This window comes from Chryseobacterium aquifrigidense, from assembly GCF_006716485.1.
Taxonomy (GTDB): Bacteria; Bacteroidota; Bacteroidia; order Flavobacteriales; family Weeksellaceae; genus Chryseobacterium; species Chryseobacterium vietnamense.
In genome coordinates, this window is record NZ_VFPD01000006.1 from 57,672 (window position 1) to 115,285 (window position 57,614).

Sequence of the window (57,614 nt, forward strand, 5' to 3'; positions counted from 1 at the left end):
CTTTCCCATAGTAAATGGTTTCTCTGGAACTGTTTTCTTACTGCCTGAAGAGCATCCAGTGCACCACGTTTGTCAGATTTATTCAATGCTACTAGATCCGCATAGTCTAACATGTCGATTTTTTCCAACTGTGTAGAAGCTCCATATTCAGGAGTCATTACATACATGGAAACATCTGCGAAATCGGAAACTTCCGAACCAGACTGCCCGATCCCTGAAGTTTCAAGAATAATAACATCCGGATGAGCCAGTTTCAGTACATTAAGCGCAGAGTGAATGAAAGGAGAAACAGAAACGTTATTTTCTCTGGTTGCCATAGAACGCATATAAACTCTTGGATCATTGATCGCATTCATACGGATTCTGTCTCCCAATAAAGCACCTCCTGTTTTCTTTTTCGAAGGGTCGATGGAAATAATAGCGATTTTTTTATCGGTATTTGAACGTAAGAAACGTCTTACCAGTTCATCTGTTAAAGAAGATTTACCCGCACCTCCGGTACCTGTAATACCAATAATCGGAATGGTTAAGTCTTTGGATTTTTCGTCGATTGCCTTTACAAGCTCAGGTTTTTCTTCTGAAAAGTTTTCAACGGCTGAGATGATTTGTGCAATACTTGACGGGTTTTCAAAGCTGATATCATCAAGATCTTTTGCGGTAACATCTTTTCCGGTAGCGAAATCTGATCGGTGTACCAGATCATCAATCATTCCCTGAAGCCCAAGCTCACGGCCGTCATCCGGAGAATAAATTCTGTCAATTCCGTAAGACATAAGGTCTTTGATTTCTTCCGGAAGGATTACACCGCCACCGCCACCAAAAATTTTGATCTGCGGAGAATTCTTTTCTCTCAAAAGGTCATAGATATATTTGAAATATTCGTTGTGACCTCCCTGATATGAAGTTAATGCAATAGCATTGGCATCTTCCTGGATAGCTGTATTTACAACTTCCTCTGCTGATTTATCGTGTCCTAAGTGGATCACTTCGCATCCTGTTCCCTGAATAACACGACGCATAATATTGATCGCAGCATCATGCCCATCAAATAATGAGGCAGCAGTTACGATTCTTACCTTGTTGGTTGGAGTATATTTTTGGGTTTCCATAAAAATTCTAGAAAGTTTCTAAGTTCTCAAATATAGTAATAAAATGAAAACCCTGTTGTGTGTATTAATGTTGTGATTTTCAGTAATTTGCGATAATTATTTTTTTCCTCCGAAAGACTTTGTTAGAGGTAAGGTCTGTATTTTACAGATTATTACACTTTTCTGTAAAAATATAAATGTCAGCAGATAAAGTTCCGCTGACATTTTTCTATTGTATTGCCCTGTAGTTTGTTTTTTATTTCAGGGGAAACTATCTGTATTACTGTTTTTCTGAGAAAAGAGTTTTTCTTTTGCTGTCCAGTCCCCAGTTTAATCCTAAAAATGTAATAAGATTATTCTTGTCACCATAATTTTTTCCGAAAGCAGCATTGATGTACACACTGTCAGATACTTTATAGTTGATGATTCCGTTGGAACGATAGGTGTTATCCAGATCGCTGCTTCTGTAAATGAATTCATAGCCAATAGAGAATCTGTTGTATACGAGTTCTATTTTGCCACCAAAATCATAATTATCAGTTCTGCTGAATCCATTGGCAATATCATAAACTGTTTTATCCTGCATGTATCTTGCAACAGCGTAGAAATTCAATCTTTTCTCAATTTTTGAAGCGTCTGTGGTGGAAGCTTCTTTGATGATTACTTTTGATTTTTCATTGTTTTCATCTTCTTTTTTCTTCGGAGTTTTTGTTCTTTCCAGATTGATCCCGGAACTCATGGTCATCCAGAATCCCAATTTTCCAAACTGATTATTCTTGAACTGATTATCTAAAAAGAAAGTACTGTAGGCAGAAGCAACATCTAATTGAAAAGCAGGTTTTTCATCAAGGTATTTCTTATAGTTTTCAGTTTCCGTTTTGTAATAATCGGTGACAAATTTTTCTAATGCCCTTGCTCTCCTCTCATTTTTTTCATCTGGGCTGGCATTGGATGTTTCTATATCATTATACTCCTGTGATCTTTCAAACTCTTTTTGAATATCAGTTAATTGTTTTGATATATTGGCGTTTGACTTCGTAATAGCCTCTATGTTTTTTTTATTCCTTATTTTAAATACGGTGGTTCTTAAAGAAAAAGATACCGAAGGGTTTTCCGTGTCAAGATCTTCAATTTTATAATTTCTCACAAAGGCAAACGAGACAGAAACATTTTTTGCTTCACTGAAAATGTTGTTTTTATACACATAACTATTATCTGGTTTTTTAATGCTTTTAATGCCGGCATACTTTAAAGCATCCATTTCCGTCAGAGGAAATAAATGGGTAGGGGTGAGTTCTACAGCATAGGCATTGGGAAGACCGTCATTTTCGCTGAATGAATTGACAATACTGGTCATGAAAGCTTTTTTTGATTTTGGGGTTTCCAAATCTGAACTTGCCAAACCGAGAAGCATTACACTGGGAGCATTGGAAAGTTCCAGTTTGTTTAACTCTGCACTGATTTCTTTACTTTGAGCAAACAATAATGTCATATTGGATATCAGTGCTGCTACTATTAAGATCTTTTTCATAGCTCAACTTTTATGTATTTATAAACACCATAGATAAACTTACCGGATAAATCATCAGTTGTTTTACCTTCAAAAGGATTGAAATGAAAATTCCTGGAAGGAATCTGAGGGAATTCAAACTTTATCCTGCACGTATTGATCAATATCTGCAGATGGTTCACCTGCATATTAATATTGAAAGAAGTCGCGAAAAGTAAATGGTCTGATGCTAAATCTGCTTTTGGAATAGTAAAAGAAAATTTATCGTCATTTAAATTGTTATCATCTATTCTCTTTCCATTAATGATAAAATGCGGGTCGCCAAATTGTGTATTGGCACTGATAATTACATTCACTTCAACATTATTTTCTTTAAAGTGTGTGATTTTTACTGTTTTTTGAGGGATTTTTTTCATGTCTATTGACTTTTGGGTTTGTGAATTCAGCTATTAATTCTATTTCAAATGTATAATTTGTGATATTTGTATTCAATTACCTTTTTGGGTGATATTGTATTGTTTTTAATGATACTGTCAAATTATCCTGATCTACAATAGCAGCGTATGGTTCAATAATTAATTAGTTCCAAAGATTCTGCACCACAATTAAATTCTTTATTTTTGCAGCATATTTTTACAGACATGCAAAAAGCGTTGATATATTTCACATTGGGAACTGTAGTAAGCTTCCTGATTAATTATTTCTTTTTAAGTTCAGAGAATATTGGTTTAGAGTTCTATTATGCTATTGCTTTTGGTGCAGCCTGGGGCATTGCTTATTATCTGGATACTCCGAATTTTACGTTAGCTAAAAAACTGGGACTATCTTTCGTAGTGATGGCTATTCTGGTTGTGGCAGGTACTTTAATTTTTAAACTTGAACTTGCTATTCCATCCATTCTGAAGTTTTCTATGGTGTTTGTCGCCTATTATGTAATAGCAAGTTTTAGGGCAACTAAATCATTAAGAAAATAAATAAAAAGAGGCTTTCCAATGTGACAGCCTCTTTTTTATTAATGAATCATCATGAAACTTATTAAGGCAAGCCCTAGAAGTAAAAACATGAATGCCATAAAATTAATAGTGAATAGTATCATTCCGACAATAATGCTTACCAAGCCATGGGCACGATAAACCCGCCTGTGAGCAATAAAGAAATAGGCCATAGTATATAATAGCAGGAAGGATATTATTAAATATAAAATAGTATTCAGCGGCCAGAAATCTGTGAGGCCTGCCAATTTGAAAAGTAGGAATATGAATAAAATGGTAAGCAATAAAAATGAGAAGTAATGCAGAGTGAAAATTCCATGATCAAAGTACCACCATTTTTTCTTACTGTGGAAGATCCACAAAAAGAACGCGAAAAGAGGAAGGTAAATAAAAAGTGCTTTGGGAAGATTATGGAAAGACTTTTCTATCATCCCGGCAATAATCTCCTTTTTCTTTACACCCTTTTCTTTTAGTTCAAAGAATTTGTGAACAATGGGAGCTTCAATAAAACCGAGAGATGATGGGTTTTTGGCTTTAGCAGAATCATAAGCCTTCCTGGTTTTATATTCTCCAAAGCTAACGTCCGGATCTATTTTTTTGTCCATGTCAATGATGTCTTCTATTTCAGAAGAGTCAGGAACTGCTTTTATTCCTTCAATGGCAAGAGAGTCTTTTTCAGTAAGGTGTTTTTTGGCTTGTATACTGTCTATCAGCTTTTGTTTTTCGACAGGTTTCATGACTTTTAAAAGGCTGGTCTTACTTTTTTCTGCAATATTTCCCTCTTTCGCAGAACCTATATCAACCATAGGAAACAGGGCAAAAACAAAAAATGTAATAAAACTGACAAAAATATAAAGCTTCACAGGAGGCACGAATTTTTGTCTTTTCCCTTCAAGATAAGTGTTCGTTAGTCTGCCGGGTTTAAATAACAAATTTTTTACGGTCCCCCAGAACTGACCGTCATAGTGCGTAAAATCTTCAACGAAATGGGTAAAAAGAAAATAAAAGGGCTGTCGTCTTTCAGTATTTTCCTGTCCGCAGTGAGGGCAGAACCTTTCTTCAACCTGATGCCCGCAGTTCAGGCAGGTTTTGTCTTCTCTTAGTTTTCCGTGGCTCATGAAATTATGGAATATGATTAACGCAAATATAATTATTTCAATGAAATTATAGTTATATCCAGGTATTTTACGGAAATCTTTAAAGTAAATTTAATAAAAGAAAGAGTTGAGGGAATAAACTCTTTGCTGTTTCATTGGTGTTTTTAGAATCTTCGAAGTGTTTTTTCATCGGCTCATCAGTTCGCAAGATCTGTGCCAAAAGTATAAATAGTGTTAAAATCTATTGATAGCGGGGTGTAGCACGAAGATTATATAGATTAAATGAAATATGTTTTTTGGTTACGAAAATAATTTGTACCTTTGCACACCCTTTTAGGGGTAAATTATGTTTAATCTTTAACTAAAACGTGTGAATACATTAAGTTACAAAACTGTTTCAGCGAACAAAGCTACTGCTAATAAAGAATGGGTTGTGGTAGACGCTGAAGGACAGCCGTTAGGTAGATTAGCTTCTACGGTTGCAAAGATTTTGAGAGGTAAGCACAAAACGAACTACACACCTCACGTAGATTGTGGTGATAACGTAATCGTTTTGAATGCTGGGAAAATTACACTTTCCGGAAACAAGTGGGCTGATAAGACTTATATCTGGCATACAGGATATCCTGGTGGACAGAAGTCTATGACTGCGGCTGAACTTCAAAAGAAAGATTCTTTAAAGGTATTAGAGAAATCTGTAAAAGGTATGTTACCTAAAAACAGATTAGGAGCTGCTATCCTTAAGAACCTTTACTTATATGAAGGAACTGAGCACAAACATGAAGCTCAACAGCCAAAAACAATTAATGTTAACGAATTTAAATAATTAATTATGTCTATAGTTCACAAAATCGGAAGAAGAAAAACTTCTGTAGCGAGAGTTTATGTAAAACCAGGTTCTGGTGTTATTACAGTAAACGGTAAAGATGCTAAAGAATATTTCTCTACAGACGTGATGGTTTACAAATTAAACCAACCGTTTATCCTTTCTGAGACTGTTGGTCAGTATGACGTTACCGTAAACGTATTCGGTGGTGGAAATACAGGTCAGGCAGAGGCTATCAGATTAGGTATTTCTAGAGCTTTATGCGAAATCAACGCTGAGTTCAGATTAGCATTGAAGCCAGCTGGTTTACTTACAAGAGACGCAAGAATGGTGGAAAGAAAGAAGCCAGGTCAGAAAAAAGCAAGAAAGAGATTCCAATTCTCAAAACGTTAAGATTTCTCGTTGGCAGATGGCTTATGGCTACTGTCTACAGGAATGTATTAAATTTTTTTTAAACTTAATCTCGGCGAAAAGCCCATTGCCAAAAGCAAAAAAGCAGACCGCCAATTGCCCGTTACGTTTAGCATCCAAACGCTTCTCCCATCTAAAGAAGTTGTTGATTGTTTAAAAGACGGAAAGTAAACTAACAAAAACAGAAAACATGGCAAAAGCAAATGTAAAAGACCTTTTAGAGGCTGGCGTACACTTCGGTCACATGACTAGAAAGTGGAATCCAAATATGGCTCCATACATTTTTATGGAGAAAAACGGTATTCACATTGTAGACTTACATAAAACAGCAGTTAAATTGGATGAAGCGTGCAGCGCTTTAGAAAAATTAACTTCTGCAGGTAAAAAAGTTCTTTTCGTAGCTACTAAAAAGCAAGCGAAAGAAGTTGTTGCAAAACACGCTTCTGAACTTAATATGCCTTATATTACAGAAAGATGGCCAGGTGGTATGTTAACGAACTTCGTTACTATCAGAAAGGCTGTAAAGAAGATGAACTCTATCGACAAAATGAAAAAAGACGGTACGTTCGAAACTTTATCTAAAAAAGAAAGATTACAAGTTGACAGACAAAGAGCTAACCTTGAGAAGAACTTAGGTTCTATCGCTGACATGGTGAGACTTCCATCTGCTGTATTTGTAGTTGATATCTTAAGAGAACACATCGCGGTAACTGAAGCTAAGAAACTAGGTATTCCAGTTTTCGGGATCGTTGATACAAACTCTGACCCTAGAAAAGTTGACTTCGTTATCCCAGGAAACGATGATGCTTCTAAGTCTATTGATATGATCCTTAGCGTAGTTTCTGAATCTATCAAAGAAGGTCAGTCTCAAAGAAAAGCTGATAAAGAAAAATCTAAAGAAGAAGGAGAAAAAGTATCTGCTGATACAGATGCTGATTTCGATGCAGAATAATTGAAGATTTTCTTTAATATAGGAAAAACGCTGGATTTCGATCCAGCGTTTTTTTATTGTTTATATCAGAAATTATTTCTAAGGATACTATTTTGATTATATCTTCTTTGCCTGAATATATTGGTTTCGGGACAGCGCTAATTAAGAGCTTTTAAACAGTGAAAAATACTTTTATACTTGGTCTACTGGAGTTTATTCTGAAAGGTTAAAAACAATGCTACAGCCACCAGCCATTACAATGGAGATCAGATATTCATTAAAAATAAAAACCTGCAGGACCTTGCAGGTTATATGTTAGTTTGAAAGTTTTATAGAGTAAGAGGTTGTGACAAACTTTGTAGACTGGTAGACCGAGTTACAAAGCATACCCGATAATCTGTAATTTTGATTTTTCGGAACCATAGTATATCCTATTTTCCCTGCGCCAATGGGAATTTTCTTAAAAAAATTACCTCCGCTTACCGTAAGCACCATATTACATGGAGACTTATTTTCTACAGAAATAGAGGTTCTGGGATTTTTAGGATCATCACTGTTGAGGAGATCATTAAGGACATCGGCTGTTTCCGGCTTATAAGTTTTTATAAGATCATTATATTCTCTTTCTGTATTGGCTCTGTTCCCCGAATTATTAGCAGGATAAGGGTAGGATGTCCTTCCCGGATAGCCTCCGTAATTCACATTACAGCTGGCAAGAATCAGAGAAATTCCGGTAAGAACTAATAGTTTTTTCATCCTATTTTATTTTTTGACTTTTGTTTTTTCTGTGATTGTTCCGTTATCGGCTCCTTTTGAATAGATTTCAGTTCAACGTTGGAGGGTTTCGGGTTGTCTACTGTTACAAATATACTTTTTTTAATGTCTTTCCGGGATGAATATTTCAGATCACAAGTATTGCTGCTTAATGTATATGAATCTTTTTTGAGCACAATGAAGTTTTCTGCATGGGCAGGAACAGCCAGATTATAAAATTCTTTTCCTTCTATCCGTAATACAATATTGCAGTCAGAATTATTTTTGAATAAGAGAATCGCTTCATTGCGGCTGATATCCTCATTAAACATAGCGTTCAGAAGCTTCACTGTTTTTTCCTTATGTTCGGCAGAGGTTTCAGCGATAAGCTTTTTAAACTCTTCCGCATCGTCAGAATTAGGATTCCTCATCGCACTCTTCGGAATATCGGCAATTACTGGCCTTGCTTCCATAGGTTTGGCGGTACGGGCTCCCTTTGTCCATTCCGAGTTTTTTAAAGCAATAAGCTTGGGTTTCAGCACCGTCCTTTTAGGGTCATCAGGGTGTGCGTTCTTCAGGTATTCTTCAATTTCTTTAATGTTTGTGCTTCTTAAAATATCTTTACTGCTTTTCTGAGCCTGTATAAAGCCCGGGATAAGAAATGTGAGGAATAAAATTGTTAGAAAATTTTTTTTCATCAGGTTTTTATTTCATCAGCTTATCCGGAATTTGATATAAGTAATGGTTTTTCCTTTTGCTGAGAACAGCTCTTCATAATACGTTTTGATATCTCTCAGATGCTCTGTATTAGGGTCATATTCCGGGGCGCCATAGATATCATGGTGGGCAGAGATGATCTCGTAACCTGCACCCTGTAAATATCCAAGCGTATACCCATGCAGGAATTCTGAATCGGTTTTCAGGTGAATGATTCCTCCTGGTTTCAGAAACTTTTTATATCGGTTTAAAAAATCCGGATGTGTTAATCTGTGTTTTGTTCTTTTGTATTTAATCTGTGGATCCGGGAACGTAATCCAAATTTCGTCTACCTCATTTTCTGCAAAGAAATAATCAACAAGTTCGATCTGAGTTCTCAAAAACGCTACATTATTCATGTTGTTTTCTACAGCTTCCTTCGCTCCGAACCAAAATCTTGCACCTTTAATATCTACTCCGATAAAGTTTTTTTCAGGAAATGTTTTTGCGAGTCCTACCGAATATTCTCCTTTTCCACAACCTAATTCCAGTACAACCGGATTGTCATTTTTAAAGAAATTATCTCTCCATTTTCCTTTTAGATCGAAGCCATTTAAAGCATCTTCTCTTGTTGGCTGGATTACATTCGGTAATATTTTGTTTTCTGCAAATCTTGCTAATTTATTTTTGCCCATTGAGTTATAAAATGAGTGCAAAAATAGTGAAAATTTATGGAGTCTCTATGTCTTTTGGTAGTAAAAGACATAGAGATCATATGCTTTTAGTTTGTATTATTGACGTCCCAAAGCCACCATAATGGGTCTTTCGATCGTTTTTTGTGAAGCATATTGAGCCCCGCAAACCAGACTGGTAAATAGATACTGTCCTTTTTCTATAACAATGGATCCTTCACCCTGAGCAGGAACTGCCAGTCTGTATTTGGTAGTTCCTACGCCTTCTATTCTTACAATGATATTACAGTCTGATTTATTTTGAATCAAAACAATGCATTCTTTAGCATTAGGATCATTATCAAATAAGGAATTTAAGATTTTTACAGTCCTGTTTTTATGTTCTACAGGAGAAACAGCCATCAGCATATTGAATTCTTCTGCTTCCGCATTAGGAATTGTAGTATTGGCAGTGGTATTGACAACATATGTATTTTGAGCGGTACTCGGTGTATACACTGTGGTAGATTGTTTGGCAGCCAGCTCGGCCTTATATTTTGCAATCTGCTTTTGTTTGATGATCGCATTCATTTCATCAAAAGTAATTTTGGTAGAAGGTCTTCTTCTCAGCATCGCAAGCATTTCCTGCATATCTTTTACTTTTTGATCAGCTGGATGAGCATTTTTGATATACTCTTTCATCATTTCCATGACCCTGGGTTTCAGAACGGATCTTCGGGGATCATCAGGGTGGGCATCTCTCAAAAAGGCATTGATCTCGTAGATATTCTTACTTTTCAAAATATTACTGTAGTCTTTCCCTTTTTTTTGAGAAGACATAGCAACGAAAAACATACAACAAAGAAGTAAAAGTACTTTTTTCATTAATTAATATTAAATTAAAAATTTGGTGCTTCTCTTTTAATTTGTTTTCAGCGGTTGTAGTTTTATTTGAATAACGAAATACCAGTGTTTTTATTTTAAACACTTGTTTGTGAGATAAAATTACACATATTTTTGAAAATTGAAGAGTAATATATTGTAAAATTTGAATAATTCATAGTGTAGGTACTGTGGTAAATGGTAAGTTGGTTTTATTCTATCTAAGGAAAAGAAATTTTGAAAAGGAACACAGATGGACTAAAATCATTTTTACATTTCTATATTGCCTACATCATATATACGTCAAGCCCGCATAAAGCCTACATCATTTAATATACTTATCTAAATTATGGAAAATGCACTGCTAAATATATTTAGATTTGGTTTATCAATAGAAGGTTAATGAACAGGATAGACTTCTTGTTGCCTTTTTGAAAAAACTAAAATACTGACTTGTATGAAAAAATTATTACTTACTTTTTCGCTTTTATTAGCATCGTTTGGATATGCACAAACTTATTTTTCCGATAATTTTGATGATTTAGATATTACAGACTGGACTGTCTATGATCAGGATGGCGACGGGAAAAATTGGTATGACTTTAATGATACTCAGCAAAGCTATAACACAAATCCTGCGCTTGTATCTGTAGGAATTAACTCCCATCCGGATAATTATATTGTTTCACCGGTAATTAATCTGTCTACGGCGTCCTCCGCACAACTTAAGTATAAGGTGAAGGTATTACAAAATACAACTGAAACCTATTCTGTTTATGCTGCAACAACAAACAGTGTAGCCGCATTTTTAGCAAATGGACCTTTATTAACTGAAACTGTAAATAGTAACGGACCCATTAAGAAATATTATCTTAAAACCATTGATCTATCCGCATATGCGGGACAGCAGGTTTATATTGCTTTTAGACATAATAATTCTAATTTTTTAATGTTCCTGGATGATGTGAGCGTGACTGCTGTTCCTGCTACAGCACCTAATTGTTCTGCATTGATATCTCCTGCAAATATGGCAACAGGTGTGCATTATACTCCCTCAGCAAAATTAACATGGAATAGTCCTTCTACAGGGAGTATCGTTGATTCATATGATATATATATGGATCAAAACTCAAATCCAGGCACACTTATTTCCAATGTTATAACCGGTACAAGTTATGATGTTTCAGGTCTGATGCCATCTACAACTTATTATTGGAAAGCTGTACCCAAAAATACAGCGGGTAGTGCGACCGGATGCCCTGTCTATTCATTTACAACCCCTCCAACTGATTTTTGTAACGCAGGTACTAACCATCCTGTTTTTGCGAGAATAAACAATGTTACATTTGCTGATATCAATAACAATTCATCAAACGACTATGTAATAGGTTACGAAGATTATACATCCATAATTGGAAACGTTGTATTAGGTCAGACTTATGATTTTTCGGCACTAAGTCTGAATCAAGGAATTTGGGATCAGGTTTTAGTTTGGATAGACTTTAATAATGATTTTGATTTTGACGATGCAGGAGAGAAGGTTTTAGAAACTGTTGGTAACAACCACACTCCTTTGGTTGGGCAGATTGCAATACCGCCTACTGCTACATTAGGAACAGTTCGTATGAGAGTAAGATTAAACAATGCGAATCTAAACGATCCAAATAATTATTCTAATCAAACTCCTTGTGGGAATGCAGCTTTTGGTCAGGTTGAAGATTATACCTTAAATATTGGTAATGTGTTGTCTGTCAAAGAATCAAGTAAAGTTTCAATTAAGGCATTCCCAAATCCGGTAACTGATATTTTACATATTGAATCACCCTCAAAAGTGAAATCGGTTTCTGTAGTAGATGCATCTGGTAAATTTGTCTCTAGTTATAAGCTTAATACTGCCAAATCTCAAATTAATTTGTCAGGATTGGTTCCGGGAATCTATTTCGTAAATATTGAAATGGAAGATGTAACCCAATCTATAAAAGTGATCAAGAAATAAAGTATTACTTGATAAAAAAAAAGGCTGAATAGTTTATTATGCAAAGCAATAAATATTCAGCCTTTTGTAGTTATATTCTTGTCTTCTAAAATACTGATGGAGCGCGTTCTTGCTTACTTCATGATTTTTCTAGTTACCGCCTACAACGTCCTGAAGGTGCGAACTTCTAAGCCTTTTTTGATATATAGGAAGATATTTTTCAATAGGAATTTTCACTGCTTCAAAGTTGCCTGCCAACACGTAAGCCTGGATATTTTCTGAAGAATAAACAAACTGAAGGAAGTTGTCAATTAAGTTTTCCGGTATTTTAAATTTGACAAAATAATCTTTACCCAGATAATTTTTGATTTGTGCTACAGAACTGTTCATCCTCTCGTAGGCCTGATAACGCTGCTTTTTCTTTCTTTCTCCTGAAAGAATATCATAGATGCTTTCAAGGCTGAAAGTAAGTCCTCCATCCCGAAGTCCGGCAACAGGAAGTTCAGGAGGTGTTCCATCTCCTTTGGGCTCTGGAAGACCAATTACTTTTTTAAGCGCATAAGCTTTATCTTCTTTTCTTAAAGAGTTTACATCATACCTAAGGTTTCCGGTAGGTTTGAACCTGCTGAGAACAATTTCCTGAATTTCATAATAGGCGATTTTAAGCTCAACCAGATTTTTTTGTTCCATGGCTTGAGGGGTCAGTTTGATATCTTTTCTTTCGGTAACGATAGAGGTAAACCGAATGACATCCCCGGTGTTGGCCGGAATATTAAAATTACCATTGTAGTCCGTAAGAACGGTTTTTTGTGTATTCAAGTTGGTGACATACACCTGATTGAGATATAAAATAGAGTTGTCTCTCAGAAATACCTCCCCGGAATATATTTGTGCATTAATTTTTGCCAGAAAAACCAATAGCAGTAGAGTAAACAGTTTCTTCATATAATGCGCAAAATTACATAGAAATAAAGCAATTCTGTGTAGTTAGATGAAGAATAGTGGTTAAAGTTATATTAAACTTTGGGATTTAATTGTTAAGGAGTGTTAGAAACTTGTCATTCATTTAAAAAACAAAACATTTATAAAAAATCCGGAAGAAAGAAGTGCTGAATGTTCAACTGTTCTTTCTTCCGGATTTCTGTTTTTATCTATGTTTTACAAGCAGCCAGCTTGTGTATTTTACCGTAAGGTTTGAGCCATATTCCGTCCAGGTGATAAAGTACCAGTAATTTGCTGTAGGAACATACCTGCCGCCAATTCTTCCATCCCAGGTGTATCTGTTTTCAGGAGTACCTCTGAAGACCTCTGCACCATACCTGTCAAAGATCCGGAAGACAAGATTATCATTCTTCATTAAAGCAGAATAATCTATTACTTCATTATAACCATCGCCATTCGGAGTAATAGTATTGATCAGATTAATAATGGCAAATGGTTTTTTAACGTCCGCACACATTTTAGAATCTCTTACAAATACATTGTGTGCTCCTCTGGGTACATTGTAGAAAACATTAGAACTCTGCCATACCACACTATCTAAAGAATATTCATAAGGAGGTGTACCACCGCTTGCCCCAACTTTTACCGTTGTTCCATCAATTTCAATAGAGGTTATTATAGGAAGCGGCCATTCAGTAACATTTACATATTGCTTGTAAACACAGCCGTTGAAGGTAAGTTCTACCCAATAATTTCCTGGAGCAACGTTTGTAATGGAAGGAGTGGTTGCACCGGTGCTCCATAAGTATTTTTCAAACCCAGGCCCTGCATTAAGTGTGGTGGTGGTTTTCGGGCAAATTGCCTTGTCTTTTAAAATATCTGATTTCTTAGGTACTTTAATGTTGATTTTCAGAGTACCTACTTCAGGGCAGACTCCATTTTTTTCGAAACGGATATAATAGGTTTGTGAAGTTGTAATATTTACAGGGGATGAAACTGCATTCACATTATTCTGTGCATCTGCTAAAGTTGAATGAAAAGTGTAGGTTACATTCGGATCTAATGTAAACTGAGGGATAAACTGGGTTAAGTTTACACTTTTTATTCCATCCAGATCATCATCACAGGTACTTTCTGTAACGGTTTTGGTAATCAATGTTATTTTGGCTCCAATACTGAATTGTAAAGGTTTGATCACAGAAGCACATCCGTCAGGAGAATCTACTCTGATGTAAATGGTTGTGGTGGCTGTATAGCTCCAGTTGTTAGGAAGGGTATTGTTGTTTCCTGCATTGGCATCTGCAAGATTGCCATAGTATCTTACACTGGTAAAGTAATTCGGATTATTAAGTACAATTGGGGTTATATTGGAAAGTATAACTGTAACTGTTCCATCCAGATTATCATCACAGAAAACACCATTGTAGTTATCCAGTACAATTGCTTTATTAAAAAGAGATAGTGTTATCTGTGCAATATTTTTACAGCCAATATGATCATTAACAACTGCGTATACAATTGTTCCGTTAGTTGCGGTATAGGCGGTTGTGTTAGTTATCAATGCTGCAGCATTTTCATTCTGAGCATCCAGAAGGGTAGGGTAATAAGTAATGGTAACAGGTGAATTGCTGGTAACATTTGCTGTTGTCAGGTTAAAAGTTCCCTGCCCGTTAACGTCACAGGCAAATAATGTTGCATTCGTTACCGTTAGAGCCTGAACATTCAGGGTAACGGTTACTGTTTCACAATCCGGGAAGTCAGGATCGTCTCCGCAGAATGTATAAGTGAATGTATCTGTTCCTGTTGTACCCATGGTGTTTACAGTATAAGTAATAATACCGGTAGCAGGGTTTACAACCGCTGTGCCCAATGAAGGTGCTGTCGTAACAGCTACAGTACTTGGATTAGGAGTCTGTGATGAAGTACTGAATGCAGGAACTATGGTTTTAGCATTACAAACGTTATATGATGTATTGGTAAGTTTTGTACAGTTCAGAACTTTAAATTGCTCAGTAACCAAAGGAGCGCAACTTCCCATTGTTACAGAGCACGTATAATATCCTGGTAATGTAGGGGTGATTGATGAAGTGGTAGCTCCCTGAACAATAACACCGTTTCTATACCATTGATAGGTATCATAGATTAAAGGATCTACGGTAAGAACCATTCCTGGAATACAGCCGCCTCCGGACTGTAAAATAACGGGTTGCGTAGGAAAGCCGGCAAAAAAGCCTCCATATCCTACAGCATCACTTCCGGCGGTAATACCAGCCATAATCGCTTTATCTGAAACTACAGTAATCGTACCCGTTACATTGGGAATACCATAGGTAACCCAATTCGTTGTGCCTGTCATATTGTAAGGGCCGGTTATTGCAGGAGGATTAGCTCCGTTCACTGTTATGTTAGCTCCTCTTTCTGTAATAATATTCAGCTTGGTGGTGATATTCAGAATACCTCCGGGATGACCGTTGGAATGAACAAAATTTTCATTAATTAGTCCCAGTTCATTAATCTGCTTGGGAAGATAACAGTTTAATGCTGGAATAAAATTGAATCCGCCTGTAAATACTTCACTTCCTGCATTTGAATCTCCCGCTAAAATCTGGTAGACATAAGCATTTTTAGAGGTTTTTAGATATAAATTATAATGACCGTTTCCCTGAAGTATATATTTGGAGTCGGGAACAATAAAGTATTTCCCTGCATTAAGGGTTGCTATCGGCGGTATTTCATTATTGACAAAGATCTGAGTATTGTCTTCAGTAGCAATTACAATGGCTCCTTCTGTACGGGTACCAATCGGTCCGCTACCTTTTACAATGGCAAATTCATTCCCAAGTCTGTTGACAGGTACTGCCTGATCCATTAAAATATCTGAGCTGGCTGGATAATTTCCTGCATATTGGCCGTTAAAATTCCCATTGGTGACATTAATGGGTCTGTTTGAAATAATTTTTGAGCCTATGAAGCCGTTAAAGTTTCCTGCTATATTGCCGATTCCGTCAATAATATAAGATTGGCCTTTATTTAAGGTAAATGTTATAGACGGGTTTGCAGCTCCTGTCATTCCGTTTGAAAATTGTACGGTAGGACTATAGCCGGAAACGGTAACAGTTGTGTTGTCTTCAGTTGCCAGTACGCTGGTCATGAAATTCAGAATGGAATTGCTCACAGTAATAGGAGCGGCTGCAGCGTAAAACTTCAGTCCTGTAGAAGAAATTCCTTTGGAAGTAATAATTTCTGCATGGTTGAATACTGAGAACCTTAAATTAGCATAAAAAGGAAATTCAGCCTTAAGATATAATCCCTTAGTGGTTGGGGTAAACAAATCTCCCTGCAGTTTGGTAATAATATAATCCCTTAATACATCAAATTTCTGCGGATTATTTTTACTGATATTTACAGTCCCGATCAGAACATTATTACTGTAAATGCTTACAGGAAAAGGAGTTGTTCTGTTAGTGGATAAATAAAGTTTCTGATAAGGATTGGGAGCGGTTGTTCTGTCTATCATTGGAGCAAACCAATGCTCCCGGTCCAACTGGGCAAGAGCAGAGGTGAATATGCAAAACATAAACAAAAAACATAAAATTTTTTTCATTCAGCGGTGGTCTTTACCACAAATTTAGTGATAAAAAGTATTAAATTATTGAAAATAGAACAAAAAAAATATGATTTTGAAATTGTGGTTAAGAAGAGTTTAAATTTTTATTATTTTTTTTGTTTTTATTGTTTTTATATGATCACTAGGCGAACTTAATCAAGCCGTTAACAAAAATGAGCCACGAGAAGATACTTGTGGCTCATTCAATATAGTTTTAATTTAAGTATTACTCTCTGTTCTTAACGAGAATCCAGCCTGAATACTTTATTGAGGTCTGCTTGGCATCAGGCTCGTTCCAGCCTAACTCATACCAATAGGTGCCTGTAGTAACTCTTCTGCTGCCGTCGGCGGTTCCATTCCATTTGTAACCGTTGGATTTATCAGCCTGAAAAATTTTACTTCCATATCGGTCAAAAATACTAAAGACCAGGTTATTCTTAACAGCTAATGAAGAATAATCTACAACATCGTTTACTCCGTCATCATTGGGTGTAATTACATTGATCAGGTTCGGGATTGTGATATCCACTTTTATCGGGTCACAATTATAACCGTCTTTTACATAGATGCTGGCGTTTCCTCTATTGATATTGGTGAATACATTTGAATCCTGCCAGTTGATATTATCCATGGAGTATCTGTATGGTGAGGTACCTCCTATAACATTCACTGTTATTGTTTTGTTTGAGATATCGATATTTGAAATTACGGGTTGTTCCGAAGCATATACCTTTACCGTCTGCAGGGTAGTGCATTCTCCGGTTTTTATTTTTACCCAGTAAACTCCAACGCCTACGTTCTCAATTGTTTGAGTAGTTGCTCCGGTACTCCATTCATAATTGGAGAATCCTGGTCCGGCATCAAGTGTTGTTTTTCCTTCCATACATATGATTTTATCTGTCAGTACGTCAGATTTTGCAGGAGGTAAAACAACAAGAGTTACCATGGCTACTCTATAACAGCCACTCCCGTTGATTACTTTTATGTAAACAACTCCATTAGGTGCGATGTAATTGGCAGGAGTTAAAATTTCATTCGTTCCTGCATGGGCATCAGCAAGAGAAGGATAGTATTTCCTGGTAATTCCGGTAGCTAAGGTTACATTCACATGGGTGAGATCAAATAATCCTGTGGCTGGATTGGCTTCAAGGAAGCAGGTTCTTATTAAGGAATCATTTACTACCGGACTTTCAGATACAGTCAGGTTCAAAGTAACTTCTTCACAGTCTGTAAAATCAGGATTGTTTCCACAGAATTTATAAATGATCTTGTCCGCACCAATATAGCCGTAAGAAGGAGCATAGCTGATTACTCCTGTAGCTGGATCAATAACAGCATTTCCATGAGCAGGAGGAGTAATGATTGTTACAGTTCCTGGTACTACCGTCTGGGTAGAGGCTGAGAATGTGGGTACAATCTCTTTTACTCCGTCACATATAGTTTCATTGATAGTTGTCTCCTTAAGGCAGGTATAAACTTTATACATAGGTGTAACGACTGGCGGACATGAGCCAACTGTAATTTTTACGGTGTAATTTCCTGATTGTGTTGGAGTATAGGAATAACTTGTTGCACCCGGAATCGGATTGTTTCCATTATACCATTGGTAGCTGTCAAAACTGTCATCAACTTGCAGCATAATTCCCGGAATACACTCTCCGGTAGTTTTTGCAATAACCGGGATAGAAGAAAATCCGGCAAAATAGCCACCATATCCTACAGCTCCACTTCCTCCTGCAATTCCTGCAGTGACAGCCTTAGTGGAAGTTACTGTTACATTTCCCGTAATGTTTGGAACTGAGTAAGAAACCCAATTGCCGGTTCCGCTTACCGGATAAGGTCCCTGAGTAGCAGGAGGAGTACTTCCATTAACCATAATGGTTGCTCCGGTTTCTGTTAGTATGTTTAATTTTACAGTATTGACCGTAGGGGGAAGGATGTTAATCATTCCAATTTCGTCAATTTTTCTGGGTAAAAAGCAATTAAGAGGAGGAATATAATTGAATCCACCTGTTGCAGCCCATGAATCATTGGCAACACCTCCCAGCAGTTGATATACATAAACATTTTTAGTCGTTCTGATGTACATGTTGTAATGATTATTACCCTGATTGATGTAATTTGTATTTGATGCTTCATTAACCCTGTAACTTTGTCCTTCACTAAGCGTGGCTGCGGGTGTAGCTGAATTATTGATGAATACCTGAGTATTGTCTTCTGTTGCAATAATTAATGCATCTTCAATCCGTTCACTGATATTAGCATTTCCTTTTACCAGCACAAACTCATTACCCAATCTGTCCACCGGAACTGACTGGTCCATCATAATATCCGTTCCGAAACTTGTAGTAGAACTGGTATTCAGAGAAAATTGCCCGTTGAAATTACCATTGGTAACTGAAATAGGTTTGTCTGCAGTAATTTTTGCACCGATAAAACCTTTGCGGTTTCCAATTTCATCTCCGTCACCTTCAATGATGTATGATTGTCCCTTATTGAGGGTAAAGTTTATTGTAGGATTTGTGGTGCCTGTCATATTATTGGAGAATACTACATTAGGAGAATATCCGGAGATTGTAATCTTCGTATTGTCTTCTGTAGCTAATATCCCCGTAGTAAAATTTAGACCAGTATAGTTGGGTTCTGTTATGGGAGCTGCTGCTACATAGAAAAGTTTACCAATTCCTGCTTTCCCTTTAGATGTTAATATTTCTGCATGATTAAGCGATGAAAATCTGAAAGTTACGAAGTAGGGTTTGGTGCCTGTTGTATGCAATCCCATTTTGACAGGTTTGAATAAATCTGCCACGGATGTGGTTATCATATTTTGAAAAGGTACATCGAAGACTTGTGGATTTCCCTTACTGACCGTAACGGTACCAATCAGAATATTATTGTTGTATATTTCTATGGGAAAAGGAGTTACAGAATCTGTGGAAAAGTATAACCCTTGCTGCTCAGCATCGTTTGTATTTCTTTTCATCATTGGGGCAAACCAATGATCTGTATCTCTTTGTGCAAATGACATATTCATGGTGAATAAAGTCAGTAGAAAAATACATGCCTTTTGAAGGAACATATTGGTAATACGCTCTTTCCTCGAGAATAATTTTTTCATCATATCTTTTGTGTTTTTTATAATTAATTTTCATGTGTATGCAGATAATAACTGCAATAAGGGAAAGGAATTTAGGATAGTAACATTTTGAAATGCTGCTTTTAAAAAACAGATTATTGTGATAAAATGTTAATATCAGTTTTTTGAAAAAAGGGTTCTTATAAAACTTAAAACAATGTTCCAGCTCAATCAGAGTAATGTTGGAAGCTTTGTCAGGTTAATAAGTAGAGCGGCAATCCTAAAAGTAATATTGTAATCATTTTTTTATCAGTTTGGGTTATTCGTTGCAAATATACTATAATAAACAAGTTTTTTGTGATTATTGTAATTAATTAGTTGTTTTTGTATTTAATATTATGTTATTGTTTTATTTTGTTGAAAAAATAATTAATAATTGCTTTTTTTATTGTAAAATTTTTATTGTTTTTCTTCTTCACATTAATGTGGAATAAATGATTTTGTGATGATATAGGCTTTATATGACTCAGCACTCATATTTATACTTTACTTAGATGGGAGAGTTACGTAATAAAATAGGCCACGATTATAAAATCGCGGCCTATGAAATATAGTTTTAAACTAATTATTACTCTCTGTTTTTAACAAGGATCCAACCAGTATATTTTATTGGAGTCTTTTCTTTGTTGGATTCATTCCAGCTGATATGGTACCAGTATGTTCCTGTTCCCAGTTTTTTATCAAAGTGTTTTCCATCCCATCTGTAGTTGTTGAATCTGTTTCCGGTAAACACCATATTTCCATATCTGTCATACACAACAAAGCTAAGATTTTCTTTGTAAGCAAGCTCACTGTAATCTATATAATCATTTACATTATCTCCGTTAGGTGTAATCGCATTTAACAGATTAGGAATGGTTACTTCTACAGCAATAGGAGTACAGTTATAAAAATCTTTAACATAGAAAGTGTGCTGTCCTCTTGTTAAACCTGTAAAGGTACTTGAATCCTGCCAGTTTGCAGTTCCATCAACTGCATATTGGTAAGGAGCTTTACCACCGCTTACAATTACAGTTGCTGTATTATTGTTGATCTCAATGGTTTGAATTACGGGATCCTCCACTTTTTTAACTTTTACAGTTTGTGTAAGGAAACATCCGTTCTTACCAAGAATTACGGTGTATTCACCAACACCAACATCTCTGATGCCTGACGAGGTAGCTCCTGTGCTCCACTGGTATGAATCATATCCGGGACCAGCGTCCAGGTTAGTTTTCGCATCCATACAGATATACTGATCTACAAGGATTGGAGACTTTTTAATTGGAAGTACAATTAATTCAATTTTTGCATTGGCCGTACATCCCTCAGCAGTTGTTACTTTCACATATACAAATCCTCCTGTTGAAGGGAAGTTTTCTGGTGTTGTAATTTCATTGATCCCTGCAGTAAGGTCATTCAGGGTACGGTAGTATTTTTTTGTAACAGCATTATAATCTGTAACCTTTGCTTTGGTAAGGTCAAAATAAGCGTAAGGTGCTACATCATACCAGCAAGCCTTAATAGAAGTATCAGTTACGATGAATGGTACTACAGTAAGGTTGAGTGTTACCTGTTCACAATCTGTAAACTCAACAGAGTTTCCACAGAATTTATAAACGATTTTATCTGGTCCTAAATATCCCGGATTAGGTGTATAAGTAATCGTTCCGTTTGGATTAACTACAGCTGTTCCTTTGGTAGGCGGTGTTAAAATTACTACTGTACTTGGAACCACAGTCTGAGTGGAAGAAGTAAAGGCCGGGGTAATAATTTTAGTAGAACAAGCATTAAGAGCCTGTGTAGTTTCTTTTAAACAGTTTTGTACTTTATAGATAGGAGTTGTCACAGGAGGACATGTTCCCATTGTTACCTTTACTGTATAATTTCCTGATTGTGTAGGAGTATATGTATAACTTGTAGCACCTGGAATAGCAACTCCGTCACGGAACCATTGGTAGGTTTCATATCCATCGTCTACCTCAAGAACGATTCCCGGAACACATTCACCTGTCTTTTTCGCAATTAGAGGGATTGATGAGAATCCGGCAAAGTACCCTCCGTACCCTGCAGAACTATATCCTCCGTTGATACCTGCTGTTACAGCTTTTGTAGAGGTAATCTTAATATTTCCAGATACACTGTTGATTCCATAGGTAACCCAGTTAGCATTTCCTGCCAATGGATAAGGTCCGGCTTCAGGCAAAAGAGGAGCATCATTTACCATGACAGTAGCACCAGCTTCTGTTAGGATGTTTAATTTTACTACAAGATCACTTGTTGTCATGCTGGCTCCTCCTACTCCAAGAGGCATTTCATTGATCTTTCCGATTTCATCAATTTTTCTTGGAAGGAAACAGTTTAATGGCGGAATATAGTTGAATCCATTGGTGGCATCACTTAATAATACTCCAATAAATTGATATAAATATACATTTTTGGTTGTGGAAATGAACATGTTTGAATGTCCTGATGTCCCCTGAGCAACATAGCTGGTTTCATTAATTCTGTACCATTCTCCGGCAGCAAGTGTAGCAACAGCAGTACCTCCGCCATTTAAATATACTTCGGTATTATCTTCAGTGGCCACAATAAGACCACCCTCCATATTTAAGGTAGGAGCTGTAGATCTTGTTTTTACTATGGCAAAAGTATTTCCAAGTCTGTCAACCGGAACCGATTGATCGAGAACCGGATCACTTCCTGTTGTTGAAGCAGAGAAGTTGGCATTACAGCTTCCATTGGTCAATGTTACTGGTTTGGTTGCAACTATTTTGGCACCAATAAAACCTGTTTTGTTTCCGGACTGAGAGCCGGATCCTGCAAGAATGAAAGATTGTCCTTTTTGTAAAGTAAAAGTCTGAGTATTTCCAGTTGGGCTACCGTTAATAAAAACTACTCCGGCAGTTGGGTTCCATGATACTGTTACATTCGTATTGTCTTCCGTAGCAAGAACACCTGCTGTAAAATTCTGAATACTACTGGTATTGGTATTAGGAGCAGCGGCAACGAAAAATGTTTTTCCAATTCCAGCCTTTCCTTTACTGGTAATTACCTCCCCGTGAACACTCTGAGCTAGTCTTAAACTGCAGTAAAAAGGTTTGATCGCTTTTAAATAAAGCCCTTTATTACCCACAATGAATGCTTCGGTAGATGTTCCTGTGGAAATAAGGCTATTGGTAACCTTATAAGTTTGTGGGTTACCTTTACTGATGGTAACAGTGGTAAGCGGAATATTGTTGTTGTAAATAGTTACATCAAAAGGGGTGGGGGAATCAGTAGAAAGGTATATCATATTGGTATACCCTCCAACACTGTCATAATAAGGAGCAATCCAATGCTCGGTATCCCTTTGTGCAAAGAGTGTATTAATTGTTAAAAAAATTAATACCAAACTGAGTAGAAATCTTTTCATGAGTATGGAATTAGGATTTCTACAAAAATAAAATAAAAAATGAAATACTTTTAATAAAATTTAAATAAATGTTAAATATAAGCCTTCGATTTTTAATCAAAAACCCTGTTAGGTATGAAACTGGTAATTAACTCTTGAGCGTAACCATGGTGATTATCTGCTAATAATTCTTTTTTGAGTGAATTTTTTAGTGTGTTAATTTTTTCAGATATATGACCACATTGTTGAGTGAAAATAATGGTAATAAAAAATCCCGGTGAAATTTTCACCGGGACTCTATATTCTTTTGAAACAGTCAGCTTATAGGCTTACTCTTACAAATCCTGTTACTTTTAAGTCTGCGTTTACAGATTTTACGTAATCAGCAACTGAGATACTACCGTCTTTAATGAAATCCTGGTGTACCAAAGTGTTGTCTTTGTAGAATCTCTGCATTTTACCTTTCAGGATGTTGTCGATAATGTTTGCAGGCTTACCTTCTTCAGTAAGTTTGTGTCTTTCGATTTCCAACTCTCTGTCGATAGTTTCCTGAGAAACTGCAGTTTCGTCAAGAGCAATTGGGTTCATTGCAGCAACCTGCATAGAAACAGCTTTAGCAGCTTCTTCAGCTCCATCTACTTTAGCAGAAAGAGAAGTGATAGCAGCAATTTTGTTTCCAGCGTGGATGTAAGCTCCTAAGAAATCTCCCTGGATTCTTTCGAAAGATCCGATTTCGATTTTCTCACCGATAACTCCTGTTTGCTCAACTAATTTCTCAGCAACAGTGATTCCGTGGAAATCTGTAGCTAAAAGCTCTTCTTTAGTAGCAGCGAAAATAGCCATTTCTGCTAATTCGTAAGCTAGCTCAACGAATGCTTCGTTTTTAGCAACGAAGTCAGTTTCACAATTTAAAGAAATTACAGCACCTAAAGTGTTGTCTTCGTTTACTCTTGCGATTACTGCCCCTTCAGTAGACTCTCTGTCTGCTCTGTTAGCAGCAACTTTTTGTCCTTTTTTTCTAAGGATATCTACCGCTTTTTCGAAGTCTCCTTCAGCTTCAACTAGAGCTTTCTTGCAGTCCATCATACCTGCACCTGTTTGGTTTCTTAATTTAGCTACGTCTGCAGCAACTGGTGTATAAGACATAATATCTATTATTTTTTATTTAAGATTAGTATTAATTTTTAGCTTAATTTTAGAGCAGTGCAAAGATAATGATTTTAATGATAAACTAAAAAATGACTTTTCACGTTATTAATATATTTAATACTATTTTAAAGGTTTGATTAATGAAAAAAATCTTCTTCCTTCTATTTATATGCATTTTTGCTCTAGGTTTTTCTCAAAAAAAGAAAAAAACAAAATCTAAAGCTGTTGTTGAAAAAGAAACTGTAATCATCTATACCGAACAGGAAGCTGAGATCTCAAAAGAGGCAAGAGTAATTGCCGGTTTTTTAAAACAGAACCCCGGACACGCCAAAACAGACTATTTTAAAAGAAGGCTGATTGATATTATTATGGCAGATAATTCACCTGAAGCAAAACCTACCATTAAACCAATTAGTAAGGAGAAAATAGAAAATATCGTTAAAAATAATGAGCTGAATAGCGGTAAAACAGTAGCTGTTAATAAAACTAATACTGTTAACGGCAAACCTGTTTCTAATAATACAGCCGCTGCTATTGAAGCTTTAAAAGAAGAAAGAAGAAGTACCTCTTTTGCTTCAACAGGTTCTGCAGGCTCAGCAAAAAGTGCCGGAAGTTCTAAGTCTGGACCAAGTGAGGAAAATAAAAGGACAGCAGCGATGCTTACCCATCTTTTTAATAATGATTTGAATAAGAATGAAGCGTATGTGAATATCAAAAACAGATCGGCCTGTAATCTTATTGTAAAAATAAGTGGAAAAAAATATTATAATCTGACTGTTCCTGCAAGAGGGGAGAATTTTATCCTGGTTGATAAAGGGGAATACGTAATGACCACATCAGTCTGTGATGCAAAATATTCTTCTGTGAAGAAAATTACTCAGGATATTGAAATTGCACTGAACGTTGCAGAATAGATAAAAGAGAAGAAAACTAAAGAAAAAAGGTTAAGAAGAAATTCTTAACCTTTTTATTTTTTATCCTTTAAACTGACCCATTGCAATGAATTTGTCCTGTCTTTGGGTTTCAAGCTCCTGTCCTGTAAATTTGGAGAAAGCTTTGATATTTTGTAAAATTGAATTTTTCAAGTTCAAATAAGTGGTCTCCTGATCATAATGAGCACCTCCAAGTGGTTCCTCAATAATTCCGTCAATGAACTTTTCTCTTAAAGCATCTGCCGGAGTAAGATTTAATGCATTGGCTGCATCTTCTTTATGATCCCAGTTTCTCCATAAGATAGAAGAACAGCTTTCCGGTGCAATTACTGTATACCATGTGTTTTCCAGCATGTATACTTTATTTCCTACACCTATTCCCAATGCTCCACCGCTGGCACCTTCTCCGATGATGTATGTGAAGATTGGAGTTTTCAGCTGTACCATTTCAAAAATATTTCTTGCAATAGCTTCTCCTTGTCCTCTTTCTTCAGCTTCCAGTCCCGGATAAGCTCCCGGTGTATCTACTAAAGTTACCACAGGGATATTAAATTTTTCAGCCAGCTTCATTAATCTTAAAGCTTTTCTGTATCCTTCCGGATTGGGCATCCCAAATCTTCTGTGCTGTCTTTCTTTAGTTGTTCTTCCTTTTTGAGTCCCTATGATCATCACTTTCTGACCATCAAGGGTAATCAATCCTCCAATCATTGCCGGATCATCAGCGAAATTTCTGTCTCCATGAAGTTCTAAGAAACTGCCTTTGTCTGCCATTCCGTTGATATAATCCAATGTATAAGGACGATCCGGGTGACGGGACAGTTGTACTCTTTGCCAAGGCGTAAGATTTGAATAGATTTCTTTTTTCTTTTCTAAAATCTTATCCTCAATCTGGCTGCATGCTAATTTTACATCAACACCACTTTCTTCTCCTACTAAAGAACACGTCTGGTATTGATCCATCAATTCTTTGATAGGAAGTTCGAAACTTAAATATTCCATTTCTTGAAGTAAATTAAATCTTTCAAATGTATGAAAAATTATGGTTATTCTATTTAAAATTATTTATAGCATTGTTTATTCTGGAGATACTTTCCTCTTTACCAAGGGTTTCCAGAATGTCCGGAACGTCCGGTCCTTTTAATTCTCCTACTAAAGATAGTCGCAATGGCATCATTACTTTACCCATTCCTAATCCTTTACTTTCAGCGAAATCATGCATTGCCTGCTTTAATGTTTCAGCAACAAAGTCTGTAGCTTCAAATGCAGCGGCCAATTCTCCTAAAATTGCTGATGTTTCTTCATTCCATGCTTTTTTTGAAGCTTTTTCATCATACGAAGCTGGAGCTTCAAAGAAGAATTTTCCATTCTCATAGATGTCTTTCGGGAAAGTAGCTCTTTCTTTCATCAGATGAATTACTTTCAATAGTTTTTCATCAGATGTACCGGAAAGATCAAGATCTGTATTTTTCAGGATCTTAAGAAGCTCTTCATCAGATTTCAACTGAATATATTGGTGGTTGAACCACTCTGATTTTTCTTTACTGAATCTTGCTCCCGCTTTATGTACTTTGTGAAGGTCAAATTCCCTCATCATTTCATCCAAAGGAAGTATTTCTTTATCATCGGCAGGAGACCATCCTAATAAGGCAACCATATTAATGAAAGCATCAGGAAGATATCCGTTTTCTCTGTATCCTTTAGAAACTATCCCTGTAGCTGGATCTTTAAAGTCAAGAGGGAATACCGGGAATCCGAATTTATCTCCGTCTCTTTTGCTTAATTTTCCTTTTCCTTCGGGCTTTAAAATTAAAGAAAGGTGTGCAAACTGTGGTGCTTCCCACTGCATTGCTTCATATAATAAAGTGTGAAGTCCTAAAGATGGCAGCCATTCTTCTCCACGGATAACGTGAGAAATTTCCATTTCGTGGTCATCAATGATGTTCGCAAAATGATAAGTAGGCATTCCGTCATTCTTTACCAGAACTTTATCATCTAAAGTATTGGTATTAACTGAAAATTTTCCACGGATGATGTCTTCAAGATTTAATACTCTGTCAACAGGCATTTTAAATCGTACCACGTAGGGTGTTTTTTCATCCAATAGCTTCTGAACTTCTTCTTCAGAAAGAGCAAGACTGTTTCTTAAACGGTTCCTTGTTTTGTTATCATATGAGAAAACATCACCTTTCGCTTCATATTCTGCGCGTATTGCATCCAGTTCTTCAGCTGTATCAAAAGCAATGTATGCATAATCTGTCTTTAGGATCTGTTCTGTATATCTGTCGTAGATGTCTCTTCTTTCAGACTGTCTGTAAGGAGCGAATTTTCCTCCTTTTTTGGGACTTTCATCAGGAATGATTCCGCACCATTCTAAAGCTTCTTCAATATATTCTTCAGCTCCTTCTACATATCTGGCTGTATCTGTATCTTCAATTCTCAATACAAATTCTCCCCCTTGATTTTTAGCAAAAAGATAATCATATAATGCGGTTCTTACGCCTCCCAAATGTAATGGTCCTGTAGGACTTGGAGCAAAACGTACTCTTACTTTCTCCATTTCAATTTAAATTTTTGCAAATTTACTTAAAATTATGCGTTTAAGAGATGATTTCTGACGGCGTATTGTTTTTTAATCCTGACTTTTTTACTTATTTCCAAAGATTTTCGATAAATACGGTTTTTAAACTTCCGATTTTATTTTTAGCATTATATTTTTTTTATTCATGAGCCATAATTTATGAATGGTTGGTTATGAAAAATGAACTCATAAATAACAAGTGTTAAGTTTGATGTGTAAATCTGTTTTTGAATGTATGTAAGTTTCTTCTTATAAAATAAATTTTTTAATTAAATCACAAATTAGTGATTGTAAAAATGTTTATTCATAGTATTTTAAATGCATATTAAAATCACCAATAAATGATATATGTCAGTTGTTCTTATTGTATTTCACCTAATAATGAAGTTTATATTTGTTGAAAATTTTTAAATAATACTATGAAAAAACAAATTTTATTTAGCTTCAGTGCAGCACTGATGCTTCTCATGGGATCATGTTCTTCGGAAGATCTGAATAATGAATCTGCTCCTGATAGCCCGGCAAAATCTAATCGTTTGTCGGCAGCAAAATTTGCAGGAGACGGTGTTTATGATGTTTTAGGACACGGTTTTAATGCAGCAGGGGAATATGCGAATGCTAATTCTGCAGGATTTAAAGTAATTGATATTGATCGTTTCAATTCTGAACAGGCAGGAAGATTGCTTTCTGAAAATACCAATACCCAACAGTACGTTGAAGAATATGGAGAAAATGCAGAAACCTATTCTAAAATGATTTCCACAAAAGTAGAGGCAACTGCAGGAATTCCTTTATTTAAAAAAACAGTGTCAGTAGGATTTAATTCTGCGGTGACTACCAACCATAAATTTGATGCCAAATATATTTATGGCAGTTACAATCTTATCATTAAGCAAAAAAGATTAAGATTCAACGCTACTACAGATATGTTAGCAGATTATGTAACTCCGGAATTTACCCAGGATCTGCAAACGAAAACTCCTCAGCAGATTGTACAGGACTACGGAACCCACGTTATGATTGATATTTATACAGGAGCTAAGATGGATATCATGTTCCAGTCTGAAACAACTAACGAAAGCCGTGACCGTGCCGCGAGAATTGGAGTAAAAGTGGGGGTGAAATCTATCTTTGATGTAGATGTAACCAACGATGTGAATACTTCGGAATCATCTATGAATTATTCTAAGAAATTATCCTATAGAACAAGAGGAGGAGATCCTTCAAAAGGTTTGGTTGGAGAATTGAATCTGGATCAGAATACTCCGAAAATTAATATTTCAAACTGGCAAAACAGTTCTACAGCCAGTAATTCGGTATTGGTAGAATTCGGAAATAATGGGCTTGTTCCTATCTATAATCTGGTAAAAGATGCCACTAAAAAAGCTCAGCTTAAAGCTTATGTTGATCAGTATTTAATTGATAACCAGATTTCATTGGAGTACAATACAACCATGCTGTATGGTTACCAGAATCAGGCAGACAGTAATCATTATTTTACTTTTAATACAAACCTTCAGCCATCTTCTTACTGGACTAATGAAGGGCCGACATTTAAAGTTTTCCAGTACAAAGCACCTGAAACAGTTCCTATTTACTGCTATAAAAGTACTTCAGGAGCAGATCATTACTTTACCCAGGCAAGTACGTTACAGCCATCTTCCTATTGGAATGTTTATATGGGGGTAGCATTCTATGCTTATAAAGAGGCGGGAGCCGGAAGAATTCCTGTATATAGCTATAAAGCTAAAAACGGATCGGATCATTATCTTTCAGTTTCTCCTAATTTAGGTCCTGCAAACTATTGGAGTATCAGAGAAGGCATCGCTTTCTATATTCCAGCTAATTAATTTTTGGATTTATATAAATCAATTTGGTATATAAGTGGAGTCGGTAATTCTGACTCCACTTTTTATTTATCATTAAATAGAGAGTGAGTTTGATGTGAAAATAATAATAGTAATCATTTATTTTAATTATTTCTCTATTGTGTGATGTTAAAGCCGTTTGTTAATAGTGTTTTAATTGATTGTTAAATTCACTAATTAATGATATATGTCATTAATAAATTATTTCTTCACTTGGTGATGAATTTTATATTTGCAAAAACTTATTTAATAATCTATGAAAAAACAAATTTTATTTTGCTTCAGTAGTTTACTGATGCTTTTTATGAGTTCGTGTTCTTCTGAAGATCTGAATTCAGAGATAACGCCTGAAAGCCCAGCGGCAAAGGCTAATAACAGAATGTCTGCAGCCAAATTTGCAGGTGACGGGATTTATGATGTCTTAGGACATGGTTATAACGTTACCGGTGAATATGCCAACGCAACAGCTGCCGGTTTTAAGGTGGTTGATATTGACCGCTTTAAATTAGAACAAACCAACAGATTAATCAGCGAAAACACAAACTCTCAGGAGTACGCCGAAGACTATGGTGAAAATGCTGAGGCTTATTCCAAAATGGTTTCAACCAAAGTGGATGCAACAGTAAATTTTCCACTGTTTAAAAAAATACTCTCTGTAGGTTTTGGTTCAGCGGTAACAACCAACAATAAGTTTGATGCAAAGTATATCTACGGAAGTTATAACCTTACGATCAAACAGAAAAGAGTAAGATTCAATGCTACAACAGATATGCTGGGTGATTATATAACTCCTGAATTTGCTCAGGATTTACAAACAAAAACTCCGCAGCAGATTGTTCAGGATTATGGGACTCACGTAATGACTGATATTTATACAGGAGCAAAGCTTGATATTTTATTCCAGTCTGAAACAACCAGCCAGACTCGTGATAAGGCAGCTAGAATCGGGGTAAAGGCGGGGATGTTAAGTATTTTTAATGTAAATGTGGACAATGATGTAAATACCTCTGAATACCACATGAATTATTCTAAGAAGTTAACATACAAAACCAGAGGCGGGGATCCTTCAAAAGGTTTAGTTGGAGATTTGAATCTTGATCAGACCAATCCTAAAGTTAATATTTCCAATTGGCAGAACAGCTCCAATGTAAGTAATTCTGTTTTGGTGGATTTTGGAAGTAATGGGCTGATTATTATTTATGACTTTGTAAAAGATCCTGTTAAAAAAGCTCAGCTTAAAGCTTATGTAGATCAATATCTGATTGATAACAAAGTGTATCTTGAATTTAAAACAATCCCAATTTACAGATATTATAACGGGGTTGATCATTACTATACAAAAATTGCTGGAAGCTACAGCGGGTATTCTTTTGAAGGAACAGAGTTTAATGCCTTCTTATATAAGGCTCCGAATACAGTTCCTATCTACAGATATTGGAATGGTAAAGATCATTACTATACAAAAACTCCGGGATATTATCAGGGATATGTAGACGAAGGAATTGAGTTCAATGCTTTTGCTACTCAGCAGCCTAATACAGTTCCTATTTACAGATATTGGAATGGTAAAGATCATTATTATTCAAGATCCAGCGCAAGACCGGCAGGTTATGTTTCTGAAGGAATTGAATTCTACGCATACTAACTAAATAATATTACTATTTTACAAAAAAACCGTCTCAGCTTTGAGACGGTTTCTTTATACAACAAAGAATAAAAACGAATATTTGTAAAATGTTTTCGTTGATAAAGAAACAGTCGGTAGTCTTTCATTAAAAATGTATTTTTGTAACTTATAAGTTTAGTTGATCAATGAAAAGCTTTTTTGCTTGTCAGAATCTATCTCATAAGCTACAGAAATAAGATTATATACTTTTATTACGGTTATGGAGAAAGGTTAAAACTAAATAATTTAACGTACTAACAAATGAAAATTATTTTCCACGAAAATCAATTATGCTATAGAGGGACTTCTAATGCTCTTTTTGATTATGCTTATTATAATGAGGAAATGCTTGGCAACGAGTCGATGATTCTTTATCCTGAAAACAGTCCGAATAACGCTGAAGAAGCTATTGAACGTTTTAAAAAAAGGTTTAATGTTGTTGGATATAGTGATATCAGGGAAAGAGATGAAATCATTAAAAAGGCAAATGCAGATCTTTTTTATGCAATAAAATCAGGAGAAAGAGAAACAGATACTCCACATGATCTTATTAAAACGGCTATTCATGCAGTTTTTAAATATAATGAACCTTACGGTGATGTTTATGCCTATGTCTCTGAATGGCTGGCAAAAACAATGAGCGGCGGAAAACTTCCTTTTGTTCCTCATATTGTAGATCTTCCTGAAGTGAGTGGTGATCTTCGCGCTGAGTTGAATATCCCAAAAGATGCCGTGGTATTCGCGAGATACGGCGGAACCGAAACTTTTGATATTGGTTTTGTGATGGAAGCTGTAAAAAAAACAGCCCTTAAAAATAAAAATATATACTTTGTTTTTATGGGAACTGATGAATTTGTGAAGAGAAACTTTTTCAGGTCTTATAAAAACATTATTTTTCTTCCTCCCACAACAGATGTTGAAAGAAAAGTGAAATTTATTAATACTTCTGATGCATTTTTGCATGCCCGCACACAGGGAGAAAGTTTCGGAATGGCTGTAGGTGAATTTTCTATTAAAAATAAACCCATTATAACATGGTCCGGATCTGATGAGAAATCACATCTTGAGATTCTGGGGGATAAAGCCATTTTATATAGCGACAAACAGGATATCATGCAAATTCTGAAGGATTTTCGACCGGATGAAGGTAAAAACTGGGATTGCTACTCAGAACTTTTCAATCCGAGGGCCGTTATGGAAAAGTTTGAAAGTGTTTTTATCAAATAAATTAGAAAAAAAGGCTAATGTTACACTAACATTAGCCTTTACTATTTTGGTCTGAAAGAATTAAAAAAGACTTTTAATTCTCATCTTGATTTTCTTTGTGAAAGATAAGTTCAGATTAAGTTTTTGCTGAGGATATTTCTTTGAGAAGGAGAGAATAAATTCATCAATATTTTTCGCAGGGAAAAAGGAAAGTTCTTTCCATATGCCCTTATATAAAGGATGGAAGTCGATAAATATCTTATAATTGTCAGCATTTACTGTTTTCCAGGAATTTAAAAACGTCGAGGTGTCAAAATCATTTTTATGCCCCCAGTTATTGATTTTTTCTGAAATTTCACTTTCTTCCCGCGCCCAGGACTGATGTATTAAATAAAAATCCAGTGGCAGGATTCTGCCTTTATTTGTATTTCTTGCGTACTCATATTGAGGATTGTTTGTGATAAGCATACACTTTTCATCAAAAGGAGTAATGACAAAAAATCCCTCCGCATTATGTTTGAATAATGTCACAAAATTTACCTGAAAATTAAAAGGATTTTTGGCTGGATTCTTTAATAAAAATTTATTCCCCTTCAAAAATCCGGCTAATACTCCAAAGTCATAAGCATATTCATCACCATCCATCTGGATATGCCATCCACCGGCGCCCATTTTTTCCGCCATCATATTCCTTTGTCTGGTCTCCAGTTCCATTGGCTGCATCCCTTCAATGAAGAAAGTGTCTTTGTAAAAAATGATTTTATTCTGAGTATCCAATTTTTTGATATCACTGAAAACACTTTCAGGAATATGAATATCATTTCCTGCCCAGGTTTTATTATTGGCATCATAACTTATTACAATACGGTCTGCATGCTCATAAATATGCTTAAGAGATGTAAAAATGTAACAGTAGTCATAAGATAAAAGATATCCTACTTTAATAATATTTTTTTTACTCATTTTTTATTTTATCTAAATTGGAATAAAGGCCATCTAATATACCTTTTATGTAAGCTTTTGCCATAGAAAATTTTCCTTTTTTAAGTGCTTTCCTTGCAAACTTCCATCGCTCTTTGGTTACATATTTTAAATTCCCATCATACAGCCTGCACATCCAGATGCGGTTTCTGGTGATATAATATTCATAAAAACTGCCTTTATCACTGGCAAGATTGAAAGCTTCACATTGGGTATTGACCGCAATTTTCCATTTGTTGGTTTTAAGAAGTCGCAGGCACCATTCAGATTCTTCATAATACATGAAAAAGCTGGTATTCATTAAACCTACATCATCCAGTATTTCTTTTCTGAACATTAAGGCACTTCCATCTACATATTTTATATTGTAGTTATAATGAGTCGCATTTACATAGTTTTTATCCTGTTCAGAATTGGTGTGTCCACCCTGAAAACCCTCCTCGGGAAACAGGAGTCCGCCATCTGAAAATATTCTGTCACGAATGTTTCTGTAACAGATTCTTGGGCCAATGATTCCAATATCCGGAAATTCTTTTAAATCGTTATATAACTGGCTGATTGTGTTGCGGGATATTTCAATGTCCGGATTTAATAATAAAAAATAATTCTTACCATCTTCCATTGCTTTTTTAATGGCTAAATTATTACCGAAAGCATAGCCGCCGTTATAATCACTTAAAATAGAGTTGATTTGCTTTTGAGAACCCAGTTTCTCAATTTCCTTTCTGTCTTTTGAATTGTTATCTACTATATAAATAGATTTTTCCGGGATCCCTTCGCTTAATAATGAATTAACCTCTCGCTGGGTATCCTCAAAAGAATTGTAATTAAGTATGATGATGGCCAGGTCATCCATTAATGTAAAATTTTTTTCCATTTTTCTATTGCTTTTTCTTCAGAAAAATTATTCTTAAAATAGGCTTTAGCCTGTGTTTTTATATCCTGATAATAGGATTGGTCCTGTAGTAAAGACATAATTTGATCTCTGAACAATTCCGGATGATCACTTACCAGACATCCATTTGACGTTTTTGAGGGGAAACCATCAATTGCTCGTTCTGTTCCTACAACAGGAAGCCCGTAAGATAGCGCTTCTATTACTTTAATTTTGATCCCTGTACCTTCCAGCATTGGACAAATTGCAATTTTAGACTGGTGATACTCCTCCTCCAGGCTTTCTATAAATTCTATTAAGGTTACACCTTCTCTTTTTTCAATATGCTTGCATACTCTCCCGATAATGACAATATTAATGCCTGAGGGAAGCAATGGATAGACATGATCAAAAAACCACTGTATGGATTGTATATTGAAAATGTTTTCAGACCCTACAAAAATTAAATCATACTTTTTAACACGATCATTTTTTTCGAAATGAGATGGAAAAGAAGGAGATATATTGATCACCTTTTCCCCCAGGAATCTTTTAAATACAAGATGCTCATCTTCTGAAATGGTGATTATTTTATCAAATTTTGAAAGATTTCTAATTTCCTCATTGAAACGTTTTCCAATATCTAATGATCTGTTTTTATAAAATTCATTGAGAGTAATCCAATCATGGGTATCTATGATCTTTAAAGTATTTTTCATAGATTCATGATCAACTAATCCTGCCCAAAATTCATAATTGATGATAATCGCATCATATTTTTCCTTATGGAAGATATCAGCAAATTCTTTCCTGGCAAAATCTGTCAGTAAGTGATTATACTCATTAGGTTTCTTATAGAATTTTGATATTTTGTGCTTCCAATATTCTGATGATGTTTTTACTTTTAATGGTCTGTGTTTAATTAAAAACAGATGATCAACAATATCTTTATCAATATCTGTAGTGTCATTTTGGCTCTTATAAATCTCAGAGACTCCTACCAGATCAATCTGATATCCCATTTTTTTTAAAACAGTAAGGGTAGTTTTTGCTCTTGTTGTATTTCCTGCCCTGTTTGAAAATGGATTTTCAGGAAAAAAAAATAGAATTTTTTTGGTCATTATAAAGATGTAATGGCGGAATTAAATTTGTTGATGATGGTATCCCATGAATAGTTTTTTAAAACATAATCTCTTGCTTTGATGCCTTCAGAAACAAGATTATCCTGTGACTGCTGCATATAAAACGTTAATGCCTGAGAAAATTCTGTACTGTTTGTAAAGCTTTTCCCGGTTTTACTCTTTTCAATATGCGAGTACAAGACCTCACAGTTTTTATTTACAATGATAGGGATTTTCAGTAACATAGCCTCCAATGTAATCAAAGACAGACTTTCATAGAATGAAGGCATTATCAGTGCGCTGGCATTCTTCAGTAAAGCATTTTTGAGGTCGTGGTCTACAAATCCGGTAAGAATAATATCATCTCCCTCAGTTATGCTTTCCTCAAGAGAATTTTTTCCTACCAGCACTAATTTTATGTCTTTATATTCAGGATGTTTTTCTTTGAAATCTTTAAAATATTCAATCATCATGACACAGCCTTTGTCTTCAACAATCCTTCCTATATAAATAAAGTATTTGGTCTGATATAGATCCTGAGGAAGTTCGCCTGATGAAACATCATAATCATCAAAACCAATTCCTGCAATTTCTGACTTTAGCTTTTTTGCCTGAGGATAAATGCTCTCTACAAAATCCTTTTCAATCTGTGTATTGTACATGATGAATTTTGGAAGAGAAAATAACTGGGAATACCCATCAAGATAAAATTGAGGCTCATCGTGTGCTGTTGGGATGAGAATGCTTTTGTCAGCCACTTCTCTGATCCCGATATTGGTAGGATGATATAAGTAAGTGAAGAAAATAAAAGCCTTATAATCTTCTTTTTTGTCTTTAATAAAATGAATTAAATCGTTTGAAAATGGTCCCTGTACTTCCAACCATTCATTGAAATTAAAATCCTTTTTGCTGTATTTAAATCTCTTATAAAGCAAATAAGGGAAGTTTACAAAGCTGAGCTTTCTGCTGTAATATTTATATAAGCTGCGAGCAATTTTACTGAGCTCGTTGAATTTTTTTAAGTCTTTTTTTACAGTTTTAAATCTTCGTACAGTTATACCATTGATGCTTTCAATTCCTTCCGGATAATAATTATCCCAACGTTCGAATTCTATAGCACAGGTTGTAATAATTTCAATATCATAAACTCCAGACAATTTTTCAGCTAATAATCTTGCGTGAAGTTCTGCACCTCCGTTAATTTCCAACCCATACCTTTGGACTACTATTGCAATTTTGTCTTTCATCTGAAATATTGTGAGTTTATCATTAATCTGGTGATTCTATAGTCTAATCAACCAGAAAATTAACCAATAAAACTATTTTCTGTTTTTTTTGAAGAAAGCATTTACTTTCTTTCTTATTTTATTATAAAGAGTTCGCTCAAGATAATTGACCCTGGAATTTAATCTTTCAATTTCGCTTAAATAGAAAACATTATTAACATCATTGCCACCACTGCTTTCTTTTTTACCAAAACCATCAATGAAATTCAATCTGATTTTGAATAGCTCTCCGATAGATTGGATGGAAAAATTTTCTGCAATTTGTAATTCTGCCTTTTCTCTCATCAAGGTCAGGCTTTCAAAATTATTTTTGATATACTGGAGCTTTTCAACAGCATCTTTTAGACTTGGTCTGGCAAGCGTTAAACCCTCATCAATCAGTCCCTTTGTATTGGCCGTTTTGATGAAATCATACTGTATAAGAAAGCTGTTATTTACATTCATAAAATCCAGATTCCCGGAATAACCTGTTCCCACAACAATTTTTCCGTATGCCATTGCTTCTGCCATCGTCAGGCCGAAACCTTCTGACCCATGGAGAGAAATCAGAACATCAGACTGCTGGATCAGGGAATGTAGTTTCTCTTTTGAAAAATGCTCATTAATGATTATTACATTTGGAATAGTATTGTAAGCTTCCAGTGCTTTCTGAGCATCTTTGCTTCTTTCGAGATTATGAGTTTTCACGATAAGAACACTGTTTTTATCTTCTTTGAAAACGGTTGTGAAAGCTTCAAGCGTAGCTTCCGGATTTTTTCTGATCGTGGTACTCAGAGAATCGAAAATCGTCAGATAGATCTTTGAATCCGGAGAAATATTATACTGGCTTAGTTCAAAATCCTTAGACTCTGCCATTTTTTGGATCGGATGTGAAAATCTGATCACAGGAATTCCTGTATATTTTGTGAAGATATTCACACAGAAATCACTTGGAACCCAAAGCTCGTCAAAGACATTTAATATCTCAACAACTTTATCAGAAACTTCAGGAAATTCCCAGGCCCAGTAAATGATATTATAATGATCCTTAAGATTCAGATCCTGATTCTTGGAGAAAAAATTGTTAATAAAATTGATATTAATATGGAAAACATTGATGGAAGATGGTACTTCTGAACCAGCATCAATTCTTTCAAAAGTTTCACTGGAATAATTTATCCGGTTTACTTTGATCCCGATTGCTTCTAATGCCAAAGCATTTAATCTGGTCGCTTCGGAAATTCCAAAATTCCCGTCAAAAAAACCATGGTAATTTACACTTAATGACATGGATTATAATGTTTTAAGTTTTTCTTTTACTTCTTCAGGTGAGAATGCACTCAGACTGTCTACAGAATTTCTGCTTAATGTATTCCAAAGATCTTCATCATTGTTCAGCTGAATAATAGCCTCTGCAAAACGGGCTTCGTCATTGGCAATCAATACATTCTGTTTATCGGTAAGTTTCATTCCTTCTGCTCCGATATCTGTGGTAACCACGGGCAAAAAGTATTCAAAAGCTTGTCCGATTTTTCCTTTCACTCCAGCTCCGAATCTTAAGGGAGCTACCATAATTTTAGAATTCATGAAATGCTCTTCGATGCTTTCCACAAACCCTAAAAATGTAAACTTAGGAAATAGTTTATGATCCAGTTTTTCTGCGACATTACCGATGATGCTTACTTCCAGCTCAGGGTTGGTTTTCCAGACGATGGGCATTATTTTTTCATATAAAAACTTTACCGCATCAATATTCGGTTCATGGATAGATCCGATGAAGGTAATTCCTTTACTTTCGCTGAAATTTTTTCTTTCAGAAATATCAATTTTCGGATAATGAATATTAGATACCGTAATGATCTTGTTTTGATCCGCATACTGGCTCATAATTTCTTTTTCCTTATCAGATATGGCAATTATATAATCGAGTTGCGGTGCAACAACCGTTTCCAGACGGAAAAAATGTTTATAATTTTTCTTTAATGAAATACGGTTCGGTTCCAGTTCTATTGCTCTTTTAAACCTTAAAAAATGAATATCCACCATATCATAAATGAATTTGGCAGAAGGTAAAACGGTTTTCATCTTTTTATAAAAAAGATTCAGAGCCAGCGGACCGTTGAACCAAATGTAATCTATCTTTTTAAAAGAAGACAGAAAATCATAGATATTCCTGTACTTATTGTTTTCTATGTAAACGATAACATTGTGCTGCTGATAGAACTTCACATAAGAATCATCTTCAAATTTATGGGGAGCAAATAAAATACAGTTATATCCTAATTCTTTGTAAATAAATATAAGTTCTTTCAATCTGTTAGCCCCGGATTCTTTATCGTGGGCAGGGAAATCTCTTGATGCAAACAGGATTGTTTTTTGGGAAGCGTCATACAGATTAATGTTGACTACATCCTTAGTCTGGAGATATTTAAGTTTTTCTTTTCTTTCGAAGTGCTTTTTTATTTTTTTTAAGATTCCCATTTTTCAGTTTTTAGTATCCAGTTCAAAAACTTTATTCACCCAACTATCCAAAGTGTATCTGTAGTAGATTTCTTCCGGAATTTTCTCGTAAGGTGTTTCAAAAAAAGATTTGTCAAGATTACTAATATTTTTGTTTAAAATCAAAATATTATTGGGATTGTAAAAATCATAGGTTTTAATGGCTTCATTATCGGTAATGATTTTCTTGTCCAGAGCCATGGCTTCAAAAACTCTGAAGCTAAGACCATATTGTCCTTCACGCATCAGGTCCAGTAAAACTTTAGAGTTCTTATAATACTTAGGAAGATCGTTGTGCGGGATCTTTTTGATACTGAACACCAGGAAAAGATTTTTAGGAACTGTCATGAAAATATTCGTGAGCTGATGCTTCCATGATTTTTTTCCAATGATCATAATCTGGAATTTTAATCCCTGTTCAATCAGTTTTTTAGCCAATAACTTTATCAGGGAAACCCTTCTGTTATCATAAGATGTGATATAGAAAAGATCCATTTCCGGCTGCTGAATTTCCTGTGAACAGTGGGGTAGATAAATGTAGTTTGTTAACTTTTCAAACCCATGCTTTTTGACGTCAATAGAGTCGAATGAGAATACTTTATCAAAAAGATGTAATTTATCTTCTACCGGAACCCTTTCAAGATTATCGTAAAGATAGGTTACCAGACGGTCTGTAGATTTTCGGATTTTTTGAAGAGTAGAAAGATCGAATGTATCCGGATTCATTACAAGTATCTGATCCTGATGACCTAACTTTTCCAGCGAATCCAGAACATATTTTTGTCTTTTTTCAGTCTTAAGATTTTTGTTTAAAAAAGTTTTGCTTAAAGCATTGACCGCTCTTTCGTTGAAGTTGGAATGAGTAACGGTACTGATCTTTATATGATGTGCATCAATACCCCTTTTGCATAATGTTTCAACAATATACTTATCATAATCCCAAAAATCATAACTAATGATACAAATCTTCATTCAACTAATTTTGCTCTTTTTTTAATGATTCATAGGTTTCATAAACGCTTAAAGATTGCAGATAAGATAACTGATATCCTTCTTTTCCGTCTAAAATTCCTAGTCTCATTATATAGGCTTTAAAGAATTTAAAAGCAGTTTTAAGATATTGAACCCAAATACTATACTTTTTCCCTTTAGCAGCCAGTTCTTTACCCTTTAAAACTCCGTAATGAATCATTTTTTTTTTGTAAGATTCATAATCTGAAACGGAGTAATGGAGTAATTTATTTTTTAAAACTCCAATGGTTCCGTTAACCTCCAGAGTTTCATGTACCTTTTTTCCTGCCATATATCTGGCTTTCGATTTTCTGAATAATCTGAAATTTTTATCAGATTGTGTTCCTGAAAAGTGAATCGGTTTCTGGGCAAAAAAGAATTTCCTGTAAAAATAGTAGGCATCTTTTTGCCCGGGTTTATTAAGCTCATCGATAATTTCCTGCTTCAGGGCCGGGGTAATTCTTTCATCACCATCCAAAAATAAAACCCAGTCGTTGGTTGCAGTATCCAGAGCCAAATTTCTTTGCTTTGTAAAGTCTTCAAATTTATTCTGAATCACTTTTACATTGGGGAATTTCCTCGCAATTTCTACAGTTTTATCCGTACTAAAAGAGTCTACAACTATGATCTCATCACAAAAATCAAAAGACTCAAGGACATCCTGTATATTTTTTTCTTCATTATATGTTATGATCAAACCACTTATATTCATCACAACGATTTGTTTGATAGGGAAGTACGTTACATACTCCTTACTATTGTTTTTTAAAATAGTTTTAATCTGCCAAAGATAAGTTTTAATTTGAATTTTATAAGCGAATCTTTGCCTTTTATATCAATTCTACACAGTTCGTATGGGCGCTGGGTAGGGTAATAATTTACTTTATTCCCAATTCTTACTGCAAAATCAATTCCTATTTTTTTTAAAATAGAAAAAAATGTTAATTTATCATGTTTTTTTTGTGGATATTTCCCGTATGGGTATGCCAGAACCTTTGAATACCTGATATTTTGAGCATCAAGAATCTGCATATTTTTTTTTAGATCTTTTTCTATAAAGTCAAAAGAAGAATTTTTTAGATTTTCATGGGCGTGACTGTGAAGAGCAATCTCAAAATATTTTTTATCCAGATTCCTGATTTCCTCAAAGGTCATCATCGGATAATTATTATATCCCTTTTCAATAAATCCGGTTGGAATAAAAATAGTTGCTTTCAGATTATATTTTTCCAGTAAAGAGGGAAGATACTCAAGGTTGTTTTTGTATCCGTCATCAAAGGTTATGATGATGCTTTTTTTTGATAATACAGTAAGATCTGAAAAAAAAAGGGAAGCGTATTTTTTACGGCTCAGGTAAGAAAACTGTTTTTCAAGATTTTCTACACTCACCGTCAGGTCTTCATGGCTTTCTTTTTCAACCTGGTGATACATAAGAATAACCAGTCTGTTGAGAGGAAAAGCAAATAAATAAAGACGGAAATACACAACGATAAATACCGCCAATACAAATGGAATAAGATACAGAATCATACTATTTTACTGTATTTTGTTCAATTTCTAACCGTCTTATTTTTTCACGCAGCTTGATGTATTTCAAAAAGGTGTAATAAGACATTGTTTTAGCAACATAAAATCCTGGAAATCCATCCAGAAAACCAGCTTTGAAGATAAAAACCTTAATAAACTCAAAAATAGGGCTTACAATGATTTTAAATCTATTGATTTTTTTCCCCTTCTCAAACATCTTTTCCGCCATCATATCAGAGTATCTGTTGATTTTTGAGACATGATGATGAATGCTTTTGTAGGTATAATGATCCAGTTTCCCTTCCATAAGACCTATCTTCTGATCAGTAATCAAAAATTCATGAACTTTATCATCCGAATACCTTGCATATTTTTTTCTGAACAGCCTTTCACGGCATACATTTCCCCAGCCTCCATATCTGATCAGGTGAATTCCCAGATGATTGTTGAATTTTGCTTTATACACATTGAATTCTGTACTTTCTGAAGAAACAATGTTTTGTATAGATCTCTTCATATTATGATCTGGAACTTCGTCGGCATCCAGAAACAAAATCCATTCATGGGAGCATAAATGAAGGGCATGGTTTTTTTGTTCACCATACCCGTTAAATTTTTTCTCAAAGAATTTTACCTGTGGATATTTTTGAGTGCAAATCTCTTTGGTCTTATCTGTAGAAAAGCTATCAACAATAATGATTTCATCAGCAATATCTGATATTGAATCTAAAAGTCTTACGATGTTCTCTTCTTCATTATAAGTAATGATTGCAAGGGAAAGAGCCATTTATTTATACTCGAGAATAGTCTTTTCAATAATCTTCACACAATCCAGCAATTGCTCTTCAGTAATTACCAATGGCGGTGCCAGTCTGATGATATTACCATGGGTAGGTTTTGCCAGCAAACCGTTTTCTTTTAATTTTAAACAAAGATTCCATGCCGTAGAACTATCAGGGGTATCATTAATCAGGATAGCATTGAGAAGGCCTTTTCCTCTTACTTTGGTAATAAGATCTGTCTTTTCTATCAGCTTCTCAATTTCAGCTCTGAAAAGTTTTCCTAATTCTTCTGCTCTTTCGGAAAGTTTTTCATCAGCTACCACGTCCAATGCTGCTACTGCTACTGCACATGCAATAGGGTTTCCCCCGAATGTGGAACCATGTTGTCCTGGTTTGATAACATTCATGATGCTATCATTCGCTAAAACAGCAGATACAGGATACATTCCTCCGGAAAGTGCCTTTCCTAAGATTAGGATATCGGGTTGTACATTTTCATGGTGGCAGGCAATCAGCCTTCCTGTTCTTGCGATACCAGTCTGAACTTCATCAGCAATGAAAAGAACATTGTGTTTTTTACATAATTCAGAAGCATTTTTAAGGAAGTTTTCATCCGGAACATATACCCCGGCCTCTCCCTGAATAGGTTCTACTAAGAATGCTGCAATACTTTCTGCTTCTCTGCTTAGAACTTCTTCCAATGCTGCGATATCATTATAAGGAATTTTGATAAATCCTGGGGTAAAAGGTCCGTAGTTTTGGTTGGCATCCGGATCATTGGAAAAAGAAACAATAGTGGTTGTTCTTCCGTGGAAATTGTTTTCGCAAACAATAATTTTTGCTGCGTTTTCTGCAATTCCTTTTACTTCATAACTCCATTTTCTGGCTAATTTTACGGCTGTTTCCACAGCTTCCGCTCCGGAGTTCATGGGTAAAACCTTGTCAAACCCGAAAAGAGTTGTTATTTTTTGTTCGTATTCTCCTAATTTAGAGTTATAGAATGCTCTTGAAGTTAAAGCCAGCTTTTGTGCCTGCTCTACCAAAGCTCCTACAATTTTTGGGTGGGAGTGCCCCTGGTTCACAGCAGAATATGCTGAAAGAAAATCATAGTACTTTTTGCCTTCCACATCCCAAACGAATACACCTTCTCCGCGGTCCAGAACTACTGGAAGTGGGTGATAGTTATGCGCTCCGTGTTTGTCTTCAAGGTCAATAAAATACTGTGAGTTTTTTGTTTGTTCTGCTGTTGACATATTGTTGTTTTTTACAAATTTACGCAATATTAATGATATGCATAAACAAATACCTAGTGTCGTTTTAGTGTAAAAATAAAGTAGATTTTAAGGTGGAATAATATTGAATTAGAGAATATTTTCTTTGTTGATTGGTTGTTATAGGTATTATATCTTTATACTGAAAAAAAATATTTTCTTATTGTTTATTAATTTTTATTAATGACTGGCAAAGCGTTATTTCAAAGGCCTTCTGATACCTTTAGTGGAAAGGTTATGATGGATATAAATAAAAACTGCCTCAAAAAAGAGGCAGTTTCACTTTGTATTTTAAAATAATCTTAGTGATTATCATATTTTCTGTCCATTACAAAATCCTCCATGAATTTTGTCGTGTAGTTTCCTGCAAGATAATCTTCATTATCCATCAGTTGTCTGTGGAAAGGAATAGTTGTTTTTACTCCTTCAATATAGAATTCCTCAAGCGCACGTCTCATTTTCGCAATCGCTTCCTCACGGGTTTGAGCCGTAGTGATAAGCTTAGCGATCATAGAGTCGTAGTTAGAAGGGATTGTATATCCGGAATATACGTGAGTGTCTACTCTGATTCCGTGTCCGCCAGGGATATTTAATCCTGTGATTTTTCCCGGAGACGGTCTGAAGTCTGCGTAAGGATCTTCTGCGTTGATTCTACACTCAATGGAGTGCAATTTAGGGTAATAGTTAACTCCTGAAATAGGAGTTCCTGCCGCAAGAAGAATTTGTTCTCTGATCAGGTCATAATCAATTACCTGTTCAGTAATAGGGTGCTCTACCTGGATTCTTGTATTCATTTCCATGAAATAGAAATTTCTATGCTTGTCTACAAGGAATTCGATGGTTCCTACCCCTTCGTATCCAATGAATTCAGCAGCTTTTACAGCAGCATCACCCATTTTCTCACGAAGTTCATCTGTCATAAAAGGAGAAGGTGTTTCTTCAGTTAATTTCTGATTTCTTCTCTGTACAGAACAGTCTCTTTCAGAAAGGTGGCAAGCTTTACCGAATTGGTCACCGGCAACCTGAATCTCAATATGTCTAGGCTCTTCAATCAGTTTTTCCATATACATACCTCCGTTTCCAAAGGCAGCTACAGCTTCCTGAATAGCAGATTCCCAGTGGTCTTTAAGGTCTTCAGCTTTCCATACCGCTCTCATTCCTTTACCTCCACCACCGGCAGTAGCTTTGATCATTACCGGATATCCAGTTTCTTCAGCAACTTTTACTGCGTGCTCGTAAGATTCGATCAATCCGTCAGAACCTGGTACGCATGGTACACCTGCAGCTTTCATGGTAGCCTTAGCGTTTGCTTTATCTCCCATTTTTTCAATCTGTTCAGGAGAAGCACCAATAAATTTGATACTGTTTTTCTGGCAGATTCTTGAAAAGTTAGCATTTTCAGATAAGAATCCGTAACCTGGGTGAATGGCATCTGCATTGGTAATTTCCGCCGCCGCAATAATGTTAGGAATTTTAAGATAGGAATCTTTACTCATTGCAGGGCCAATACATACCGCTTCATCAGCAAATCTTACGTGAAGACTATCTTTATCAGCAGTAGAGTATACCGCAACGGTCTTGATCCCCATTTCTTTACAAGTACGTAAAATACGCATTGCAATTTCGCCACGATTGGCTATTAATATTTTTTTGAACATCTTAATACTATTTGAAATTTGAAAATTTGAAATTTGAAATTGACTTTATCATCAATTATCAATCATCATTAATCAATATCTTAATTAAGATGGATCTACTAAGAATAAAGGTTGGTCGTATTCTACAGGAGTAGCGTCGTCAACTAAAATTTTAACAATTTTTCCGCTGATTTCAGATTCAATCTGGTTGAATAGCTTCATTGCTTCAATAACGCAAACTACTTTACCAACAGAAACTTCGTCACCTACATTTACAAATACATCTTTATCAGGAGATGGTTTTCTATAGAAAGTACCAATCATCGGAGATTTGATTGTTACATATTTGCTGTCATCAGATGCAGCTTCAGCTTTCTCAGCAGCAGGAGCAGCAGGAGTTGCAACAGGTGCCGGAGCAGCTACCGCTTGTGGAGCAGTGTGATATACCGCCGGTTGTGCATAAACAGCATCGCTTCCAGCTAATGGAGTTTTAATAGTGATTTCGAAATCTTTAGTTTTGTACTTCACTTCTGAAACTTCAGCCTTAGATACAAACTTGATAAGATTTTGTATGTCTTTAATGTCCATAAATTTGATATTTGATTTGATGCCAAAGATACCAAAAAAACGTAAAAAACAACAAAAAACCGCCAAATTTTATCAAAATTGGGCGGTTTTTGTATTAAAATGAGGCTTTTTCAGCGAAAAGCGACTCTTAGTTTTCTTCAGTAGTAGCTACTTCTTTTTCCAATACTACTTTACCTCTGTAGTATAATTTTCCTTCATGCCAGTGAGCTCTGTGGTATAGGTGAAGCTCTCCTGTTGTTGCATCTTTAGCTAATTGAGGAACTACAGCTTTGTAGTGAGTTCTTCTCTTATCTCTTCTTGTAGACGACTGTCTTCTCTTTGGATGTGCCATTTTCTAATAACTTTTTTAATTGATGAGCGATGAGATTCATCATCTCATCATATTTAAATTATTCTATTTAATTATTGTCTTTTAGTTTTCTTAAAGCATCCCATCTAGGGTCACTTTCATGTTCTTCTTCTTCTTCAGTTACCTCAATATCTTTAGGACTGAACTGGTCAAGAATTTTAAGATCTTCATCACTTACATTCGGTGAGATTTTTTTCATCGGGATAGAAAGCATTACATTTTCATAAATCAAATGTGCTACATTGAAAGCATGCTCTCCGGTAGGAATGGTAATGACATCTTCATTGCTGTCATCATATTCTTCCCCGAAATTCACCAGAATTTTGATTTCATTCTCAATAGGATAGTCGAAGTCTTCATTTGTGATATCACAAACCAACTCAACCCATCCATTAATTTTAATCTCAAATTCTAAAAAAGTAGTGTGCTTATCAAGTGATACATTCACTTCTATTCTAGGATTTGTAAATTCCTGCTCAGTGTCAAATAATTGAAAGAACGTTTTATCTATCTCAAACTTGAACCCGTGTTTTCCGTTTTTAAGTCCGGAAAAGCTTACGTCATAGTTTCTTAACTTGTCCATAAAATGAGTGTGCAAAAATATGCATTTTTTTTATAATAACAAATAAAATCTGAAACAAATTAATTTAAAATTTGTTTTAAAGATTTATGCTTCAGTTTCCTCCGGTAGATCTTCATCTATTCCGTTGTCTACAGCCATTTTTCTAGGCTGAAGGCGGTCATTCATCAGTTCACTGTATTCACTTCTGTTCTTGAAAACCTTGATTGCTGTGAAGATGGCTTCCGTGAAACTCTGCTCATCCGCCACATTTTTTCCTGCAATATCGTAGGCAACTCCATGATCAGGAGATGTTCTGATAAAAGGAAGTCCCGCGGTATAATTTACTCCTTCTTCATACGCTAATGTTTTGAAAGGAGCCAGCCCCTGATCGTGATACATTGCTAACACAGCATCGAAATTTTTGTATTTACTCGGCTGGAAAAAGCTGTCTGCAGGGAAAGGCCCGAATGCCAGTATTCCGTTGTCAGAAAGTTCTTTAATAGCCGGGCTGATGATTTCAATTTCTTCGTTTCCGATAACACCTCCATCTCCTGCGTGAGGATTTAGCCCCAATACAGCAATTTTTGGCTTTTGAATACAGAAATCTTCTATTAAGGTTTGGTTTAAGGCTCTGATCTGTTTTTTTATTTTTTCCTTGGAAATATTTTCAGCTACCTGTGCAATAGGAATGTGATGCGTGGAAACAGCTACTTTAAGATCTTCAGTAACAAGGAACATTAATCCTTTTTTGTTAAACTTCTCTTCAAAATACCCTGTGTGTCCGGCATGTTTGAATCCCATTTTTACCATTTCATCCTTGTTGATCGGAGCAGTTACCAATACGTCAATATCTCCTTTTATCAAAGCTTCAGTAGCTGCTTCTAAAGAATCAATGGCCATTTTTGTAGATTCTTCAGTAGGAACTCCCAATTCTACATTCACGTTTTCTTTGGTAAGGTTAACCATATTAAGTTTCCCTGCCTGTGCCTGTGAAGGTTCGTTAACGTAGTTGAAATTAAGATTCAGCTTAAAAATATTTTTCTGATAAGTGAATAATTTCCCCGAACCAAAAATTACAGGAGTGAAAAAATCTGTAATAGTTTTGTCTTTCAGAGACTTCATAATGATCTCCGGGCCTATGCCGTTGAAATCACCGATTGAAATTCCTACTCGTACTTTATGGTTTTTTGGGCTCATTTTGATTATCTTTGAAGATTATAATTTACAAATTTAGCAAAAAATAATATGTTCACAGGAATTATTGAAGCAGTTGGTGTTATTGAGAAGATTGAAGAAAAAGGAAGCAATATAGATTTTACCCTGACCTGCCCTTTTACAAACGAACTGAAAATTGATCAGAGCCTTGCCCACAACGGCTGTTGTCTTACAGTTGTTGAGATAAAAGACAATCATTATGTGGTGACAGCAATCAACGAAACGCTGGAAAAAACCAACCTTGGAAAATGGGAACTGGGAACCGTTGTGAACCTTGAGCGTTGTATGAAGATGGATGGAAGACTGGATGGTCATATTGTTCAGGGACACGTTGATAAAACCGGAGAAGTGGTGAGTATCGAAAATAAAGACGGAAGTTATTTTATTACTATGAAGTATGAAAATGACGGAACTTTTGTAACGGTACCTCAGGGATCCATTACAGTAAACGGAATCAGTCTTACGGTTGCTAAAAGTGAAGATAATCAGTTTTCCGTAGCTATTATTCCTTATACCTGGGAATTTACGAATATGAAACATTTGAAAATTGGTGATAAAGTAAACCTGGAATTTGATATCATTGGTAAGTATATTGCTAGGTTAATTAAAAAGTAGAATGTCAATAAATAAGTATAAAGGATATAGCTTAAGAAACCGGGTGTTTTTCGGTTTCTTGCTGGTATGTTTTTTAAGTGTCGTTGCTACATCTCTTGTTCCTTACTTTGTATTGAGAAATCATTCTTTACAGCAGAGTAATATCGATATGCAGGATAAAACCAATGCTGTTATGCGATATCTGGACTATGCCGTAAGCCAGACCCTTATAGAAACAAAAGATCTTCCCGAGGTTTTAGGAAATAAAATCTTTGAAATAGCGGATATCAACCAGCATGACATTTTTATTTATGATCTGAAAGGAAACTATTTGCTTTCCAACAAAGATGAAGGTTTAGTTGAGCAGAAAACAATCCCTATAGAAATCATCAATAAGATTCTGTCTACTGACGCAAGAGTAGATATGGTGAATTATGATGCTGCTAAGGATGCTAAGCTGACTTCTTCCTATCTTTTGTTGAAAAACAATGAACTTGAGCCTATCGGAATTGTTTATATTCCTTTATACCATAATGAATCAGCTTATCTTGAGGTTCTTCATCAGTATGTAAAATATATTCTTTTAGTAGATATTTTCCTTATTCTTTTCAGTATCTGGATCAGTTGGGTTACGTCGAATAGCCTCGCAAAAACCATTACGAAATTCTCTGATATGATTACCCGTATTACTTTGTTTGAAAACGAAATGCGTCCTATCAGATATTATAAGAATGATGAACTGAATGCCTTGGCCAGGGCTTATAACAGAATGATTTTGCAGATTCAGGACCAGAAAGAAAGACTTAGATTCAAAGCATCTGAAGAAGCGTGGCGAGAAATGGCCAAGCAGGTAGCTCATGAGGTGAAAAATCCGCTGACTCCTATGAAGCTTACTATTCAGAATTTTGAAAGAAAATTTGATCCCGAAGATCCGAATATCAGAGAAAGAGTAAAGCAGATGAGTAAAACTATTGTAGATCAGATTGATCTGATTGCTACAGTAGCTTCAGCATTCTCGGAATTTGCCAAACTTCCTGAAAAAAACAATGAAGTGATCAATCTGAATACGGAAGTTGAAGATATTCTTCGTGTATTCAATGATGACAGTATTTTTATGCATGCCAACAAGACGAATATTATGATCAATATGGACAGGATCTATCTTTCCAGAATTATCACAAACCTTGTTACCAATGCAAAACAGGCAGAAAGTGACCAGAGAAAACTGATCATTAATGTAGATGTGGAACAGCACCAGAGAAGAGTCATGATCTCTGTTCAGGATAACGGAGTCGGGATTCCTGAAAATATGTATGAAAGAATCTTTGAACCGAATTTTACTTCTAAAAGCAGTGGAATGGGGCTTGGCTTGTCCATGGTAAGAAAAATGATCGAGGATTATAAAGGTGAGATCTCTGTGAAATCAGAAGTAGGGAAGGGGTCTACATTCATTATTACGCTGCCTACCAATTTATAGTGAAACCTTTTACATTTAAACAATTTCAAATTCAGCAGTCTAAAGACGTCTTCCGTGTAGGAACAGACGGTGTTCTGCTTGGAGCTTTGGCTGATGTAGAACATGTTTCCAGTGTTTTGGAAGTTGGTACTGGTACGGGATTAATTTCTCTTATGCTGGCACAAAGAAACCCACTAGCAAGCTTTTTAGGATTGGATATTAATGAAGATGCAGCAAGGCTTACCAGGCTCAATTTTGAAAATTCCCCTTTTCATGCAAGGCTGAAAAATGGCCATCAGGATTTTAAAACTTTTGAAACAAAAGAACAATTTGATCTGATTGTGTCCAACCCTCCGTATTTTGAAGAATCAGGATCTGAAAAAGATAAGATTGCGCGTCAGACCGTAGAATTAAACTTCAGACAGTTGATCAGTAAGGCGGCAGAATTATTGTCAGAAAAAGGGATGTTTTCTGTAATCATACCTGTGGAAGCAGGGGAAGTTTTTATTTCAGTTGGTAAAGAAAATAATCTGCATCTGAACAGAAAAGTGAATATCAGAGGAATTGAAAATGCGAAGGCAAAAAGATTGATTCTGGAGTTTTCATCACAAGAAAAAGAAATCAGCGAATCTGATTTTATCATAGAAAAAAGTCCGAGACAATACTCGGACCAATATCTTGAACTCACTAAAGAGTTTCATGTTTTTAAGTAGAGAAGTTAGAAAGCAGATTTTAGAAAACAGTTTCTAACTCTTTTAGTTCTTATTCAAATAATTCTGAAGTATCCAATACAGAAACTTTTCCGTCCTCACATCTTATCGCTTCACCCGGGAAGTTTTGAATCATGTGGTAGTCGTGTGTTGCCATTACTACTGCAGCGCCATTTTCAAGGGCAACCTGCTTCAATAATGTCATAATTTCATTGGAAGTTTCAGGGTCAAGGTTTCCTGTCGGCTCATCCGCTAAGATAAGATCCGGGTGGTTAAGAAGAGCTCTTGCGATGGCAATACGCTGCTGTTCTCCTCCGGAAAGTTCGTGAGGCATTTTGTGCTTCTTGCTTTTCATGTTCACACTTCCCAATACCTCATTAATACGGTCTTCTATTTTTACTTTGTCATTCCATCCTGTGGCTTCAAGAACGAACTTAAGGTTTTTCTCAACCGTTCTGTCTGAAAGTAACTGGAAGTCCTGGAATACGATGCCTAGTTTTCTTCTTAAATTAGGGATGTCAGACGGCTTTAGTTTTGCCAGATCAAATCCTACAACAGCTCCATGTCCTGATGCCAATGGAATGTGTCCGTAAAGCGTTTTCAGAAGGGAACTTTTTCCGGAACCTGTTTTTCCGATAAGGTAGCAGAATCTACCTTTCTTTATATTAAGATTTACATCAGAAAGTACAGTAAAGTTTTTTTGCGCAATCTTGGCGTTTTGTAAACTTATAATATTGTCTCCGGCGATATTTGTATGTGGCATAATTTAATTTTAAAGGCTATTTCTTATAAAAATATTTCAACTTTTAAAAATAGAAAAAGATGTTGATTCAGCCTAAATTTTAGTAAATTTTAACAACAAAAAATGCCTGAAAAAGAACTTTTCAAGCATGTTTTGTATATGATAATAAAAAGATTATCTCTTAGCGCGTGCAGCACTTACAGTTAAACTCTTTCTGCCTTTAGCTCTTCTCGCAGCCAAAACTCTTCTTCCATTTGGCGTAGACATTCTTTCTCTGAAACCGTGTTTGTTTCTTCTTTTTCTTTCTGATGGCTGGAATGTTCTTTTACTCATTACTATATGTTTAAATCGTAATTAATCTATTAATTTTCAGGTTGCAAAGATATATAAATTTTTATAAGTTACAAACTTTAATTATCTTTTTTTAAAATAAAATTTCTTGTTTTTCTATTGGCTATTTATAAACCCTCACAGGAAAACCATTTTCCGGTGCAAAAATAATATTTAAATGATTTATATAAAAGCTCTATCTTTGAAAACTTTAATTTTAACGAAAAATAAACACCGGATGTTTACACCAACAGAACTTTTAGATATCAATACATTACTTACCCAGGATAGCAGAATAGTGATTCTTACCCATTATAATCCGGATGGAGATGCTATTGGCTCAAGTTTGGGATTAAAACATTATCTGAAAGCAAAAGGAATTCATGCAGAGGTTATCGTACCTAATGATTTTCCGAAGTTTCTGAAGTGGATGCCGGAATCTAAAAAAGTTATTATTGCAGAATATAAAAGAAAACTGGCTGCGGATATGATTGCGGGAGCAGATGTTATTTTCTGCCTGGATTTTAATTCTCCGTCAAGAATCGGATTATTGGGAGACTGGCTGGTAAAAGCTCCGGGAAAGAAAATCCTTATTGATCATCACCAGCAGCCGGAACAATTTGATTTTGTTTATTCTGATACAGTCATTCCTGCCACTTCACAGATGATCTATCATTTTATTGAAGCAATGAATGATGAAAAACTGGTGAACCAGGATATGGCAGAATGTCTTTATACAGGTATCATGACAGATACGGGGGGATTCCGTTTTCGTTCTACCAGCGCTACCACACACAGGATTATTGCTAATCTTATCGAACACGGTGCAGATCCAGCCATGATTACTTCCAATACCTGGGATACCAATACGGTTTCCCGACTGCATTTGCTTGCTTTGGTTCTTGGAAGAATAGAAGTGGTGAATGACGGAACAGTAGCTGTGTTAAGCCTTACCCGAAATGAACTGAAAGAATTTGGTTTCCAGAAAGGAGATACGGAAGGGTTTGTAAACTATGGTTTAAGTATTGCCGGCGTAAAAATGTCTGCGTTCTTCATGGAAGATCTGTACGAAGACTTCGTTAAAATTTCTTTCAGAAGTAAGGATGATGTAGACGTAAACCAATTCTCAAGAAAATATTTCAACGGCGGCGGGCATATTAATGCAGCCGGAGGGAAATCTTTAGATTCATTGGCAGGAACTATAGTCAACTTTAAAGAGAAAGTGAAAGAGGAAGGTTTATAGGAATAAAAAACTGTAAATTTTCTGATTAAAATTTCTAAATACTTTTACGAAATCCTTTTTCTTCAAGTTCCTGGCAGGTGTAGTCGTATACCTGCTGAAACATTTCATCCATATATCTTTTGTTGAAAAGACTGTATTTCGTCATTTTGGGCGGATCTAAAAATATATTGCAGTATTTTGCTTTGGAATATACCGACTTTGCAATTGCTAAGTGGAGAATTCTGTCAAACTCCTTCATCAGGCTCATTTTGTTTAATTCATCATAGCTGATGGAATTGACATGAGAAGCAATCAGAAAATTGCATTTATCCATGATGGGCTCAATGGGAAGATTATCCAGAACACCGCCATCCACATAAATTTTCTCACCAATTCTTACCGGAGGAAGAATAAACGGAACGCTGGAAGAGGCAAGCAATGGTCCAAAAAGCTCTCCTTCAGAAAAGAAATCTACGATGCCATGAGTCATTTCTGTAGCTGCTACATACATCGGAATTTTTAAAATACTGAAATCATCTTCCGGGAAATAATCTTTGAACAGTTTTAAAATAAAATTAGAGCTGAAAATTCCGTTTTTGGATAATTTTAATGCAGATCTGGAGAAAAAAGAAGTCTGTCTTACAATTTCCATCATTTCATCCGGCGTTTTTCCAAAAGAATAAAAAGCACCAATGATGGATCCTGCACTTGTTCCCGAGATAATGTGTGGTTTCAGATGATATTCTTCCAGAGCTTTCAGTACGGCAATATGGGCAATCCCACGCATTCCTCCGCCTGAAAGTGTAAGTCCGATAACCGGTGGTGCCGGTGGTTTCTTTTTTTTGAATGAAAATAAAGCCATTACCCAAATTATCCTCTACTAATATACAGGATTTTTTGTTATGCACGGCTTAATTTGTACGGTAATCTATTTTATAAAACCAGTTTTTTAGGAAGATTGTGAAGAAGTTCCGTGTTGATAATTTCTGCACAGATACCGGGTTTTTCCCAATGTCCGTTGTGGCCGCAGTCCAGAATGTAAGATTTGATATTTGTTCTGTCCGGAAGATGCTTGATCATCATATCTGTTTTTACGGCATTATCATGTTTGCCTGCCAGTACTAAGATTTTAGCTTCCAGGTTTTCCAGGACATGCTTTTTGTCGGTTCTTTCTACCATACCTTTCACACAGGCAAGTGCCCCTGAATTGTTGGTGGAAAGGGCGGTTTCGAGAGCTATTTCTATTTTTCCTTCCAGGATATCTCTTTCATTCGGATTGAATAAATTAGGAACTCCGGCTCTTGCATAGTGGGCAAATGCATCCTTTATGATTCTATAGCTTTTGATACGCTGCTGTTTCTTCTCTTCGTCATCCGGAAAATAAGTAGAGAAAAATAATGTTAAGCTTTTTAAAGAGTCAGGATATTTCTCCGCAAATGCGAGAGAGGTATAGCCTCCCATAGAATGTCCCAGAAGATGTACTTTTTCTAAATGCTGGTCATCTAAAACTTTTTTTACTTCTTCAGCCATTAGTTCCATGGTGTGAACTTCTGCTAAAATTTCAGACTGACCGTGGCCGGGAAGGTCGATTTTAAGCAGTGAAAAATCTTTGGAAAGATGACGCTCCATATCGCTCCAGATGGATATGTTTTCCATAAATCCGTGAAGAAGTACCAAAGTTTCTTTTCCGTTTCCTGTTCTTTCAAAGTTCAGCATGATTCCAAAATTTAGAAGGTTAAAAATAATACAGCAGGTTATCTGCAGATTCGTTTCTCCTTTCAAAATTAATCAAAAAAAGAGCATTTAAAAAATGCCCTTGTCTTTTATTGAGTTAATTCCTTGTAAACCTTTGTTTCCCAGGGTTTGATATCTGTTACCCCATATCTTTCTTTTTTAGAAATGGCAAGGTTGTCCAGCATATCTACAAAATTTTTGTAATTGGCTTCATCCGTGGGTTTTACAATGACTGTGAATTTCTCAGGAGCCGGAGCTTTCTTATAGGCTTCAGCAATGATCTTGGAAATTTTTATTCCACTGAAATCGGTTTCCTTAAGATTGGCGGAATTCAAATCTGTAGCATTGCTTTGATGATAAAATACGCGGTTGTCTTTTCCAAGGATAAAGGTAATCTGGTTTTGATCTCCGATTACATAATCAGTTGGGATTGGATTAGGATTGTGGTCTTTTGCAGGTAGCCCCAAATCCATTACATTAGGTTTTGTAAAATTGGTGGTGAACATAAAGAATGTGATCAGTAAGAATCCCAGATCTACCATAGGAGTCATGTCTACTCTGATCATTTTTTTCTTTTGCTTGCTGCCTTGTTTTTCTTGTGCAATAACTTCTGCCATGATTAAAAATTTTAAATGTTAAACGGTGTTTTTTTTGAAGAATTCATACAAAACATATGCCTCGATTATTAAAAAATTTATAGATTCATGAATTTATTGATTGTTTTTGGGCGGATTTTAAGTATTTCTGTTTCTTTTGATAATTCTAATGAAAAATGTGGATGTTTATGGTGTTTTGGTCACTGAAGGAATTTATCTGATGATTGTTAATTTCTTTGAAAGCATAATTTCTTCTCTGTTTTTCACCTGTACCATATAAAGTCCTTCAGTAAATGGAGATGTGCTGATTTTAATTTTTTCCTCGTTGTATTTTTGGGAGAAAAGTTTTCTTCCGGACATATCGGTAATGGTAATAGTACTTTCCTTGGTCAGATGATCTAAGTAGAAAAAGTCTTTTGCCGGATTAGGGTAGAGGTTGGGTTTATGCATCTGCTGATTTTCTGAAATGCCCAGCTGTTCCGGACTTAATTTTACTACCCATGCATCGATCAGGCCATGATGTCCGGTAACGTCTCCACTGGTAGATCCTGTACTTCCTGAAACAATATACCCGTTATCAGCGGTCAGTTCAACCGCAGTTAAGTACTCTACATCAGGTCCTCCCAGTGTTTTCTCCCACTTCAGATTTCCGCTGCTGTACAGTTTTATGATCCAGTAATCCAGATTACCGTGATGATTGGTTACCTGTCCGTTGTTGGAAGCTGTCCAGCCTGCAACAATATAATCCCATTCGGGAGTCTGGCGAATAGTTATTGCATTGTCATGAAAACTTCCTCCAAAATACTTATCCCACACGATAGTTCCGTTATTGCTTAGTTTGATAACCCAATAATCGGGAAGTCCGCTTTCAAGATTTGAAGGATTAAAAGAAGTGCCCACGGCAATATAACCGCCATCAAAAGTCTGTTGCGCATAATACCCTATATTGTCGCCAATATTGCCTAATGTCTTTTGCCATTGAATATTTCCGCTGGAATCAAGTTTTACTACCCAAAAATCATTGCTTCCGTAGCTTACAGTAATATCACCATCCGCAGACACGGTGGTTCCTGCAATAATATATCCGCCATCAAAAGTCTGCTGTACAGAATTAACCTGCTCACTGCTGCTTCCGCCCAGCGATTTCTGCCATTGTATATTTCCGTTACTATCTAATTTTACCATCCAGTAATCTCCTCCTCCGTGATTTCCGCTCACATCACCGTCATCGGAACCTGAAGAGCCGGCTACAATATATCCTCCTTCAGAAGTCTGCTGAATAGATTGGGCCATATCCATACTGCTTCCCCCGAGTGATTTCTGCCATTGCATATTCCCGTTGGCATCAAGTTTTACAATCCAGTAATCATAATTTCCATGATTTCCGATGACATCTCCATCACTGGAATTGGATGATCCGGCAATAATATACCCTCCATCGGTAGTCTGACGGATAGATTGTGCATCATCAACATTGCTTCCTCCTAACGATTTTTGCCACTGTATACTTCCCGAAGAATTCAATTTTACGATCCAGTAATCTCCTCCTCCATGATTTCCACTGACATCGCCATCATTGGACATAGAATGTCCGGCTACAATGTATCCTCCGTCGGAGGTTTGCTGAACGGCGTTGGCAGATTCACCATGGGTGCCTCCCAATGCTTTTTGCCATTCTATGGAAGGAGCAGTCTGTGCTGTGACTATTGAAAAAGTAAAAAATAAAAAAGTAGAGGTTAAATATCTCATATGTATTTGAATAAGTGATGGTTATTCAAATGTAATTAATTTTACACTACGTTTGGTGTTTTATTGTTTATTTAATTCATTAAAACAAAAAACTCACACGATACAGTGTGAGTTTTTGAATGTTATGTCAATAATTTATTTATTCTTTTTATAGAAATTTACCCCGCATTCAAGGAATTTTTTGAACTCCTCTTTAGGCATATATCCTGAAACAGGTGTGTTAATTACTTTTCCATCAGGAGTTATTAAAACATAATGAGGTTGAGAATTATTGTTAAAGTTCACCTGCTGGAATAAACTCCATCTGTCCCCGATGGTTTTTACCTTTTTGATTTGTCCGTCCCCAAGGTCAATTTTGGTTTTTTGATCCTCAGGAAGCTCTTCTTTGTCGTCTACATATAGAGAAGCCAATACTACATCATTCTGAAGGATCGGCAGGATGTCCGGTTCGCTCCATACAAATTCCTCCATTTTTCTACAGTTTTCACATCCGTATCCTGTAAAGTCGAT

51 protein-coding genes (1 of these 51 only partly in view) are annotated in these 57,614 nt (G+C 35.7%); 13 read left to right on the forward strand and 38 right to left on the reverse strand.

Annotated features, from left to right (window positions below; genetic code table 11):
• From FB551_RS22805 to FB551_RS22815, 3 genes are all read right to left on the reverse strand, one after another.
• On the reverse strand, nt 1–1,109 hold the 5' portion of the coding sequence (locus FB551_RS22805; protein WP_142019033.1) for a methylmalonyl-CoA mutase family protein. Its footprint begins 2,239 nt before the window's first position; the window shows 1,109 of its 3,348 coding nt (coding positions 1–1,109); its start codon is at nt 1,107–1,109; its stop codon lies off the left edge, out of view.
• A gap of 259 nt (nt 1,110–1,368) precedes the next feature.
• Nucleotides 1,369–2,619, reverse strand: coding sequence for a hypothetical protein (locus FB551_RS22810; RefSeq protein ID WP_142019034.1), 1,251 nt, complete (start codon nt 2,617–2,619; stop codon nt 1,369–1,371).
• The gene (locus tag FB551_RS22815; protein ID WP_047435683.1) at nt 2,616–3,014 is read right to left on the reverse strand and encodes a hypothetical protein; all 399 of its coding nucleotides are present in this window, start codon (nt 3,012–3,014) and stop codon (nt 2,616–2,618) included. The genes FB551_RS22810 and FB551_RS22815 overlap by 4 nt, the downstream gene beginning before the upstream one ends.
• 204 nt (nt 3,015–3,218) lie before the next feature.
• Between FB551_RS22815 and FB551_RS22820 the strand changes: the two genes are divergently transcribed.
• On the forward strand, nt 3,219–3,572 hold the full coding sequence (locus tag FB551_RS22820) for a hypothetical protein (RefSeq protein WP_310022440.1): 354 nt from the start codon (nt 3,219–3,221) through the stop codon (nt 3,570–3,572).
• Nucleotides 3,573–3,610: 38 nt separating this feature from the next.
• On the opposite strand, the gene FB551_RS22825 is transcribed toward FB551_RS22820, so the two are convergent.
• Nucleotides 3,611–4,708: a DUF3667 domain-containing protein gene (locus FB551_RS22825; RefSeq protein ID WP_142019035.1), complete on the reverse strand. Its 1,098-nt coding sequence runs from the start codon at nt 4,706–4,708 to the stop codon at nt 3,611–3,613.
• A gap of 349 nt (nt 4,709–5,057) precedes the next feature.
• Here FB551_RS22825 and rplM point away from each other — a divergent pair, with 349 nt between their 5' ends.
• From rplM to rpsB, 3 genes are all read left to right on the forward strand, one after another.
• Nucleotides 5,058–5,513 (forward strand): 50S ribosomal protein L13, encoded by a 456-nt coding sequence (rplM, locus tag FB551_RS22830; RefSeq protein WP_002976217.1) that lies wholly within the window; start codon nt 5,058–5,060, stop codon nt 5,511–5,513.
• A 6-nt stretch (nt 5,514–5,519) separates the two neighbouring features.
• The gene (rpsI, locus tag FB551_RS22835) at nt 5,520–5,906 is read left to right on the forward strand and encodes a 30S ribosomal protein S9 (RefSeq protein ID WP_002976218.1); all 387 of its coding nucleotides are present in this window, start codon (nt 5,520–5,522) and stop codon (nt 5,904–5,906) included.
• 208 nt (nt 5,907–6,114) lie between these two features.
• On the forward strand, nt 6,115–6,876 hold the full coding sequence (rpsB, locus tag FB551_RS22840) for a 30S ribosomal protein S2 (protein ID WP_034692922.1): 762 nt from the start codon (nt 6,115–6,117) through the stop codon (nt 6,874–6,876).
• Between the two features lie 294 nt (nt 6,877–7,170).
• On the opposite strand, the gene FB551_RS22845 is transcribed toward rpsB, so the two are convergent.
• From FB551_RS22845 to FB551_RS22860, 4 genes are all read right to left on the reverse strand, one after another.
• Nucleotides 7,171–7,611, reverse strand: coding sequence for a DUF6759 domain-containing protein (locus FB551_RS22845; RefSeq protein WP_047435674.1), 441 nt, complete (start codon nt 7,609–7,611; stop codon nt 7,171–7,173).
• Complete coding sequence (locus tag FB551_RS22850; RefSeq protein ID WP_142019036.1) at nt 7,608–8,306, reverse strand: DUF6759 domain-containing protein; 699 nt, start codon at nt 8,304–8,306, stop codon at nt 7,608–7,610. The genes FB551_RS22845 and FB551_RS22850 overlap by 4 nt, the downstream gene beginning before the upstream one ends.
• Before the next feature lie 15 nt (nt 8,307–8,321).
• On the reverse strand, nt 8,322–8,999 hold the full coding sequence (gene trmB / locus FB551_RS22855) for a tRNA (guanosine(46)-N7)-methyltransferase TrmB (protein WP_047435670.1): 678 nt from the start codon (nt 8,997–8,999) through the stop codon (nt 8,322–8,324).
• Nucleotides 9,000–9,095: 96 nt separating this feature from the next.
• A complete protein-coding gene (locus FB551_RS22860) occupies nt 9,096–9,860 on the reverse strand; it encodes a DUF6759 domain-containing protein (protein WP_142019037.1) in 765 nt (254 codons plus the stop codon).
• A 454-nt stretch (nt 9,861–10,314) separates the two neighbouring features.
• Between FB551_RS22860 and FB551_RS22865 the strand changes: the two genes are divergently transcribed.
• A complete protein-coding gene (locus tag FB551_RS22865) occupies nt 10,315–11,853 on the forward strand; it encodes a GEVED domain-containing protein (protein WP_142019038.1) in 1,539 nt (512 codons plus the stop codon).
• 129 nt (nt 11,854–11,982) lie between these two features.
• Here FB551_RS22865 and FB551_RS22870 read toward each other — a convergent pair whose 3' ends face one another.
• The 5 genes from FB551_RS22870 to tsf form a co-directional block, all read right to left on the reverse strand.
• A complete protein-coding gene (locus tag FB551_RS22870; protein ID WP_047435661.1) occupies nt 11,983–12,777 on the reverse strand; it encodes a hypothetical protein in 795 nt (264 codons plus the stop codon).
• A gap of 202 nt (nt 12,778–12,979) precedes the next feature.
• On the reverse strand, nt 12,980–16,378 hold the full coding sequence (locus FB551_RS22875; RefSeq protein ID WP_167497918.1) for a T9SS type B sorting domain-containing protein: 3,399 nt from the start codon (nt 16,376–16,378) through the stop codon (nt 12,980–12,982).
• Between the two features lie 229 nt (nt 16,379–16,607).
• A complete protein-coding gene (locus FB551_RS22880) occupies nt 16,608–19,502 on the reverse strand; it encodes a T9SS type B sorting domain-containing protein (RefSeq protein ID WP_226798777.1) in 2,895 nt (964 codons plus the stop codon).
• A gap of 583 nt (nt 19,503–20,085) precedes the next feature.
• Nucleotides 20,086–22,911 (reverse strand): T9SS C-terminal target domain-containing protein, encoded by a 2,826-nt coding sequence (locus tag FB551_RS22885; protein ID WP_047435656.1) that lies wholly within the window; start codon nt 22,909–22,911, stop codon nt 20,086–20,088.
• A gap of 300 nt (nt 22,912–23,211) precedes the next feature.
• Nucleotides 23,212–24,036 carry a translation elongation factor Ts gene (tsf, locus tag FB551_RS22890; RefSeq protein WP_034692936.1) on the reverse strand — a complete coding sequence of 275 codons (825 nt, stop codon included), beginning with the start codon at nt 24,034–24,036 and terminating at the stop codon, nt 23,212–23,214.
• 143 nt (nt 24,037–24,179) lie between these two features.
• Here tsf and FB551_RS22895 point away from each other — a divergent pair, with 143 nt between their 5' ends.
• A complete protein-coding gene (locus FB551_RS22895) occupies nt 24,180–24,953 on the forward strand; it encodes a DUF6759 domain-containing protein (protein ID WP_047435653.1) in 774 nt (257 codons plus the stop codon).
• A 60-nt stretch (nt 24,954–25,013) separates the two neighbouring features.
• Here FB551_RS22895 and FB551_RS22900 read toward each other — a convergent pair whose 3' ends face one another.
• Nucleotides 25,014–25,970 (reverse strand): acetyl-CoA carboxylase carboxyltransferase subunit alpha, encoded by a 957-nt coding sequence (locus FB551_RS22900; protein ID WP_047435651.1) that lies wholly within the window; start codon nt 25,968–25,970, stop codon nt 25,014–25,016.
• A gap of 49 nt (nt 25,971–26,019) precedes the next feature.
• Nucleotides 26,020–27,528, reverse strand: a complete 1,509-nt coding sequence (gltX, locus tag FB551_RS22905; protein ID WP_142019039.1) for a glutamate--tRNA ligase — start codon at nt 27,526–27,528, stop codon at nt 26,020–26,022.
• Nucleotides 27,529–27,968: 440 nt separating this feature from the next.
• Here gltX and FB551_RS22910 point away from each other — a divergent pair, with 440 nt between their 5' ends.
• The 3 genes from FB551_RS22910 to FB551_RS22920 all read left to right on the forward strand — a co-directional run bounded on the left by FB551_RS22910 (nt 27,969) and on the right by FB551_RS22920 (nt 32,310).
• Nucleotides 27,969–29,399 (forward strand): MAC/perforin domain-containing protein, encoded by a 1,431-nt coding sequence (locus FB551_RS22910; protein ID WP_047435645.1) that lies wholly within the window; start codon nt 27,969–27,971, stop codon nt 29,397–29,399.
• A gap of 274 nt (nt 29,400–29,673) precedes the next feature.
• Nucleotides 29,674–31,062, forward strand: a complete 1,389-nt coding sequence (locus FB551_RS22915; protein ID WP_142019040.1) for an MAC/perforin domain-containing protein — start codon at nt 29,674–29,676, stop codon at nt 31,060–31,062.
• A 282-nt stretch (nt 31,063–31,344) separates the two neighbouring features.
• A complete protein-coding gene (locus tag FB551_RS22920) occupies nt 31,345–32,310 on the forward strand; it encodes a glycosyltransferase family protein (RefSeq protein WP_142019041.1) in 966 nt (321 codons plus the stop codon).
• Nucleotides 32,311–32,370: 60 nt separating this feature from the next.
• On the opposite strand, the gene FB551_RS22925 is transcribed toward FB551_RS22920, so the two are convergent.
• The 16 genes from FB551_RS22925 to pdxA all read right to left on the reverse strand — a co-directional run bounded on the left by FB551_RS22925 (nt 32,371) and on the right by pdxA (nt 47,953).
• Entirely contained in the window at nt 32,371–33,252 is an 882-nt protein-coding gene (locus FB551_RS22925; protein WP_142019042.1) for a hypothetical protein, read from the reverse strand.
• On the reverse strand, nt 33,245–34,147 hold the full coding sequence (locus tag FB551_RS22930; RefSeq protein WP_226798778.1) for a glycosyltransferase family 2 protein: 903 nt from the start codon (nt 34,145–34,147) through the stop codon (nt 33,245–33,247). Before FB551_RS22930 ends, FB551_RS22925 begins: the two co-directional genes overlap by 8 nt.
• The gene (locus FB551_RS22935; RefSeq protein WP_142019043.1) at nt 34,126–35,265 is read right to left on the reverse strand and encodes a glycosyltransferase; all 1,140 of its coding nucleotides are present in this window, start codon (nt 35,263–35,265) and stop codon (nt 34,126–34,128) included. Before FB551_RS22935 ends, FB551_RS22930 begins: the two co-directional genes overlap by 22 nt.
• Nucleotides 35,265–36,512: a glycosyltransferase family 4 protein gene (locus FB551_RS22940; protein ID WP_142019044.1), complete on the reverse strand. Its 1,248-nt coding sequence runs from the start codon at nt 36,510–36,512 to the stop codon at nt 35,265–35,267. The genes FB551_RS22935 and FB551_RS22940 overlap by 1 nt, the downstream gene beginning before the upstream one ends.
• 72 nt (nt 36,513–36,584) lie before the next feature.
• Nucleotides 36,585–37,820, reverse strand: coding sequence for a glycosyltransferase (locus FB551_RS22945; protein ID WP_142019045.1), 1,236 nt, complete (start codon nt 37,818–37,820; stop codon nt 36,585–36,587).
• 3 nt (nt 37,821–37,823) lie between these two features.
• Complete coding sequence (locus FB551_RS22950) at nt 37,824–39,011, reverse strand: glycosyltransferase (RefSeq protein ID WP_142019046.1); 1,188 nt, start codon at nt 39,009–39,011, stop codon at nt 37,824–37,826.
• A 3-nt stretch (nt 39,012–39,014) separates the two neighbouring features.
• Nucleotides 39,015–40,001, reverse strand: coding sequence for a glycosyltransferase family 4 protein (locus FB551_RS22955; RefSeq protein WP_142019047.1), 987 nt, complete (start codon nt 39,999–40,001; stop codon nt 39,015–39,017).
• A gap of 4 nt (nt 40,002–40,005) precedes the next feature.
• Nucleotides 40,006–40,752 (reverse strand): glycosyltransferase family 2 protein, encoded by a 747-nt coding sequence (locus FB551_RS22960; RefSeq protein WP_142019062.1) that lies wholly within the window; start codon nt 40,750–40,752, stop codon nt 40,006–40,008.
• Between the two features lie 53 nt (nt 40,753–40,805).
• Nucleotides 40,806–41,570: a polysaccharide deacetylase family protein gene (locus tag FB551_RS22965; RefSeq protein WP_142019048.1), complete on the reverse strand. Its 765-nt coding sequence runs from the start codon at nt 41,568–41,570 to the stop codon at nt 40,806–40,808.
• 1 nt (nt 41,571) lies between these two features.
• Nucleotides 41,572–42,354, reverse strand: coding sequence for a glycosyltransferase family 2 protein (locus FB551_RS22970; protein ID WP_142019049.1), 783 nt, complete (start codon nt 42,352–42,354; stop codon nt 41,572–41,574).
• Nucleotides 42,355–43,602, reverse strand: coding sequence for an ornithine--oxo-acid transaminase (gene rocD / locus FB551_RS22975; protein ID WP_047435621.1), 1,248 nt, complete (start codon nt 43,600–43,602; stop codon nt 42,355–42,357). It abuts the gene before it with no gap.
• Between the two features lie 320 nt (nt 43,603–43,922).
• Entirely contained in the window at nt 43,923–45,278 is a 1,356-nt protein-coding gene (gene accC / locus FB551_RS22980; RefSeq protein ID WP_142019050.1) for an acetyl-CoA carboxylase biotin carboxylase subunit, read from the reverse strand.
• Nucleotides 45,279–45,362: 84 nt separating this feature from the next.
• The gene (gene accB / locus FB551_RS22985) at nt 45,363–45,845 is read right to left on the reverse strand and encodes an acetyl-CoA carboxylase biotin carboxyl carrier protein (RefSeq protein WP_047385964.1); all 483 of its coding nucleotides are present in this window, start codon (nt 45,843–45,845) and stop codon (nt 45,363–45,365) included.
• Nucleotides 45,846–45,972: 127 nt separating this feature from the next.
• On the reverse strand, nt 45,973–46,176 hold the full coding sequence (rpmF, locus tag FB551_RS22990; protein WP_007843326.1) for a 50S ribosomal protein L32: 204 nt from the start codon (nt 46,174–46,176) through the stop codon (nt 45,973–45,975).
• A gap of 67 nt (nt 46,177–46,243) precedes the next feature.
• Entirely contained in the window at nt 46,244–46,777 is a 534-nt protein-coding gene (locus FB551_RS22995; RefSeq protein WP_142019051.1) for a YceD family protein, read from the reverse strand.
• Nucleotides 46,778–46,861: 84 nt separating this feature from the next.
• Nucleotides 46,862–47,953, reverse strand: coding sequence for a 4-hydroxythreonine-4-phosphate dehydrogenase PdxA (gene pdxA / locus FB551_RS23000; RefSeq protein WP_047435614.1), 1,092 nt, complete (start codon nt 47,951–47,953; stop codon nt 46,862–46,864).
• Nucleotides 47,954–48,001: 48 nt separating this feature from the next.
• Between pdxA and FB551_RS23005 the strand changes: the two genes are divergently transcribed.
• From FB551_RS23005 to FB551_RS23015, 3 genes are read left to right on the forward strand one after another with little or no spacing between them, the layout of a single operon-like run.
• Entirely contained in the window at nt 48,002–48,586 is a 585-nt protein-coding gene (locus FB551_RS23005) for a riboflavin synthase (RefSeq protein ID WP_047435612.1), read from the forward strand.
• A 1-nt stretch (nt 48,587) separates the two neighbouring features.
• A complete protein-coding gene (locus FB551_RS23010; RefSeq protein ID WP_047435610.1) occupies nt 48,588–50,042 on the forward strand; it encodes a sensor histidine kinase in 1,455 nt (484 codons plus the stop codon).
• Nucleotides 50,042–50,734 (forward strand): tRNA1(Val) (adenine(37)-N6)-methyltransferase, encoded by a 693-nt coding sequence (locus FB551_RS23015; RefSeq protein ID WP_142019052.1) that lies wholly within the window; start codon nt 50,042–50,044, stop codon nt 50,732–50,734. The genes FB551_RS23010 and FB551_RS23015 overlap by 1 nt, the downstream gene beginning before the upstream one ends.
• 49 nt (nt 50,735–50,783) lie before the next feature.
• Here FB551_RS23015 and FB551_RS23020 read toward each other — a convergent pair whose 3' ends face one another.
• Together FB551_RS23020 and rpmH are read right to left on the reverse strand one after the other, a co-directional pair.
• A complete protein-coding gene (locus FB551_RS23020) occupies nt 50,784–51,494 on the reverse strand; it encodes a cell division ATP-binding protein FtsE (protein ID WP_034692990.1) in 711 nt (236 codons plus the stop codon).
• A gap of 153 nt (nt 51,495–51,647) precedes the next feature.
• Nucleotides 51,648–51,806 carry a 50S ribosomal protein L34 gene (rpmH, locus tag FB551_RS23025; protein ID WP_039365072.1) on the reverse strand — a complete coding sequence of 53 codons (159 nt, stop codon included), beginning with the start codon at nt 51,804–51,806 and terminating at the stop codon, nt 51,648–51,650.
• 235 nt (nt 51,807–52,041) lie between these two features.
• Between rpmH and FB551_RS23030 the strand changes: the two genes are divergently transcribed.
• Nucleotides 52,042–53,046 carry a DHH family phosphoesterase gene (locus FB551_RS23030; protein ID WP_047435607.1) on the forward strand — a complete coding sequence of 335 codons (1,005 nt, stop codon included), beginning with the start codon at nt 52,042–52,044 and terminating at the stop codon, nt 53,044–53,046.
• A gap of 34 nt (nt 53,047–53,080) precedes the next feature.
• Here FB551_RS23030 and FB551_RS23035 read toward each other — a convergent pair whose 3' ends face one another.
• The 5 genes from FB551_RS23035 to FB551_RS23055 form a co-directional block, all read right to left on the reverse strand.
• The gene (locus FB551_RS23035) at nt 53,081–53,887 is read right to left on the reverse strand and encodes a patatin-like phospholipase family protein (RefSeq protein ID WP_047435605.1); all 807 of its coding nucleotides are present in this window, start codon (nt 53,885–53,887) and stop codon (nt 53,081–53,083) included.
• Between the two features lie 71 nt (nt 53,888–53,958).
• Nucleotides 53,959–54,741, reverse strand: a complete 783-nt coding sequence (locus tag FB551_RS23040; protein ID WP_142019053.1) for an alpha/beta fold hydrolase — start codon at nt 54,739–54,741, stop codon at nt 53,959–53,961.
• Nucleotides 54,742–54,848: 107 nt separating this feature from the next.
• The gene (locus FB551_RS23045) at nt 54,849–55,376 is read right to left on the reverse strand and encodes a biopolymer transporter ExbD (RefSeq protein WP_142019054.1); all 528 of its coding nucleotides are present in this window, start codon (nt 55,374–55,376) and stop codon (nt 54,849–54,851) included.
• A 192-nt stretch (nt 55,377–55,568) separates the two neighbouring features.
• Nucleotides 55,569–57,104, reverse strand: a complete 1,536-nt coding sequence (locus FB551_RS23050) for a T9SS type A sorting domain-containing protein (RefSeq protein ID WP_142019055.1) — start codon at nt 57,102–57,104, stop codon at nt 55,569–55,571.
• Nucleotides 57,105–57,239: 135 nt separating this feature from the next.
• Nucleotides 57,240–57,614: thioredoxin family protein (locus FB551_RS23055; RefSeq protein ID WP_185150230.1), on the reverse strand; the 375-nt coding region annotated here is incomplete at its 5' end.

Excerpts from the sequence above, each read along its gene's own strand:
- gltX (WP_142019039.1), bottom strand. The coding sequence starts at position 27,528 with ATGGAGAAAGTAAGAGTACGTTTTGCTCCAAGTCCTACAGGACCATTA.
- FB551_RS23035 (WP_047435605.1), bottom strand. The coding sequence starts at position 53,887 with ATGGCTTTATTTTCATTCAAAAAAAAGAAACCACCGGCACCACCGGTT.
- FB551_RS22965 (WP_142019048.1), bottom strand. The coding sequence starts at position 41,570 with ATGATTCTGTATCTTATTCCATTTGTATTGGCGGTATTTATCGTTGTG.
- trmB (WP_047435670.1), bottom strand. The coding sequence starts at position 8,999 with ATGGGCAAAAATAAATTAGCAAGATTTGCAGAAAACAAAATATTACCG.
- FB551_RS22950 (WP_142019046.1), bottom strand. The coding sequence starts at position 39,011 with ATGGGAATCTTAAAAAAAATAAAAAAGCACTTCGAAAGAAAAGAAAAA.
- FB551_RS22865 (WP_142019038.1), top strand. The coding sequence starts at position 10,315 with ATGAAAAAATTATTACTTACTTTTTCGCTTTTATTAGCATCGTTTGGA.
- FB551_RS22945 (WP_142019045.1), bottom strand. The coding sequence starts at position 37,820 with ATGTCATTAAGTGTAAATTACCATGGTTTTTTTGACGGGAATTTTGGA.
- rpsI (WP_002976218.1), top strand. The coding sequence starts at position 5,520 with ATGTCTATAGTTCACAAAATCGGAAGAAGAAAAACTTCTGTAGCGAGA.
- pdxA (WP_047435614.1), bottom strand. The coding sequence starts at position 47,953 with ATGAGCCCAAAAAACCATAAAGTACGAGTAGGAATTTCAATCGGTGAT.
- FB551_RS22845 (WP_047435674.1), bottom strand. The coding sequence starts at position 7,611 with ATGAAAAAACTATTAGTTCTTACCGGAATTTCTCTGATTCTTGCCAGC.
- FB551_RS22880 (WP_226798777.1), bottom strand. The coding sequence starts at position 19,502 with ATGATGAAAAAATTATTCTCGAGGAAAGAGCGTATTACCAATATGTTC.
- FB551_RS22895 (WP_047435653.1), top strand. The coding sequence starts at position 24,180 with ATGAAAAAAATCTTCTTCCTTCTATTTATATGCATTTTTGCTCTAGGT.
- FB551_RS22955 (WP_142019047.1), bottom strand. The coding sequence starts at position 40,001 with ATGAAGATTTGTATCATTAGTTATGATTTTTGGGATTATGATAAGTAT.
- FB551_RS22870 (WP_047435661.1), bottom strand. The coding sequence starts at position 12,777 with ATGAAGAAACTGTTTACTCTACTGCTATTGGTTTTTCTGGCAAAAATT.
- FB551_RS22935 (WP_142019043.1), bottom strand. The coding sequence starts at position 35,265 with ATGACCAAAAAAATTCTATTTTTTTTTCCTGAAAATCCATTTTCAAAC.
- FB551_RS22810 (WP_142019034.1), bottom strand. The coding sequence starts at position 2,619 with ATGAAAAAGATCTTAATAGTAGCAGCACTGATATCCAATATGACATTA.
- FB551_RS23005 (WP_047435612.1), top strand. The coding sequence starts at position 48,002 with ATGTTCACAGGAATTATTGAAGCAGTTGGTGTTATTGAGAAGATTGAA.
- rpmH (WP_039365072.1), bottom strand. The coding sequence starts at position 51,806 with ATGAGTAAAAGAACATTCCAGCCATCAGAAAGAAAAAGAAGAAACAAA.
- FB551_RS22910 (WP_047435645.1), top strand. The coding sequence starts at position 27,969 with ATGAAAAAACAAATTTTATTTAGCTTCAGTGCAGCACTGATGCTTCTC.
- FB551_RS22815 (WP_047435683.1), bottom strand. The coding sequence starts at position 3,014 with ATGAAAAAAATCCCTCAAAAAACAGTAAAAATCACACACTTTAAAGAA.
- FB551_RS22885 (WP_047435656.1), bottom strand. The coding sequence starts at position 22,911 with ATGAAAAGATTTCTACTCAGTTTGGTATTAATTTTTTTAACAATTAAT.
- FB551_RS22900 (WP_047435651.1), bottom strand. The coding sequence starts at position 25,970 with ATGGAATATTTAAGTTTCGAACTTCCTATCAAAGAATTGATGGATCAA.
- FB551_RS22860 (WP_142019037.1), bottom strand. The coding sequence starts at position 9,860 with ATGAAAAAAGTACTTTTACTTCTTTGTTGTATGTTTTTCGTTGCTATG.
- FB551_RS23050 (WP_142019055.1), bottom strand. The coding sequence starts at position 57,104 with ATGAGATATTTAACCTCTACTTTTTTATTTTTTACTTTTTCAATAGTC.
- FB551_RS22995 (WP_142019051.1), bottom strand. The coding sequence starts at position 46,777 with ATGGACAAGTTAAGAAACTATGACGTAAGCTTTTCCGGACTTAAAAAC.
- rocD (WP_047435621.1), bottom strand. The coding sequence starts at position 43,602 with ATGTCAACAGCAGAACAAACAAAAAACTCACAGTATTTTATTGACCTT.
- FB551_RS22825 (WP_142019035.1), bottom strand. The coding sequence starts at position 4,708 with ATGAGCCACGGAAAACTAAGAGAAGACAAAACCTGCCTGAACTGCGGG.
- FB551_RS23030 (WP_047435607.1), top strand. The coding sequence starts at position 52,042 with ATGTTTACACCAACAGAACTTTTAGATATCAATACATTACTTACCCAG.
- FB551_RS23020 (WP_034692990.1), bottom strand. The coding sequence starts at position 51,494 with ATGCCACATACAAATATCGCCGGAGACAATATTATAAGTTTACAAAAC.
- tsf (WP_034692936.1), bottom strand. The coding sequence starts at position 24,036 with ATGTCTTATACACCAGTTGCTGCAGACGTAGCTAAATTAAGAAACCAA.
- FB551_RS22940 (WP_142019044.1), bottom strand. The coding sequence starts at position 36,512 with ATGAAAGACAAAATTGCAATAGTAGTCCAAAGGTATGGGTTGGAAATT.
- rpsB (WP_034692922.1), top strand. The coding sequence starts at position 6,115 with ATGGCAAAAGCAAATGTAAAAGACCTTTTAGAGGCTGGCGTACACTTC.
- FB551_RS22915 (WP_142019040.1), top strand. The coding sequence starts at position 29,674 with ATGAAAAAACAAATTTTATTTTGCTTCAGTAGTTTACTGATGCTTTTT.
- FB551_RS22960 (WP_142019062.1), bottom strand. The coding sequence starts at position 40,752 with ATGAATATAAGTGGTTTGATCATAACATATAATGAAGAAAAAAATATA.
- FB551_RS23045 (WP_142019054.1), bottom strand. The coding sequence starts at position 55,376 with ATGGCAGAAGTTATTGCACAAGAAAAACAAGGCAGCAAGCAAAAGAAA.
- rpmF (WP_007843326.1), bottom strand. The coding sequence starts at position 46,176 with ATGGCACATCCAAAGAGAAGACAGTCGTCTACAAGAAGAGATAAGAGA.
- FB551_RS23010 (WP_047435610.1), top strand. The coding sequence starts at position 48,588 with ATGTCAATAAATAAGTATAAAGGATATAGCTTAAGAAACCGGGTGTTT.
- accC (WP_142019050.1), bottom strand. The coding sequence starts at position 45,278 with ATGTTCAAAAAAATATTAATAGCCAATCGTGGCGAAATTGCAATGCGT.
- FB551_RS22925 (WP_142019042.1), bottom strand. The coding sequence starts at position 33,252 with ATGAGTAAAAAAAATATTATTAAAGTAGGATATCTTTTATCTTATGAC.
- FB551_RS22930 (WP_226798778.1), bottom strand. The coding sequence starts at position 34,147 with ATGGAAAAAAATTTTACATTAATGGATGACCTGGCCATCATCATACTT.
- FB551_RS22850 (WP_142019036.1), bottom strand. The coding sequence starts at position 8,306 with ATGAAAAAAAATTTTCTAACAATTTTATTCCTCACATTTCTTATCCCG.
- FB551_RS22920 (WP_142019041.1), top strand. The coding sequence starts at position 31,345 with ATGAAAATTATTTTCCACGAAAATCAATTATGCTATAGAGGGACTTCT.
- FB551_RS22970 (WP_142019049.1), bottom strand. The coding sequence starts at position 42,354 with ATGGCTCTTTCCCTTGCAATCATTACTTATAATGAAGAAGAGAACATC.
- FB551_RS23040 (WP_142019053.1), bottom strand. The coding sequence starts at position 54,741 with ATGCTGAACTTTGAAAGAACAGGAAACGGAAAAGAAACTTTGGTACTT.
- FB551_RS22875 (WP_167497918.1), bottom strand. The coding sequence starts at position 16,378 with ATGAAAAAAATTTTATGTTTTTTGTTTATGTTTTGCATATTCACCTCT.
- accB (WP_047385964.1), bottom strand. The coding sequence starts at position 45,845 with ATGGACATTAAAGACATACAAAATCTTATCAAGTTTGTATCTAAGGCT.